Origin of the sequence: Lacticigenium naphthae DSM 19658 (assembly GCF_000425865.1) — a bacterium.
Taxonomy (GTDB): Bacteria; Bacillota; Bacilli; order Lactobacillales; family Carnobacteriaceae_A; genus Lacticigenium; species Lacticigenium naphthae.
Map to the genome: position 1 here is coordinate 230,687 of NZ_AUEG01000001.1, position 57,671 is coordinate 288,357.

Annotated in this window: 55 protein-coding genes and 2 other annotated features (2 of these 57 running past the window's edge); of the genes, 5 read left to right on the plus strand and 50 right to left on the minus strand. The window is 34.3% G+C overall.

Annotated features, from left to right (window positions below; translation table 11 throughout):
- Positions 1-479, plus strand: partial view of a tryptophan--tRNA ligase gene (trpS, locus tag H626_RS0101125; protein WP_027107694.1) — the final stretch only. It extends 523 nt beyond the left edge of the window; the window shows 479 of its 1,002 coding nt (coding positions 524-1,002); the start codon falls outside the window, past its left edge; the stop codon is at positions 477-479.
- Positions 480-611: 132 nt separating this feature from the next.
- Here the strand turns inward: trpS and H626_RS11765 are convergent, their stop codons facing one another.
- From H626_RS11765 to pepA, 21 genes are all read right to left on the minus strand, one after another.
- Positions 612-929, minus strand: a complete 318-nt coding sequence (locus H626_RS11765; RefSeq protein ID WP_425411616.1) for a DDE-type integrase/transposase/recombinase — start codon at positions 927-929, stop codon at positions 612-614.
- Positions 930-975: 46 nt separating this feature from the next.
- Positions 976-1,368 carry an IS3 family transposase gene (locus tag H626_RS11770; protein WP_425411617.1) on the minus strand — a complete coding sequence of 131 codons (393 nt, stop codon included), beginning with the start codon at positions 1,366-1,368 and terminating at the stop codon, positions 976-978.
- Between the two features lie 8 nt (positions 1,369-1,376).
- Positions 1,377-1,694: a transposase gene (locus H626_RS11775; RefSeq protein WP_027107695.1), complete on the minus strand. Its 318-nt coding sequence runs from the start codon at positions 1,692-1,694 to the stop codon at positions 1,377-1,379.
- Positions 1,695-1,993: 299 nt separating this feature from the next.
- Positions 1,994-3,013 carry a lipoate--protein ligase gene (gene lplA / locus H626_RS0101140; RefSeq protein WP_027107696.1) on the minus strand — a complete coding sequence of 340 codons (1,020 nt, stop codon included), beginning with the start codon at positions 3,011-3,013 and terminating at the stop codon, positions 1,994-1,996.
- A gap of 114 nt (positions 3,014-3,127) precedes the next feature.
- Positions 3,128-3,313 carry a hypothetical protein gene (locus H626_RS0101145; RefSeq protein ID WP_027107697.1) on the minus strand — a complete coding sequence of 62 codons (186 nt, stop codon included), beginning with the start codon at positions 3,311-3,313 and terminating at the stop codon, positions 3,128-3,130.
- A 542-nt stretch (positions 3,314-3,855) separates the two neighbouring features.
- Positions 3,856-5,262, minus strand: a complete 1,407-nt coding sequence (gene hemG / locus H626_RS0101150) for a protoporphyrinogen oxidase (protein WP_027107698.1) — start codon at positions 5,260-5,262, stop codon at positions 3,856-3,858.
- 234 nt (positions 5,263-5,496) lie between these two features.
- On the minus strand, positions 5,497-7,176 hold the full coding sequence (locus tag H626_RS10325; protein ID WP_051237694.1) for a peptide ABC transporter substrate-binding protein: 1,680 nt from the start codon (positions 7,174-7,176) through the stop codon (positions 5,497-5,499).
- Between the two features lie 155 nt (positions 7,177-7,331).
- Positions 7,332-7,691 (minus strand): 50S ribosomal protein L20, encoded by a 360-nt coding sequence (gene rplT, locus H626_RS0101160; protein WP_027107699.1) that lies wholly within the window; start codon positions 7,689-7,691, stop codon positions 7,332-7,334.
- A gap of 47 nt (positions 7,692-7,738) precedes the next feature.
- On the minus strand, positions 7,739-7,939 hold the full coding sequence (rpmI, locus tag H626_RS0101165) for a 50S ribosomal protein L35 (RefSeq protein ID WP_027107700.1): 201 nt from the start codon (positions 7,937-7,939) through the stop codon (positions 7,739-7,741).
- Positions 7,940-7,962: 23 nt separating this feature from the next.
- A complete protein-coding gene (gene infC, locus H626_RS0101170) occupies positions 7,963-8,484 on the minus strand; it encodes a translation initiation factor IF-3 (protein ID WP_027107701.1) in 522 nt (173 codons plus the stop codon).
- A gap of 26 nt (positions 8,485-8,510) precedes the next feature.
- Positions 8,511-8,655 (minus strand) — a sequence feature (ribosomal protein L20 leader region).
- Positions 8,656-8,697: 42 nt separating this feature from the next.
- The gene (gene thrS, locus H626_RS0101175) at positions 8,698-10,635 is read right to left on the minus strand and encodes a threonine--tRNA ligase (RefSeq protein WP_035618146.1); all 1,938 of its coding nucleotides are present in this window, start codon (positions 10,633-10,635) and stop codon (positions 8,698-8,700) included.
- A 75-nt stretch (positions 10,636-10,710) separates the two neighbouring features.
- Positions 10,711-10,925 (minus strand) — a binding site (T-box leader).
- 50 nt (positions 10,926-10,975) lie between these two features.
- Entirely contained in the window at positions 10,976-11,902 is a 927-nt protein-coding gene (gene dnaI, locus H626_RS0101185; protein WP_027107703.1) for a primosomal protein DnaI, read from the minus strand.
- 2 nt (positions 11,903-11,904) lie between these two features.
- Positions 11,905-13,326, minus strand: a complete 1,422-nt coding sequence (locus H626_RS0101190; RefSeq protein ID WP_027107704.1) for a replication initiation and membrane attachment family protein — start codon at positions 13,324-13,326, stop codon at positions 11,905-11,907.
- 32 nt (positions 13,327-13,358) lie between these two features.
- Positions 13,359-13,838 carry a transcriptional regulator NrdR gene (nrdR, locus tag H626_RS0101195; protein ID WP_027107705.1) on the minus strand — a complete coding sequence of 160 codons (480 nt, stop codon included), beginning with the start codon at positions 13,836-13,838 and terminating at the stop codon, positions 13,359-13,361.
- 219 nt (positions 13,839-14,057) lie between these two features.
- Positions 14,058-14,663 (minus strand): dephospho-CoA kinase, encoded by a 606-nt coding sequence (coaE, locus tag H626_RS0101200; RefSeq protein ID WP_027107706.1) that lies wholly within the window; start codon positions 14,661-14,663, stop codon positions 14,058-14,060.
- Entirely contained in the window at positions 14,660-15,505 is an 846-nt protein-coding gene (gene mutM / locus H626_RS0101205) for a DNA-formamidopyrimidine glycosylase (protein WP_027107707.1), read from the minus strand. The genes coaE and mutM overlap by 4 nt, the downstream gene beginning before the upstream one ends.
- 17 nt (positions 15,506-15,522) lie before the next feature.
- A complete protein-coding gene (gene polA / locus H626_RS0101210) occupies positions 15,523-18,183 on the minus strand; it encodes a DNA polymerase I (RefSeq protein WP_027107708.1) in 2,661 nt (886 codons plus the stop codon).
- 144 nt (positions 18,184-18,327) lie between these two features.
- Entirely contained in the window at positions 18,328-19,659 is a 1,332-nt protein-coding gene (gene murC / locus H626_RS0101215) for a UDP-N-acetylmuramate--L-alanine ligase (RefSeq protein ID WP_027107709.1), read from the minus strand.
- A gap of 123 nt (positions 19,660-19,782) precedes the next feature.
- Positions 19,783-20,238: a hypothetical protein gene (locus tag H626_RS0101220; protein WP_027107710.1), complete on the minus strand. Its 456-nt coding sequence runs from the start codon at positions 20,236-20,238 to the stop codon at positions 19,783-19,785.
- Between the two features lie 30 nt (positions 20,239-20,268).
- Positions 20,269-20,877 carry a YtpR family tRNA-binding protein gene (ytpR, locus tag H626_RS0101225; RefSeq protein ID WP_051237695.1) on the minus strand — a complete coding sequence of 203 codons (609 nt, stop codon included), beginning with the start codon at positions 20,875-20,877 and terminating at the stop codon, positions 20,269-20,271.
- Positions 20,878-20,896: 19 nt separating this feature from the next.
- On the minus strand, positions 20,897-21,976 hold the full coding sequence (gene pepA, locus H626_RS0101230) for a glutamyl aminopeptidase (protein WP_027107712.1): 1,080 nt from the start codon (positions 21,974-21,976) through the stop codon (positions 20,897-20,899).
- A gap of 197 nt (positions 21,977-22,173) precedes the next feature.
- Here pepA and H626_RS0101240 point away from each other — a divergent pair, with 197 nt between their 5' ends.
- A complete protein-coding gene (locus tag H626_RS0101240; protein WP_051237696.1) occupies positions 22,174-22,506 on the plus strand; it encodes a PepSY domain-containing protein in 333 nt (110 codons plus the stop codon).
- Between the two features lie 88 nt (positions 22,507-22,594).
- On the opposite strand, the gene trmB is transcribed toward H626_RS0101240, so the two are convergent.
- From trmB to H626_RS0101260, 4 genes are all read right to left on the minus strand, one after another.
- Complete coding sequence (trmB, locus tag H626_RS0101245; RefSeq protein ID WP_027107714.1) at positions 22,595-23,236, minus strand: tRNA (guanosine(46)-N7)-methyltransferase TrmB; 642 nt, start codon at positions 23,234-23,236, stop codon at positions 22,595-22,597.
- 67 nt (positions 23,237-23,303) lie between these two features.
- The gene (locus H626_RS0101250) at positions 23,304-24,083 is read right to left on the minus strand and encodes a phosphotransferase family protein (RefSeq protein WP_027107715.1); all 780 of its coding nucleotides are present in this window, start codon (positions 24,081-24,083) and stop codon (positions 23,304-23,306) included.
- Positions 24,084-24,317: 234 nt separating this feature from the next.
- Positions 24,318-25,541, minus strand: coding sequence for an ABC transporter permease (locus H626_RS10330; protein ID WP_051237697.1), 1,224 nt, complete (start codon positions 25,539-25,541; stop codon positions 24,318-24,320).
- Positions 25,538-26,275 carry an ABC transporter ATP-binding protein gene (locus H626_RS0101260; RefSeq protein WP_027107716.1) on the minus strand — a complete coding sequence of 246 codons (738 nt, stop codon included), beginning with the start codon at positions 26,273-26,275 and terminating at the stop codon, positions 25,538-25,540. Before H626_RS0101260 ends, H626_RS10330 begins: the two co-directional genes overlap by 4 nt.
- A gap of 162 nt (positions 26,276-26,437) precedes the next feature.
- Between H626_RS0101260 and H626_RS0101265 the strand changes: the two genes are divergently transcribed.
- The 3 genes from H626_RS0101265 to H626_RS10335 all read left to right on the plus strand — a co-directional run bounded on the left by H626_RS0101265 (position 26,438) and on the right by H626_RS10335 (position 28,392).
- Entirely contained in the window at positions 26,438-26,866 is a 429-nt protein-coding gene (locus H626_RS0101265) for an HIT family protein (protein ID WP_027107717.1), read from the plus strand.
- A gap of 2 nt (positions 26,867-26,868) precedes the next feature.
- Entirely contained in the window at positions 26,869-27,237 is a 369-nt protein-coding gene (locus tag H626_RS0101270; protein WP_027107718.1) for a YtxH domain-containing protein, read from the plus strand.
- Between the two features lie 201 nt (positions 27,238-27,438).
- Positions 27,439-28,392, plus strand: coding sequence for a peptidylprolyl isomerase (locus tag H626_RS10335; protein ID WP_035618304.1), 954 nt, complete (start codon positions 27,439-27,441; stop codon positions 28,390-28,392).
- A gap of 85 nt (positions 28,393-28,477) precedes the next feature.
- Here the strand turns inward: H626_RS10335 and H626_RS0101280 are convergent, their stop codons facing one another.
- From H626_RS0101280 to ymfI, 25 genes are all read right to left on the minus strand, one after another.
- Positions 28,478-29,425, minus strand: a complete 948-nt coding sequence (locus H626_RS0101280) for a 3'-5' exoribonuclease YhaM family protein (protein WP_027107719.1) — start codon at positions 29,423-29,425, stop codon at positions 28,478-28,480.
- Positions 29,426-29,457: 32 nt separating this feature from the next.
- Entirely contained in the window at positions 29,458-32,280 is a 2,823-nt protein-coding gene (locus H626_RS0101285) for an ATP-binding protein (RefSeq protein WP_027107720.1), read from the minus strand.
- Entirely contained in the window at positions 32,270-33,511 is a 1,242-nt protein-coding gene (locus H626_RS10340) for a metallophosphoesterase family protein (RefSeq protein WP_027107721.1), read from the minus strand. The genes H626_RS0101285 and H626_RS10340 overlap by 11 nt, the downstream gene beginning before the upstream one ends.
- Before the next feature lie 110 nt (positions 33,512-33,621).
- Positions 33,622-33,966 (minus strand): YlbF/YmcA family competence regulator, encoded by a 345-nt coding sequence (locus H626_RS0101295; RefSeq protein ID WP_027107722.1) that lies wholly within the window; start codon positions 33,964-33,966, stop codon positions 33,622-33,624.
- Between the two features lie 88 nt (positions 33,967-34,054).
- Positions 34,055-36,178: a PBP1A family penicillin-binding protein gene (locus H626_RS0101300; protein ID WP_027107723.1), complete on the minus strand. Its 2,124-nt coding sequence runs from the start codon at positions 36,176-36,178 to the stop codon at positions 34,055-34,057.
- A gap of 104 nt (positions 36,179-36,282) precedes the next feature.
- Positions 36,283-37,239: a DHH family phosphoesterase gene (locus tag H626_RS0101305; protein WP_027107724.1), complete on the minus strand. Its 957-nt coding sequence runs from the start codon at positions 37,237-37,239 to the stop codon at positions 36,283-36,285.
- Positions 37,240-37,250: 11 nt separating this feature from the next.
- Positions 37,251-38,576 carry a DRTGG domain-containing protein gene (locus tag H626_RS0101310; protein ID WP_027107725.1) on the minus strand — a complete coding sequence of 442 codons (1,326 nt, stop codon included), beginning with the start codon at positions 38,574-38,576 and terminating at the stop codon, positions 37,251-37,253.
- Positions 38,577-38,614: 38 nt separating this feature from the next.
- Positions 38,615-39,760 carry a DNA polymerase IV gene (gene dinB / locus H626_RS0101315; RefSeq protein WP_035618149.1) on the minus strand — a complete coding sequence of 382 codons (1,146 nt, stop codon included), beginning with the start codon at positions 39,758-39,760 and terminating at the stop codon, positions 38,615-38,617.
- 121 nt (positions 39,761-39,881) lie between these two features.
- On the minus strand, positions 39,882-40,160 hold the full coding sequence (locus H626_RS0101320) for a post-transcriptional regulator (RefSeq protein ID WP_027107727.1): 279 nt from the start codon (positions 40,158-40,160) through the stop codon (positions 39,882-39,884).
- Between the two features lie 97 nt (positions 40,161-40,257).
- Entirely contained in the window at positions 40,258-40,584 is a 327-nt protein-coding gene (gene yajC / locus H626_RS0101325) for a preprotein translocase subunit YajC (protein ID WP_027107728.1), read from the minus strand.
- Positions 40,585-40,713: 129 nt separating this feature from the next.
- A complete protein-coding gene (gene tgt / locus H626_RS0101330) occupies positions 40,714-41,859 on the minus strand; it encodes a tRNA guanosine(34) transglycosylase Tgt (RefSeq protein ID WP_027107729.1) in 1,146 nt (381 codons plus the stop codon).
- Between the two features lie 263 nt (positions 41,860-42,122).
- Positions 42,123-43,154, minus strand: a complete 1,032-nt coding sequence (gene queA / locus H626_RS0101335; protein WP_027107730.1) for a tRNA preQ1(34) S-adenosylmethionine ribosyltransferase-isomerase QueA — start codon at positions 43,152-43,154, stop codon at positions 42,123-42,125.
- A gap of 25 nt (positions 43,155-43,179) precedes the next feature.
- Positions 43,180-44,184 (minus strand): Holliday junction branch migration DNA helicase RuvB, encoded by a 1,005-nt coding sequence (gene ruvB, locus H626_RS0101340; protein ID WP_035618152.1) that lies wholly within the window; start codon positions 44,182-44,184, stop codon positions 43,180-43,182.
- Positions 44,185-44,204: 20 nt separating this feature from the next.
- Positions 44,205-44,807, minus strand: coding sequence for a Holliday junction branch migration protein RuvA (gene ruvA, locus H626_RS0101345; RefSeq protein WP_027107732.1), 603 nt, complete (start codon positions 44,805-44,807; stop codon positions 44,205-44,207).
- A gap of 168 nt (positions 44,808-44,975) precedes the next feature.
- Positions 44,976-45,413: a peptide-methionine (R)-S-oxide reductase MsrB gene (msrB, locus tag H626_RS0101350; RefSeq protein ID WP_035618156.1), complete on the minus strand. Its 438-nt coding sequence runs from the start codon at positions 45,411-45,413 to the stop codon at positions 44,976-44,978.
- Between the two features lie 13 nt (positions 45,414-45,426).
- Entirely contained in the window at positions 45,427-46,041 is a 615-nt protein-coding gene (locus H626_RS0101355) for a DUF937 domain-containing protein (protein ID WP_027107734.1), read from the minus strand.
- Between the two features lie 107 nt (positions 46,042-46,148).
- On the minus strand, positions 46,149-48,074 hold the full coding sequence (mutL, locus tag H626_RS0101360) for a DNA mismatch repair endonuclease MutL (protein ID WP_027107735.1): 1,926 nt from the start codon (positions 48,072-48,074) through the stop codon (positions 46,149-46,151).
- Positions 48,071-50,674, minus strand: coding sequence for a DNA mismatch repair protein MutS (gene mutS / locus H626_RS0101365; protein WP_027107736.1), 2,604 nt, complete (start codon positions 50,672-50,674; stop codon positions 48,071-48,073). The genes mutL and mutS overlap by 4 nt, the downstream gene beginning before the upstream one ends.
- 24 nt (positions 50,675-50,698) lie before the next feature.
- Complete coding sequence (locus tag H626_RS0101370; protein ID WP_027107737.1) at positions 50,699-51,499, minus strand: TIGR00282 family metallophosphoesterase; 801 nt, start codon at positions 51,497-51,499, stop codon at positions 50,699-50,701.
- 98 nt (positions 51,500-51,597) lie between these two features.
- Positions 51,598-53,157, minus strand: coding sequence for a ribonuclease Y (gene rny / locus H626_RS0101375; protein ID WP_027107738.1), 1,560 nt, complete (start codon positions 53,155-53,157; stop codon positions 51,598-51,600).
- A gap of 272 nt (positions 53,158-53,429) precedes the next feature.
- Entirely contained in the window at positions 53,430-54,482 is a 1,053-nt protein-coding gene (gene recA / locus H626_RS0101380; protein WP_027107739.1) for a recombinase RecA, read from the minus strand.
- 109 nt (positions 54,483-54,591) lie between these two features.
- Entirely contained in the window at positions 54,592-55,866 is a 1,275-nt protein-coding gene (locus tag H626_RS0101385; protein ID WP_027107740.1) for a competence/damage-inducible protein A, read from the minus strand.
- Positions 55,867-56,004: 138 nt separating this feature from the next.
- Complete coding sequence (gene pgsA, locus H626_RS0101390) at positions 56,005-56,586, minus strand: CDP-diacylglycerol--glycerol-3-phosphate 3-phosphatidyltransferase (protein ID WP_027107741.1); 582 nt, start codon at positions 56,584-56,586, stop codon at positions 56,005-56,007.
- Between the two features lie 36 nt (positions 56,587-56,622).
- Positions 56,623-57,522, minus strand: coding sequence for a helix-turn-helix domain-containing protein (locus tag H626_RS0101395; RefSeq protein ID WP_027107742.1), 900 nt, complete (start codon positions 57,520-57,522; stop codon positions 56,623-56,625).
- 94 nt (positions 57,523-57,616) lie between these two features.
- On the minus strand, positions 57,617-57,671 hold the end of the coding sequence (gene ymfI / locus H626_RS0101400; protein WP_027107743.1) for an elongation factor P 5-aminopentanone reductase. 671 nt of this gene lie beyond the right edge of the window; only the last 55 of its 726 coding nucleotides appear in the window; the start codon falls outside the window, past its right edge — the gene reads right to left on this strand; it ends in the stop codon at positions 57,617-57,619.

Consider the following 57,671-nt stretch of genomic DNA (forward strand, 5'->3'; position numbering starts at 1 on the left):
CACTACCTGAAGTGAGTATTCCTAAATCTGGTGGTAGAATAATGAGTCTACAAGATCCAATGAAAAAGATGAGTAAATCTGATAGTAGTCCAAAAGGATATGTATCTATGTTAGATGAACCAAATGTAATTCGTAAGAAAATCAAAAGTGCAGTAACCGATTCTAGTGGTATTATTGAATACAATACCGAAAAAAAACCGGCTATATCGAACTTATTAACGATTTTTTCTGCGTTTACACATATTTCAATTGAAAATTTAGAGAATAAGTATAAAGACAGTAACTATGCCACTTTTAAAAACGATTTGGCCGAAGCAATTATTGCAGTTTTAGAACCGATTCAACAACGACACAATGAATTACTAGACTCTGGAGAATTGGATTTTATTTTAGACGAAGGAGCCGAACGCGCTCAAAAAGTTGCTAATAAAACATTAAAAAAAATGCAAAGAGCTGTAGGTTTAGGAAGAAAGAGATAAAAGAACTGGGAGTTTAGACTGACATACTGATTTGAGACACTAATAAAACACCTTCTTAGGCTGCTATTCCTCTAAATTCTAGTGGGGAGTCGTAGTCTAATTTTTCTTAAATTCGTTCATTATTGTAATAATTCATATAGTTAATGACACGAGCAATCCCTCTTGCAAGGACAACGAGTGGAATTTAACATATTGGAACTTTTCTGATTTAATATTTGAATGAAATGACTCGATAACTGCGTTATCCCAACAGTTTCCTCTTCTGGGCATACTACTCACCAAGTCTTTTTCCTTCACTAAACTTTGAAAAGCATAAGAAGTATACACAGATCCTTGGTCAGAATGAATCAAGACTCCTTTGGGATTCTTTCTTGCTTCTAAGGCTGCTTTCAAAGTATCCGTCACTATTTGTCTGTTGATGATTGTATAGCCTATATGCGACGACTTCATTGTTAAACAAGTCTACAATGGTTGAAAGATGCAGCGTTTTCGGACCCTATTGAATATACGTAATATCAGTCACCCATTTTTCGTTTGGTTTGGAGGCACTAAAGTTTCTTGCCAATAAATTAGGCGCAATGATTACGGTCTCTCCCTGAGACTTCCACTTACGTTTTGGTTTTACTCGGCATTGTAAGTTGAGTTTTTGCATGATCCGTTGAACGGTATTCCGGTGACGTTTAATTTTATATCTACGTTTCAAGAGCTTCGTTATCTTTCGGTGCCCGTAACGGTATGTATGTTTTTGACATAATTCTGTAATAGCCAATTCTACTTCCGATAATATTTTCTTTGGTTCTTTCGTCCATCGGTAATACGAGGAACGAGCTATCCCCAAAGCAGCTAAAATAGCAGTGACCGTATACTTTTTTCTAAACTTGTCTACCAATTGATGGACTACTTCTTTTTCAACTCCTTGCTCATCTCTAAATACTTTTTTAAAATCTCGTTCTCCATTTGTAAATGTTCCACATGTTTGGTCTTTTTTTCTTCTTCATTTTTCAAATCCGGTCCAAGTCCATAAGAATATTGTTTTCCAATCGGCTGATCAAAGCGATGAATTTGGTTTGTTCGATACCATTGCCTCCATGTTTTAATCTGAGATACATTCTTTATACCGTATTTTTTCATAATATTTTGGTTTGTTAGTTCGCCACTCAGTTTGGCTTTGACAACTGCCCATTTCACTTCACTTGAATACATGTTTTTGCCCACGCAAAAACACCTCCAATATAGTATTTTACTGATTATACCATTTCGAAGGTGTTTTATATTGTCTCATTTAATTATGTTAGTCTACTTTTGTCCCAGCTTTTTTTGTTTCCTGAACTTTACCTTCTAAACATGCTCAAAAAACCAGTTCCGCTATCCATATCACGGCGCTAAAGCCGTTGTTGCGCCAATAGACTTACGGATAAAGTTGTGAAAATTTATTCGGGTGAAAAATTTTGTCACACTCTGTTTTTATTTACGTTGAATTGAACGTTTAACAGGAAACATGTCAAAAGAATCGCTTAATAAATTAGGTCGACCAATTCTTTTTTCGAAACATCTCCAAAATAATAAGATAAATCTACCTGTTCTAAAATGTCACTAATTGTTTTCTGATTATAATTGCACCCTATAAATTTTTGCTCAACATCCGAAATTTCTCCTAATCCAAAGAAATCTCCATAAATTTTGAGTTCTGTAATCATACCTCTCTCGACATTTAATTTAACCTCGACTGTCCCTATAGACAATCTTTCGCTACGCTCTAAATCAAATTTGGGAGAAGTCCCATAGTTCCATTCCCAGTTAGCAGTGTATTGTTCAGCAAATTTGTCGATTTGTTTCCAATCTTTGTCAGTCAGCTTATACTCTTTCACTTCTTTTATAGAATTTACATTAAAAATATTTAAAAGCAACTTTTCTCTAAACTGTTTTGTATTCATGTATTGATAGTCATCATCCAAGAATGGTTTGATATTTGTCACTCTACTTCTAATAGACTTTATCCCTTTTGATTCTAACTTATGTTTTTTTGGTTTCAAAGCACCTACCACTGCATCTATCTCACTATCAAACATTAAGGTTCCATGAGCAGTCATTCTGCCGTTTTTGGAATACATTGCATTTCCAGAGAACTTCAGATCATTAATGACCAAATCATTCCTACCCTTTAACTCCGCTCCTTCTACACCCATCTTATGTAGTGCATCAATAACAGGGCTAGTAAATTTTTTGAAATTTCTAAATGAATCCCCATCATCTTGAGTAATAAAACAAAAATTTAATACACCAAAATCATGGTACACTGCACCCCCACCAGAAAAACGTCTAACAACAGTAACCTCATTTTCTTCTACATATTTTGTGTTGACTTCTTCGTATGTGTTTTGATTTTTCCCGATTATTATCGCATTATCATTTATATAAAACAATAGAATTGGTTCATCCAGGCTAACTTCATTTAGCAAATAATATTCAATTGCTAAGTTTAAGCGTGCATCATTGACTTCCTGTCCATTTCGCTCATTTTTTACGTAATACATATTATACCCCTTTGATTTATATTTATTTTTATGGCTAATACTACTGGATTATTTCCAGTGTATCTGATTGCTTCATTTTTTGTTCATTTAAACTTCTATTTTATGGTAAATGTGTTAATAATTTAGCTGCACTTCTTTTCCAATATTTGCTATTTCTTTTAAAATCATATGAGCTGAATGCTTTCCATTCTCTTCAACTATATTTAGTGTCTCCCTTAAACAAGTTAGCATTCTTAATAACAAAGACAAATATTTTTGAAAGCTGAGTGGGCCTTGAATAGAATTTTTTTCACTTTCCATCTTCCTTCATTTCTAATTGCATAATATTTTATTGGATATAAAGTTTGTAAATATTCTACCTTAAAAGTACCCAAATTGAAAGGATTCTCCATCTCGATAAAAGTATTAACTATCATTGAATATTGGAAGTATTGGACATATTTACCATCTTTATCCTTTTTCAGTAAATGAGTTAACTGTCCCCCTAATTCTCCTGTACGATCGTGATGATAATGAAAGTAAGACTGAAACTAATCTTAAAGGATCAAAATGATATTCTAAGGTCAGCAAAGAGCTACTTCCGACACATCTATGAAACCATCTGATTCAATCAATTAACTACGAATACTAGGACTCACGTTAGGTATCCCTCCAGTAGCCTAAAATAGTTACACAAATTGTTCAATCTCCTCTCATTCCCTACTCCTCAATTTTACACCATTCAAGAATAAAAGAGAAAAAGAATCTCTGTATCTAACCTTAAAAAAAACAAAAATAGTATAGACTTCAGGAACACCCTGATGTTTATACTATTCATATTTTTCACTATTGTTTTTAGATCATTAAAAAATGCTATTTTGTTTTTTTATATGCTCTATCATATCCATACTAACCTTATTAGCTTGTTCGATACAAGGGTTTATTCCAAACCCTTTGAACCCATTTCCCGCTATAAATACACCCGGGTATTGATAACGTAATCTTGCTTCAATAGCCTCAACTCTCAATTCATGATCAACTTGGTATTGCGGAATAGAGTGTGGCCATCTTTTTATTATACGAAAATTAGGATCATCTTTTATCCCAAACATTTTTTTAATGTCAGCTAAAATTGATTCTTCTAACTGATTGTTGCTAAGTGACATAATAAATTCTTCTTCTACACGTCCGAAACTGACCCCAACAAGTTCTTCAGCATGACTATGTAAAAATTCCCATTTTTTATTTAACCATACTGCGGAAGTTACAAAAGAATCATTTCTCCTAGGTGCTACTATACCAAATCCTTTTGGTTTTTGTTGAATACTATTTTTAGGAAAGCTAAATAATACATAACCTATAGACCCTAATTTCATTTTAGAAAATTCGGCCGACAGTACTTCGTCGTCAAATATCTCTCCATATGCTTTCGGATCAGTAGCCACACAGACGGAACCCACCCGAACTTGTTGTTTGTGATTAATATCTAGAATGTAGGTACCTTCTTTATTTGGTTTGATTTCAGTTACCGTTTTATTATATCGAATATATGGTTTCAGTTCTTCTACAAGTTTTTGGGTTAACACTTCCAATCCTTCATTGAAGGTGACGTAGTTTCCTTTTCCATCCCATAAATGCGAAGATTCGACTAAGCCTTTTGGTAATTTCACATTAGCTTTTTCAACTTCAAAAATTTGTTCTCGACTAGCTTTAATTCCCATTTCATCTACACTACTTGCATATATCTTCGAAAAAAACGGTTCAACAACATGTTCGGCCATCTCTGATCCAATTCTTTTTCTTAAATATTCACTGATTTGTATATCTTTTTTAAGTCTTGATTGTTTTTTATGGATATTTTTCAAAAAAGCAAGTTTACCTTGAAAAGATAAAATCGAATACTTCCAAATATCTTTTGAATAAACAGGTATTCCTTTATAAGTAGGGAAATCCGCTGAATACAATTGGTTATAAAAAAATATATCTGGTTTCCCGTTTTTGCTCTTTTCTATGTTCGGAAGTAAACCTAACTCTTTAATTAATTCTAATGCTTGTGGCATACGAATGTCGATAGATTCTGCTCCCATATCCAAATATAAATCATCCTGTTTCATTGTGAAAATTTTGCCACCTGATCTAATAGATGCCTCAAAGATTACCAATTCAATGGGTAAATTATCCCGTTCAATAATTTTTTTTATCCGATAGGCAGTTGTTAATCCGGTTATCCCACTTCCAATAATAGCTATACGTTTTTTTGATCTTTTCATGAACCGTACCCTCACACTTCTCTCAATTTAAGAGATCATATACATTTGTTGATTAAAAACATTAATCTATTATAACATGTTTTTATTTTTTGATTCTTCCCTACTACTATTAAAACACATTTTTTTATTTTTTTGTTCTCTAATGCAACAATTTTCGAACTATTATTTTAACTAAAAAAACAGAGCATGTCAGAATTAACATCAGCTCTGTTTTACCTATTTGGACTTCCCGTTTTATTTTCGATAGACATATTTCAATGAGATAGTTTGACCATCATGTATAGTAATAATATTATCGAAAAATTCTTTTTCAAAAATTGTCGTTATCGGTTGATATAAGGGGACAAGCGGAGGATTATCGAATAAAGTTTTTTCGGCTTCCTTCAAATAATCCCATCTTTTATTTTTATCAATAGTTAGTTTTGCTTTTTGTAAAATATCATCAAACTGGGTATTAGAATATCCAGAAGTATTATTAGGATTTTGAGAAGTCCACAATTCTAAGAAAGTCACTGGATCTTTATAATCGGCTCCCCATCCACCTAACTGGATAGAATAATTATTCGTTTCATCTAAAATCATGCGTTGCTTGAATGAGACACTTTTTATATTGATGTTTAATCCTGGCAAGGTCCTCATCATATTTCTTTGAAGAAATACAAGAGAATCAATTGCTATTGGGGTATCATCAGCAACAATTTCAAGCGTAATTTCTTCTTGTTCTAATTCTTTCAAAGCAAGTTGAAATAAAGAACGAGCTTCTCGTACGTCATGGCTCAAATAACTGGAACTATCCTCTCTAAAATCAATCCCTGTTGTGGGGTGGTTACTCAGCCCTGTAGGAATGAGTCCTGTCGAGGGGACGGCATTATTATTCAATACTGACGATACAAACTGCCTATTATTAATTGCAATACCTAATGCTTTTCTTAACTTTTTATTGATCAATGGATTGAATTCTTTTGTTTCTTTCATATTAAATTTTAGGTACATGGTTGCACTGGTCGGTTCTTTTTTTACAAAGGTATTATTGTCGATTGTTTTTGATTCAGGTTTACTAATAACCGCTCTATCCAGCTTGTTTTGCATGAAATAGTCAAGGGCAGTTTCAGATGTTTTTACCACTTTGAATACTGCTTCATCAAGTTTCACATTCTTTTTATCCCAATAATTTGAATTTTTTCTCAAAGTCCATTCGTTTTCAATATTTGACCAATCTTCAATAACAAAAGGTCCATTGAAAAGTGTCTTATCACTTCTAGTTGCAAATTCATTACCCGTTTCATTATAAAATTTTTCATTTATAGGAAGGAATGCCGGTAAGGTCAGGAGAGTGTCCAAGTGTGCTGTCTCTTGTTCTAAATTTACACGTAAAGTTTTTGCGTCGACTGATTCAATTCCTAGCTCATCAGGATTCATTTTCCCTTGTAAAATTTTAGAACCATTTAGAATCACATCATCGAATAAATAACGGTAAAAAGCTTGATTTTCTGGATCAACCATTCTTTTCCATGCAAATTCAAAATCATAGGAAGTAACAGGATTTCCATTAGACCAATAAGCATCTTCCTTGATTGTAAACTCGTAGGTTTTTCCGTTATTTGATATTGTTGGATGGCGTTCTGCCATTCCTAATTCTAGTTGGTTATTTACTCCATATCTGTATAGTCCTTCCATAGAGTTGACCAAGGCGTTAAAACTTACGGTTTGAATTGAATCAGCCGGGTCAAGTGAAGCTAATTCTTTTTGTTCCATCAACTGAATTTTCAACTTAGGCTTGTCTTCATTTGTATTCCCCATAGCCTGAGTCGTTTCCTTATCCTCTTGATTTTCAAACACTCTGAAAGAACACGCCGAAAGAATAAAAAGCCCAACAAATAATAAACTTACTAGATAGTATTTATAATTTCTCATGACGATCCTCCCATTCTTATTCTATAATAGTTTACTATAATTCCACTTTGCATAGGAGAAATCTATGAAATTACTTTTTGAATTTTAATTATATATACAGAAATAAAAAAACTTTCTAATCCAAAAATACTAGATTAGAAAGTTGCTATTTTAAATTATTTATTTAATGCAGATTTAGCTTGCTCAGTTATTGCAGAAAATGCATTTGCATCACGAACTGCTAAGTCAGCTAGCATTTTACGATTTACGTCGATTTCAGCTAATCTTAATCCATGCATTAATTTACTATAGCTTAAGCCATTCAAGCGGGCAGCAGCATTAATACGTGTGATCCATAATTTACGGAAATTACGTTTATTTTGACGACGATCTCTATATGCATATTGATAAGACTTCATTACTTGTTGATTTGCTACTTTAAACAGACGATGTTTTGCACCATAGTACCCTTTTGATAATTTTAAAATCTTTTTACGGCGTTTACGGGCAATTATTCCACCTTTAACTCGTGCCATGTTATTTCCTCCTCAATTTCTCCTAAGCAAACACTTTGTTTACTTTTTTATTTCATTTGTGATAATTGTTGCTTGATGCGTTTGTAATCACTGCTAGAAACCAATGCTGATTTACGTAATTTACGTTTTTGTTTTTGCGATTTATTCGCAAACATATGGCTTGTTTTAGCATGTGACCGTTTCAATTTACCGGATCCAGTTCTTTTAAAACGTTTTGCTGAACCACGGTGAGTTTTTTGTTTTGGCATTTTTTTTCCTCCTAAACATTATCTTACTTTTCTGCTTTAGGTGCTAGCATGATAAACATGCTACGTCCATCCATTTTAGCATTTGATTCGATTGCTGCGATATCAGATGTTTCTTTAGCAAGACGTTCTAAAACTTCACGACCAATTTCTTTATGAGTAATCGCGCGTCCTCTAAAACGTATAGATACTTTAACCTTGTCACCTTTAGTAAGAAATTTTCTAGCATTTCTTAGTTTAGTTTCAAAGTCGTGGTCATCTATTGTCGGACTCAAACGTACTTCCTTAATATTGACGACTTTCTGATTTTTTCTTGCTTCACGTTCTTTCTTTTGTAGCTCATAACGGTATTTCCCGTAGTCCATGATTCTTGCTACAGGTGGTTTTCCATTCGGTGCAACCAAAACTAAGTCAAGATTAGCTTCTTCAGCTTTCACTAGAGCTTCTTTTGTTGATATAACACCAATCTGTTCACCATCTTTACCGATAAGACGCACTTCGCGAGCTCGAATTCCATCGTTGACAATCATGTCTTTTGCTATGATGATTCACCTCCAAAATATTTGAGAGAAGAACTGCAGAAAAAAGACGGGGAATATTTCCCCGCCTATCTTCATCCGCACTTTGACACAAATTTTCATTGTGAAAGTCTTGAATAGATATCTGCCCAGAAACTTTTTGTCTCTAAGGCGAGAAGCGGGTTGCCTCTGCTTGGTTTTCTCAACTTTTATAGCTTACCACTTTTAATATATATTGTCAAACTACTTTCCTGTTTTTTGTAATTCATTACTCAAATTTTCGATAAATTCTTCTAGCGGTAAAGTTGTTGTTTGCTTTTCTCCATATTTTCTAATTGTCACTGAACGATCAGCCACTTCATTATCACCAACAACTACTTGGTAAGGTATCTTTTGGGTCTGCGAACTTCTAATTTTGTATCCCATTTTCTCGTTTCGCATATCTACGTCTATACGCATATCAATTTCATTCAATTGTTTCTTGATTTCTGAAGCATAGTCAAAATGCAAATCTAAATTCACAGGAATAATCGTTGCTTGAACGGGAGCTAACCAAGTAGGAAATGCTCCCTTATATTCCTCAATGAGGTAAGCAATAAATCTTTCCATTGTGGAAATGATTCCTCTATGAATAACTACTGGACGATGAGTATTCTCGCCGTCTTCTCCGACATAAGTTAAATCAAATCTTTCTGGGAGTAAGAAATCTAATTGAACTGTGGATAACGTTTCTTCCATCCCAATAGCAGTTTTCACTTGTACGTCAAGTTTCGGACCATAAAAGGCTGCTTCTCCTTCAGCTTCAAAGTAATCCAGTTCCATTTCATCCATAGTTTCCTTTAACATTTTTTGAGCTCTTTCCCACATGTCATCGTCATCAAAATATTTATCTTTATTATTAGGATCACGATAACTCACTCGGAATCTATAGTCTTTAATATCAAAATCTTCATAAACTGCTAACATTAATTCAATTACACGCTTAAATTCTTCTTTGATTTGATCAGGTCGCACAAAAATATGTGCATCATTTAAGGTCATTTCTCGCACCCTCTGTAATCCAGACAGAGCCCCACTCTTTTCGTAGCGATGCATTTGACCAAGCTCAGCAATTCTTAATGGTAACTCTCTGTAACTATGGACATCATTCTTGTAAACTTCCATATGATGTGGACAGTTCATAGGTCGTAAAACGAGCATTTCACCATCACCCATATCCATTGGCGGAAACATATCTTCATGATAATGATCCCAATGGCCAGATTTCTTATATAATCCCACATCAGCCAATACCGGTGTATAAACATGCTCATAGCCTAAGCTAATTTCTTTATCCGTAATGTATCTTTCCACAGTGCGGCGGATTGTAGCCCCTTTAGGAAGCCAAAATGGTAATCCAGATCCAACTTCAGGAGATATCATAAACAAATCTAATTCTTTCCCTAATTTACGATGGTCCCTTTCTTTTGCTTCTTCTCTTTGCTTCAAGAATTCTTTTAGAGATTTTTTATCAAAAAAAGCTGTCCCATAAACTCTTTGCATCATTTTGTTATCAGAGTTACCTCTCCAATAAGCTCCAGCTAACGATAAAAGCTTAAATACTTGGATTCTTCCAGTAGAAGGTACATGTATCCCTCGGCATAAATCAATAAATTCGCCTTGTTCATATACTGTTATTGTTTCTTCTTCTGGTAATTCATTTATTAGCTCTTGTTTGTATTGATCTGCCTCAAATAATTCCAGAGCCTTTTCTCTTGAAATGACCTTCCTATTTATAGAATGATTTTCTTTTACAATTGTCATCATTTCTTCTTCAATAGTTTTTAAATCTTCTTCAGTAATTGGTTTCTCAGAGTCTGTATCATAATAAAACCCATTTTCTATAGTCGGTCCAACTCCAAATTGAATAGACGGATACAGACGTGTCAATGCATGTGCCAGTAGATGAGCAGCTGAGTGTCTAAGAATTTGTAAAGCATCTGCATGATCTGGAGTTATAATTTCAACTTCCCCATCCTCCATAATTTCATGGTTATAATCAATCGAATTCCCATTAAATTTTGCGGCCAATCCTTTTTTGCTCAATGATTTGCTGATAGTCTCAGCAATTTCTTTTGGAGTAACTCCTTTATGAAATTCTTTGATAGTTCCATCTGGTAAGGCAATATTAATTTTCTCCATTATGTTTCCCTCCATTTAGTTAATTAATGATAATTATGTCAAAAAAAAGTCCCATTAAAAGCATATTATTGCTTTTAATGGGACGATTTAAGTCGTGGTTCCACCCAGTATTCGAAATAGTTTTTTGGATTATTTCCTTATTCCTCTAACGCTAGGTGGCGTCCTTTTTTACTGATTTCAAAAAGGCTCTCAAAAGGGGTAAATTTTAAGTGAACATAGGAAAATTTCACCATCTTTTCCCTCTCTTTAATACTCTAACTTAAAATTATTGACTTTATCATTGATTTCATTATATTTTGTAGCTAGATTACCACTTTTATTAAAAATATTCAAGTATAATTTAATATCTTCTATTTCTCCCTGCCATTTTTATCTCTTTACTTAAAAATTTGATGCGTTCCATAATTCGTTTTGCTTTAAGGGGTTCATCTTCGCCTCTTTGAGAGATGCGTAAGTGTTCTTCCTCTAATTGTTTCATACTGAAATTTGATGAAAAGAAAGTGGGCAGCTCTTCTTGCATACGATGTTGCAATATTACTCCCAATATGTCATCACGTATCCAGGATGACAATGAATCAGCCCCTATATCATCAATCATTAAAATAGATGTACGTTTAATTTCTTCTATTTTAGAGGCAGTTGTATTATTTCCAATTGAATTTTTCATTTCTACAGCAAAAGTTGGAAAATGAATCAACGTAGATGGGTATCCGTTTTTAGCTAAAGCATGAGCTATTGCTCCTAGTAGGTAAGTCTTCCCAACTCCGAATGGACCTTGGAGATAGAGAGCTTTATGGAAAGCCTTTGGTTTTTCAATATAGTTTTCTATAAAAGCTAAAGCTTCCTGTATTGCCTGCTGACGCGTCTTTGTAGGTTCGAAATCTTTTAAATCAGCTTCTCTAATGTCTTTAGGCATGTCCACAGCAGTTATTCTTTGTTTAAGCTCCATTTGCTTTCTTTTCTCGAGTAGGTCGGTTGTCGGTATATATTGAACAGCTACCCCACCTTGGGATGCAATCAATTGGGGTCTATACCCTGGAGCAACTCTGTCTTTTTCATTTTTTCCAAATTTTCTTTTTTCTTGAACAAATTCATATAATTCTGAGTAACTTCTTTCAATTCCTTCAGTAGTAAGCTCATCTTTATGTTCTTTAAGAAAATGATAAACCTCTGGATCCTTCAGCACAGTTTCCATCAACACACCTAGTTGCCTGTCTAAGTCATTTTTACTCATTAAATTTTTAAAATTTTTCCCAACATTTTCCATAACTAATCACCTGCCTTTTTAGAACCACTCAATTTATTTAGTCTGTCAATAAATGCTTGCTTTTCTTCTTCACTAAGTGGTACTTCTTCCTCTTGGTTTTCTTCTTTTGCCCAATTGGGTAATGTTTCTTTTCTTCTCGGTGCAGAGTCTTTTTTTGTGTACTTATTATTCTGTTTTATTTTTTTGCTTTGGTTTTCTTTATACAATTGAATTACTTTATTTATTGCTTCTTCTGGAGTTTGAATTGAGTTTTGAGCCCAATCATTCGCTATTTTATTCGCTAAATTCCGTTCAAATATAGCATTTTTCTTAATCACTAATACATAGTGTACGAGTATATTAATTACAGGCATTGATAAGGATGAATCTTTGATTAAGTCTTCCAATGTCCATTGTTCATTGCGTGTGACAAATCCACCTTTTTGCTGTTTTATTTTCATTAAAAATTCAGCTGGCGTATTTTTTTTAGCATCTTGTATGATCTCAATGTGTTGACTATTAAACCCTTTTTGAAGTAAGTTCTCTCGTTCTTTCTTCTTCTCTTCATGTGAAGCCTGTTGAATTCTTTCAACTGTATCGGTGATTTTAAAATCATCTTGCTTAACGGTTTTTTTATAATACCGATAAATTTCATTTTTGAATTTCTTTTTATCAATAGATCCTGTCACGATATCTGTAGCATTTTTTAAAAAAGTCAATGCATCAAGTTCATCCAGTCCAAACATCTGGTGAAAAGTGAAAATCGTTTGTTTTACAGATTCATCCAATTCCTTTTTGTTGATAAATGTAGTTTTGATGTGATCTATTAAAAAGTTCCAGTCAAAATTATTTTCTTCTAATTTTACTCGCTTGGATTTTTGATTGTCATATACATCTAATAAAGAATTCGTATCTAATAAATTACTAGAAGTATCAATTTTTTGTATGTTGAATTGATATACTTCTCCAAATTGATGCGTTATCTCCTTAAATTCAATTGGAATCGACGGTTTGGTGTATTTCTTTTTTAAACGAATGTAATTGTTCTCTCCTATCAATTCCAGTAGGAGCAAGGACAACACATCATCTTCAAAAAATTGCTTTGGTGTGCTAGGTGCTTGTATTTCATACAAATAGGATTTGGGTTCTTCACTTTTTTGAAATGTTTTTACTAATCCTATCCCTTCTAAACGAAGTAAGCTTTGAAAAAAGTCCGGAATACCTAAATCTGATAATTCTAATAGCTCTTTTAACATCTTTTCGGTTGTTTTCGTATCAAAAGAAGGGACTTCTTGAATCAAAGTCATTAGTAACGAAAAAGCATTGGAACCAATAATAGGTTTGTAAAATTGAGCTACTATATCGATATCATTTTGACACAATACAGTTCCAAATTGTACCTCATACCCATCCTTAGGCGTTATATGTTTCCAATTTAGACTCACATTATTTCACTTCTCTCTCTCTCAACAGTAATTTAATCTTTCTTCTTTTCTAATTTGCTTCGTTTTTTTTCTAATTCCTGCATTTCTTTCATGAATACTTCTATATCTTTAAATTGTCTATAGACACTCGCAAAACGAATATAAGCAACTTCATCGATCTGAGCTAATTCATCCATGACGAATTCTCCTATTCTATTGGATAAAATTTCACTTTCTCCGCAGTTTCTCACTTGGTGCTCTACGGTATCCACAATGCTCTCAATTTGATCCACAGAAATAGGTCTCTTTTCACAAGCTCTTATGATCCCTTTTAATATTTTTTCTCGATTGAATTCTTCTCTGTTTCCATTCTTTTTCACTACTAATAATGGGACTTGTTCAAGTCGTTCGAATGTCGTAAATCTAAAAGAACATTTCTCACATTCTCGTCTTCTTCGAATAGCCCGTCCATCATCTGCCGGCCTGCTATCCACAACTCTTGTCCCATTATATTGACAACGTGGACATTCCACTCTCATCATCCTTTTCTATATACTATACGTAATTTTCAGTCATTCTATTTTATCTATTTATTATAGCATACGCTTTTGTCACAAAGAAACAGGTTTCAGAATACGTCTTTACTATTAAGCAATAATGTACAAACCTCTGAAAGCCAAATTGGTAATCTTGGTTTCAGAGGTTTGTACACGCTTGATTCATTTATACTCTACTTACTTGTTAGCACAATTTTATTTGTTTAAGAATCCGTAGTCTTTCATCCACTGCCCCAGTTTCTCTTTTGTTTCTTGTTTAGAGCGATCATTCCAAATAACAAAGTCTGCACGGTTTATTTTTTCACTCAAATTCATTTGTGCCTTGATACGGTTCTTTGCTTCTTCTTCAGATAGAGAATCCCTATTCATTAACCTCTGCAGTTGTTCATTCTCTTCTATAGCAACAACCATAACTTTATCAACCAGTTTTTCGTAACTTGCTTCAAATAAGAGTGGAATATCAGCTATTATTAAATCATATCCCATTCTTTTTTTCTTTTCGATTTCTTGAATGATATTTCTTCTGATTTCTAAACTCAATAAATCATCAAGTACGTTTCTCTCTGTACTAGAATCAAAAATTATTGACCCTAATTTTTTTCGATCTAGTGTACCCTCGCAAGTTAAGATATCCTTACCGAAATGTTTTACAATCGATTCTAATCCTTTAGTTCCTGGTTCCACAACCCGTCTAGCAATTTCATCTGCGTCAATAACAGGTATTCCATAAGAAGCGAAGAGGGAAGCAACAAATGATTTTCCTGTAGAAATCCCACCAGTGAGCCCTAATACGAAAGTCATTCAACCTCACCTTTTTTCAGTTTTTGGCAATTGATACAAACATGCGTCCCTCTTTGAGCAACCTTTATTTTATCAATAGTTTGGCCGCATCTTTGACAGGCTGTTCCTTCTTTACCGTAAACTTTTAAATTATTTTGAAAATTCCCACTTTTTCCGAAAGCATTCTTGTATGTTCTAATCGTTGTCCCACCTTGCTCCACAGCTTTATTCATTATTTTAAGAATACTATGGTGCAAGTTTTTTGTTTCTTTAACTGAAAGTTGTTCAGCAGAAGAAACTGGGTGGATTGCTGCATCGAATAGAACTTCATCACAATAGATATTACCTAGACCAGCTACTGCTGTTTGATCAAGTAAAACTGCTTTAATTGATTTTTTATGCTTTTTTAATTCCTTCACAAACTCGTCAAGTACAAATGATTCTTTAAAAGGTTCTGGACCTAATTTATTCAAACTATCTATTTTATTGATTTTACTTGCTTCTATTAAACTCATTCTTCCAAATTTACGTACATCATTGTAACGTAGATCCATTCCCCCATCACAAATAAAGCGAACGTGTGTATGCTTAGATAAAGGGGCTGAGTGTTTGACCCACTCGTATTTACCTTCCATACGCAAATGAGAAATAAGCAGAAGATTTTCTATATGAAACAACAAAAATTTTCCTCTTCGATCTACTTCTGAAAAATTTTTTCCCTTTAATCTCTCAATAAATTGTGCTGGTTCCTCTGGATTGGCGATGATGTTATTCCACAAAACTTCAACAGCAAAAATCTTTTTACCAACTATAATTTGATTCAGTCCATTTTTTACATTTTCTACTTCTGGTAATTCAGGCATATTTTTCTTCCTTTACATTATTTTGCTTCATACCAACTGTCTCCAACACTACTTTCCACTTTTAAAGGAACGGATAAACTGACTGCATTTTCCATTACTTCTGAAACTAATTTTTCAAGAACTGGAATTTCTTCTGCTGGTGCTTCAAAAATCAATTCATCGTGTACTTGTAATAGCATGGTAGCTTTTAGTTTTGCTTCTTTAATCTTTTCTGCCATTTGAATCATTGCTACTTTTATAATATCTGCCGCACTGCCTTGAATAGGTGTATTCATAGCCGTTCTTTCAGCAAAAGTTCTTAAATTGAAGTTTCTTGAATTTATATCTGGAAGATAGCGTCTTCGATGAAATAATGTTTCTACAAATCCATTTTCTTTCGCTTCTCGAATAATTTCATCTATATATTTCTTCACACCAGGATAACGGTCAAAATACGTATCGATATATTCTTTCGCTTCTTTACGTGAAATATTTAAATTTTGAGATAATCCATAGTCACTTATACCGTATACTATTCCAAAGTTTACAGTTTTTGCATCTCTTCTCATGTTAGGTGTTACCTCGCTTGCATCTTTCAAATCGAATACTCTAATAGCAGTACTCGTATGAATATCCTGATTTTCTTTAAAAGCTTGAATAAGGTATTGGTCTTTTGAGATATGGGCCATAACACGCAATTCTATTTGAGAGTAATCCGATGCAAAAATTTTCCACCCTTTTTCTCTTGGAACAAAGGCTTGACGAATCTTTCTGCCTTCTTCCATACGCACAGGAATATTTTGTAAATTTGGATCAACCGAACTCAATCTCCCAGTTCGCGCAACTGTTTGCAGATAACGTGTATGAATTCTCCCTGTTTCTTTATTGATGACTTTTAGTAAGCCTTCTATATACGTTGATTGTAGCTTAGCTAATTGTCTATAATGCAGAATATCTTCAACGATTGGTGCCTGATCTTTTAATTTTTCTAAAACATCTTGTGCAGTCGAATATCCTGTTTTTGTTTTTTTAATGACTGGGTACCCCATTTTTTCAAAAAGAACTACCCCCAATTGTTTTGGAGAATTTAAATTAAACTCTTGACCTGCTTGTGCAAAAATCGTTTTTTCTATAGCAGTCAACTGCTCAGCAAAATCTATTTGCATGTCTTCTAATTTATTTTTATCGATAGAGATTCCTTGGATCTCCATGTCACCTAGTACAATGGCTAGCGGAAGCTCCATTTCCATTAATAAAGCTTCTTGATTATTTTCAATTAGCTGGTCGTTTAATTTAGAAGTTAATTTATCGATTGCAGTAATTTTCCGTGCCAAATGTGCAAACATTGTTTCCATATCTTCAGGCACATCTGTTTTCTTGCCTTTTCCATAAACGAGTACATCCGAAGAAATATTATAATAATCATGCTCTCCGGCAATATCGGCTAGATCTCCACTACTATCTTTGGCAGTGAGCAAATAAGAAGCTAATAAGATATCAAAACTTATTCCTTTAAGTTTTATTCCTAGTCGATTAAGTGCAACATAGGTTCTTTTAGCATCGAATGTCGTTTTTTGGTAGTCAGCATCCTGTGCCCATTTTTTAAAAACGGAGGAATTTTTGATCGTTTGCTCACTAGCGATGTATGTTTTAGTTTCATTGCCCCATGCTATTGCTTGTATCGGACTCAGATGATAATTATCATCAAACATTTCTATATATAGTGCTGTTTTTCCAGTAAACATTTCCGGTGTGATTTCTTCAATCATACTGTAATGAACAGTTTCCAACTCTTCTTTTTCAGTGTTGTATTCACTTGAATCTATTTTTTTTAAATGTGATTTGAAGTCCATTTCTTTATAGAACGCAATAAGTTTTTCCATATTTTTCCCCGAATAATTTAATGCATCTAGTTCCACATCAATAGGTGCGTCTGTATCAATAGTAGCCAGTCTTTTACTTAAAAATGCTGTTTCTTTTTCGTTGATCAAATTCTCTTTGCGCTTACTTTTTTTCATTTCATCTATGTGTTCGTATAGATTCTCAATTGTTTCATATTCTTTAAGCAATTTAAGTGCCGTTTTTTCACCTATATTTGTAACACCTGGGATGTTATCAGAACTATCCCCGGCTAGACCTTTCATATCAATAATTTGTTTCGGCGTAATCCCAAATTCTTCTTCGATATATTCTACGGAGTATTCTTGGATGTCACTAACCCCTTTTTTTGTAATATCTATTCTGACACTTGGGGTTGCTAGTTGAGTTAAGTCTCGGTCTCCGGTTAAAATAACGACTTCATACTCTTCCATTTCAGCTCTTTCAGATAAGGTACCAATGATATCATCCGCTTCATAATTTGGAAGCTCGTAAAATTTCATTCCAAATGCTTCGATCAGTTCTCTTATATATGGAATCTGCTCAGAAAACTCACCCGGCATACTCGACCTTCCACCCTTGTACTCTTTAAAGAACTCATGTCGGAAAGTGGTTTTCCCGGCATCAAAAGCTACTAAGACATGGGTTGGATTTTCCTTATTGATTACAGATTCCAACATGTTATGAAATCCATATAATGCATTTGTATGGAGGCCATTCTTATTTTTGAATTTTTGAAGTTGACCATGTAATCCGTAGAAGGCACGAAAAGCTACACTTAATCCATCAATTAGTAATAATTTCTTTTTGTTTTCCGTCATATTGTTCTCCCTTATACATTATAGTCTTCATTTGTTGAACTGTTTCTATACTATTCTATCAAAAACTCTTCGTACAAGCGAATAACGATACAAAAAAGCTATGATAATCTTTTAACTCAAAAGAAGACTATCATAGCTTTTTGTTTAGTTATTTCTCGGTGTAGTTTGACTCAACAATTTTTCGTATGCTTGTTCAAATTTTTGAACATCTCCTGCGCCCATAAATATTACGACGCTGTCATGATGTTTGAGTAGTGGAGATACATTATCCTCTAAAAGAATAGTAGCACCTTTAGAAATTTTTTCAGCTAAATTTTGGATTGTAACTTCACCTTTCTCTTCACGAGCAGAGGAAAAAATATCACACAAAAATATACTATCCGCTAAATTTAAAGCTTCACCAAATTCACTTAATAGCGCAACCGTCCTCGTGAAAGTGTGCGGTTGAAATACTGCTATAATTTCTTTGTGTGGGTATTTTTGCCTTGCAGAATCAAGTGTTGCTCTGATTTCTGCAGGATGATGCGCGTAATCGTCTATGATGATAACATCTTCTATTGATTTTTCGGTGAATCTTCTTTTTACACCTTTAAAAGTCAATAATCTATCTTGTACTTTTTCCATATCTAAATTTTCGTAATGACAGAATGCTATGACAGATAAGGCATTTAGTATTGTGTGTTTTCCAAATGTTGGTATAGTAAAATGACCAAAAAATTCCCCTCTTACATAAACATCAAATGAGGAACCTTCTTCAGATCTCGTCACATTTTTAGCTCGAAAATCATTAAATTCAGAAAAACCATAATATATAACGGGAACGGGAGCTGCTAACTCTCTTAATCGACTGTCATCTCCACAAGCAAAAATTCCTTTTTTAACCTGCTTAGACAATTGTTCGAAAGCAGAAAAAACATCATCTATATCAGAAAAATAATCTGGATGATCAAAATCAACGTTTGTGATAATAGCATAGTCCGGATGATAAGCCAAGAAATGTCTTCGATATTCACAAGCTTCTAAGACAAAGAAATCCGCATTTTGGATGCCTTTTCCGGTCCCATCTCCAATAAGATAACTTGTTTTTTCAATTCCGCTCATAACGTGAGATAAAAGACCGGTAGTGCTTGTTTTTCCGTGAGAACCTGTAATAGCTATGCTAGTATAATCATTCATGAATTCGCCTAGGAAATCATGATAGCGTAATACTGGAACACCTAACTCCTTGGCTCTCACAATTTCTTCATGACTATCTGGGAAAGCATTCCCAGCAATTACAGTCATCTTTGGTTTGATGTTGTCCTTATCAAAAATCAACATAGGAATCTGTTCTTCTTCTAAATTCTGTTGTGTAAAAAAATACTTTTTGATATCTGATCCTTGCACTTTGTAACCTTTATCATGCAATAGTAAGGCCAAAGCACTCATACCCGATCCTTTAATTCCCACAAAGTGGTAAAGAGTGTCTTGATTCATTTATTTATTTCCTCCAATTAACGTTACCCATAATACGTTTCTATTCTAATCCCTTTTGCTAGTATACTATAACGGATTGATTGACTTTTTGCTATAAAACATTAAAAAAATCACATTTTCTGTTCATTCTGTTTTATCTGAAAATAAACTAGACATGTTTTTATTCCTAGCTAATTGATTCTTTTGATCTTCTTCTATAATTCCAGTTAGTGTTTTTTTTAATCCTTTTCTTTTTATCAAACTGGGTGTTTGGCTCTTCTGTTTTGAAGATTTCTTTAATTTTAGCTGATTTTTCATGAAGTTTTCAAATAATATGAATTCATTTGATGATTTCTTTAAATTATCTTTTAGTGCTGAATAATTTATTTTTTCGACAACAGGTTTTTGACTATATCCGTAATAAGGTGATGGGATTTTTTTAACTTGAAACGGTGTCGAGTTTCGTTTGTACGAATTCTCTTTGCTTATATAATTCGATTGGACTGTTTTTTCTTCAAAATTTTTGGGCAACTCGTGAATAAATTTAGAAGAAAAGAGAGCATTTTTTTCAGTATTTTTATGCGTTTCCTTATTTACCATGTCTCTCTTCCTTTCTACACTCATCATTTATTACATAAACTTAATGCCTGTTTCGGCATCATCATCTAAAATCAGAATCCCTTTTCCTTCTCGATCCGATTCAATATTCAATTCTTTCGCAGAACAAATCATCCCATAGCTTTTTGTTCCTTTTAATTCTCCCGGCCATATGACCATTCCGTCAGGCATGATGGCTCCTATTTTAGCTACTACCACTTTTTTGTTTTCTTGAACATTAGATGCCCCACAAACAATTTGAACAATATTTCCATTATCAATTTCTGTTTGGGTAACATTGAGATGGTCTGACCCTTCAACTGGATGACACTCTTTTATTTTCCCTACTACAAACTTTGGTTCGCTATCTTGAATCAAAGTATAGTCAATTCCTTCTTTTTCTAACAAACCATTGAGCTTCGCTATTTGATTTTGATCTAATTGAAGAGGGCCATTTTTTTCAAACACTAAATAATTTGAAGCATGAAAAACATTCATTCCCAATATATCGTCTGTATCTTTATCTTTAATAACTACAACGTCTCCAAATTTTTTTGCTTTCTGATCTTCTAATTTGCTTTGAGAAAACATCAGAATCAAAACATCGTTCAACCCTCTATTGTTATAGGTGCTAATCAGCATTTACTTATCTCCTTAATTTTCAAAATTTTCGTTTTATCGTATCCAATGTACTTTTATCGAGACTTTTGACAACATGTAAAACCATTTCCTTAGCCGCTGCGTAATCATCTATATGAAATATAGATTGATGGGTGTGAATGTAACGTGCGGGAACTCCAATAACACTACTTGGTATACCTTCATTTTGAACATGAGCTGCAACAGCATCCGTTCCTCCCTTGGAAACAAAATATTGATAAGGTATATCATGTGTTTCAGCTGTATCCAATAAGAATTCGCGCATACCTTTTTGTAAAATCATTCCCGGATCTTGAATTCTAAGCAGGAACCCTTTTCCCAATTGACCGAATTCTTCATTATTTCCATTCGCATCGTTAGCAGGTGAACAATCCACTGCAAAAAAAGCATCGGGTTTAAATTTATTCACAGCCCCTTTTACGCCTCTAAGACCAACCTCTTCTTGTACGTTAGCCCCTGCTATAAGAGTATTCGGTAATTCCTGATTTTGTAATTCTTTTAGAGCTTCGAGAACAACTGTTACGCCATAACGATTGTCCCAAGCTTTTCCTAATATTTTTTTCCCGTTTGCCATTTTAATCGTTTCCGAATAAGGAGCTATAGGGTCTCCTGGACGTACTCCGTATTCCATTGCTTCTTCCCTTGAGTCAAAACCAGCGTCAAATAGAATGTCTTCTATAGAAAGTTCTTTAGATTCTCCTTTTTTCCCTCTTAGTAGATGTGGTGGTACGGAAGAAGAAACACAAGGATAATCTCCTTTTCTCGTCTGCAAAGTAAAGCGTTGAGAAGAAACTACATAAGGATTCCAGCCTCCCATAGGTAATACTTGGAATAGTCCATTTTTATTGATTCTCGAAACCATAAATCCTACTTCATCCATATGAGCAGCAATCATTAAACGCGGAGCTTGACTATCCTTATTTCTGCGGATACCAAAAACTCCTCCTAATCCATCCATTTGCACTTCATCTACAAGTGGTGTCATTTCTTTTTTCATAAAGTCTCTTACTTGATGTTCAAATCCTGAAACACCTTGAAGCTCTGTAACTTTTTTTATCAAATTAAAAGTTTGGTTATTCATAAAAATCCCAACAATATCTATTGGGGTCCCGCCTCCTTTATACTTATTTCTAATCATCTGTTATATTATACATGAAATACTGATTGTTTTTAACTATCTTCTCCCTGATTGTTCTTATTAATTCTGTTTCTAAAATTTCTATGTTATTATTAAAATAATTAATTAAAGTATTTTTATTATAAAAAGGAGGATTACACATGATACAAACACCTAAAAAATTTCTAGCAATAAGTGCAAGTGTATTAATAGGATTGGGCGCTTTACTGGGTTGGACGGGTCACTATTTTTATAGTACTAAAAAAACAATCAATGCTGACGACATTTTAAAGAAAGTTAAAAAACATTTCCTGGAAGAAGGGCCTATAGAAGGATCTTGGATAGAATTAACAAAAGTTCCTTTACGGAAGTTTGCTTATGATACTGATGTCTACTACGGAGGGGTTTCTCGTCTAGAAGAAAGCGAGCTTGTGCAATATGAATTCATTGCCGATGCTTACACAGGTAGTATCATGGACTTATACCGCGTATAAACTTAATAAAAAGACCCCAGCGAAGAATCTGTATTAGCTAAAGATTCTTCGTTGGGGTTTTTTTAAAAATAATAATTCCCTTAATTTTTCAATTGTTAAAAGTTGCTATGACCCGGTAAATGCGGTTTCCTTTTTTGGAAAACTTTTCTTCATATTCAGTCATAATATTTCCCTCAAATGAACTTTCATGTAAATTCAACCAAACTTCCTTTAAAGTCATTCCGAATTCAGAAAAACTGACAAGAGAATATTCAAATAAATTTTGATTATCTGTTTTTAGAATTAATTCACCTGAATTATCCATAACTGAAGAATATGATTCGAGGAAGGTGCGATACGTTAGCCTTCTTTTTTCATGTCTGTTTTTTGGCCAAGGATCAGAGAAATTCAAATATATCCTAGCAACTTCATTTACTTCAAAAAATTCTTTTAAGTTCGCTGCATCAAGTTGTAGTATTTGCAGATTAGGCAATTTTTCTTCTAATTGTTTTTCTAAAACAGATATTACTACACTCGTTTGTAATTCGATCCCTATAAAATTGATTTCAGGATATGTTTTGGCCATTTCAACTATAAATCGTCCTTTTCCAGTGCCGATTTCTAAATGAATCGGATGAGTATTGCCAAAGCGTTTTCCCCATTTGCCTTTCCAATCAGTTGGATTAAGTGTGACAAATTCTGGATGTTTTTCTAAAAAATCTTTTGCACCTGGTTTGTGTCTAAGTCTCATTGCATGTGATCTCCTTTCGTATTCCAAAAAAAGAAATGAGGTCAGTGGGATACACGTAACCTCAATCTCATTTTGCTAAATATTCTTTTAATAACACAATTTTTTCGTTCATTAAATGATAACGTGTTTGATGATGAAATAGTTTTATTTGCTGTATTAAAACAAATAGAACATACCAGTGAATTCTTTTTAAGAGCATGGGAGAAACGTCTACGCCATAATCCTTTAACCATTTTTCCCAAGCATTTTCTTCAATATAGTTGCTGAATAACATTCCAATATCATAAGCAGGATCAGCTAATATTGCCGAATCCCAGTCGACTAAATACAATGTATCTGTTTCGGATTGCAACCAATTTTTTTTATTCACATCCCCGTGACAAACAGTCATTTCATTTTCAGCAATAGTTATTGAACTATTCTCTAATCTATTTAACCCCTCAATAATTAATGGATGTTGTCTTAAATCTAAAGGTAGATCTAATTTTAACGATATCAAAAAATCACTTGGAGCTAGTTTCCTTCCTCCAACTCTTAAAAGCATCCGCCTTAAAGTAGACGAATAATGAATTCTATTCATCAGTTGGGCAACCTTTGCTGATGACATCTCATGATTTTTTAATGTCCGTCCATTACACCATTCTTGAGCAGTTAATACATCCCCATTCCCGATTCGCTTAGTCCATATTAATCGAGGAGTCACTCCTTCAACTGATAATGCTGCTAAAAAAGGAGAAGAGTTTCGCTTCAAAAATAGTTTTTCTTCATTTTTTATTCCCATATAAGCTTGCCCAGTATCCCCTCCTATGGGGTGCAATTTCCATCCTGTTTCTCGTTCAAGTTCCATTATTCATTCCCCATTTAACTGTTTTTATCAGTGCTTATAAGATTAGAGTGAAAAAGTGGAGACTCCCCCCACTTAAACTTTGCTTGTTAACTGCAAAAATCAGCTTACTTTTGCTGAATTTATTTTATTTTTATTTAAAAACTATTTTTGTCCGTTTGTTACTCTCGATTACTATTGTAGAGAGAAATTGACTACTCGTCAAGCATTGTCTCTAAAATTATGGTTATTTTATATTTATCTTTTCATCATGATTTGAAGTCGTTTAGGCGTGTATTTGTAAATGAAATAATAAATAAATAGTGATCCCGCTAAGACTATGGTTATGCCCTCTGATAATCCAACAAAGGAAAACGCAACGATAGCATAACTTATATTTGCTGATCCTAATAAATATAATAGCATTTTAGTTAAAGCAGCATAAAGACTTTCTTTTTGGACAGGATAAATTTCTAACAAACTTTGCTCATCAAAATAATTTATAAGCGGAATTAATTGAAAACCTATTAGATATAAAGAAACAATACTAAAGCCAACAATCAATAAAAAACTATCAACTAAAGGTAGTAAAACAAGTGTCAGAACCAATAAACGAGAATATAATCCACTATATGTTTGGGTGCGAAAAAAAACACGTAAAAAAAGGTAATAAAAAACATTTGCTGAATCGTGTTGGAAGAAATAAATGAGTTTATCAAAATACTTTCTTCTTTTTGGTTTTGAAATGACTATTGAAACATCTGTAAACAAGTTTATAAAACGATATATACTGTATAAACGTGTCTTTTCAAAAACAATGGCTTTCTCCCAATCCATTCGTTTAGTATTCCATTTTGAAACAATCAAATATGAACTACTTGCTACGAAAACAATTGCAAAAATTAAGCCAGTAATTATTGACTGATACAAACTTAAATAAAGGACAATTATATTTCCTAAGAAAATTAAAACTTTCCCTATCGCTAAGCTTCTATTTGATAGTAATTTCATAGAAAGCAGTTGGCTGATAAGTTGAACGTATTTTAATAGGACTAAAATAATAAATAAAAGACCAATAGTGAGGCTTGTTATTTCAGATGTTAGAATTAATACTGGCATACTGATATAACTAAGGATGATTAAAAACAAGCTTGGAAAAATCATGCTGAAAAAAGTATTTTTTAATACGGTCTCATTTATTTGTTTTTCCTTTGGTAAAAGATAAACCGCATCGCCTTCTTTAATATATGTTGCTATCCTACCAATATATATTGAAGAAAGTAGAATAATCAATACCCCCTCCTTAATCCATGGAGAATCCACTGTTAGGGTTTTTAGATATTCAGAATAGGAATAGCCTAACCCGCCCATTAAGAAAATCAAGACCAAAACAAAATGATCATTAAAGACATATTTAAGATAACGACTGATTGTTTTGTACTGTTCGCGTATCCTTCTTTTCCATATTATTTCGATGCTCATAATAACTTTCCTTCTTCTTTAGTTAATTCGATATATAAATCATCCAAAGAGGCGTTCGGCTGCTTAAATTGGGTTCGTAGTTCCTCTAAAGTTCCAGAAGCATATACTTCACCCTTATGCAGAATCACGAAAGAGTCGCAATACTTTTCAGCGGTTGCCAGCACATGGGTTGACATTAAAACAGACGCTCCCTTTTCCTTTTCTTCTACAAGCAATTTTAACAAATCATTAATTGCAATAGGATCTAAGCCGAGGAAAGGTTCATCAATAATAAATAATTGCGGACTGACCATGAAAGCTGTTACGATCATAACTTTTTGCTTCATTCCTTTTGAAAAAAAAGAAGGAAACCATTCTAGTCTATCTTCCAACCGAAAAATCTTAAGCAATTCTATGGCCCTTGTCCAAGATTTTTCAGATAAATCATATGCCATCATTGTAATTTCGAGGTGTTCTTTTAATGTCAATTCCTCGTACAAAACTGGAGTTTCAGGTACAAAACCTATTTTTTTGCGATAATCATTGGGACTATCATCTAGTGTTATCCCATCCAGTGTGATCGATCCTTCGAATGGAGCAAGTAAGCCGATAACGTTTTTTATTGTAGTACTTTTACCGGCGCCGTTTAAGCCGATCAACCCTACTATTTCTCTATCTTTTACGGAAAAAGATACATTCTTTAAGACTGGGAGTTGCGTATATCCACCAGTTAAATTATTAATTTCTAAGCTCACATCATTCACTCCTTTAATAAACCAATTTTACCATAGAAAAAAACTACTTTCCTTATTTAATCTTGCTGGTGAATTTTATACAACAAAATACCTTCTGATTCACAATTCAAGTGTTTTATGCTACATTTTAAGTACCAATGCTAATAGAAAAGAGGGTTCAGAATGTCAAATTGCGTTTTTTGTAAGATAATAAACAATGAAATCCCTTCGAAAAAAGTTTACGAAGATGACTCAATTTTAGCTATACTTGACATTTCTCAAGTTACACCAGGTCACACACTGATTATACCAAAAAAACACGTTCCGAATATTTATGAATATACTCCAGAATTTGCAGCTGAGATATTTTCAAGACTGCCAGCGGTAGCAAAGGCTGTAGGTTCTTTTGATCCTTCTGTTAAAGGGCTTAATATTCTAATTAATAATGGAGAGCTTGCGTCACAGACGGTATTTCATAGTCATATTCATTTACTCCCACGATATACAGAGGATGATGATTTTGGTTTGAAATGGGCTGACAATTCTTCCCAATATGATGAAGAAAAATTAAAAACAATTCAACAATCTATCAAAGATAATGTGGAGGGATAAATATGTCGAAATTCGGATTTGGAAAAGGTTTGTTAACAGGAGTGATTGCTGGCGGAATATACGGTTTAGTAAAGACCCCTCGTACAGGCAAAGAAAATCAAGAAATCGCTAAGGAATATATTGATGATGCAGCTTATCATTTTGATGATGTAACTTTAAAAGTTAAAAATTTGAAAAATTCCATTCAAAGATTAGTGGACGAAGGAAAAACAATTAACGAATCTGTAGTTCCTGCAGTCGAAAAAACAGTGAAAGAATTTCAATACGATATGGAACCTCGAGTTAGAAGGATTCAAGAAAAAATGGATAAAATAAATGATGATGTTGAACAATTAAATCAAGCTTTTCCTGATAACAATGTAAATCAATAGCTATGAAAGTTGGTCAAGAGTTGAAAATTCATTTTTCAACTCTTTTTAATTTTGAATTATTTATGAAGAATCTAAACAAAAACTGTGTAGATTCCAATTAGTACTTCAAATTCATTTATTCTCTACTCTTTCTATGCTATATTAATTAGGAGTCGAAGAGATTCAACAAAACTAATAGAATTTAGGATGTGTAATTTAGAAATGAAAAAATATATTTTAAGTGCAATTTTATTATCGGGATTGACTTTAGCTGGATGTTCTGGTGAAGATGTTGCTTCGTCAACTGCCGGAAAAATCAATCAAGACGACTTTTATGAAGAAATGAAAGAGAACTACGGTTCTGCAGTTTTACAACAAATGCTTTTAGAAGATGTTCTTAACGAAAAGTATGGTGATGTTGTTACAGATGAAAGACTCGATGAAACTTACAATCAAGAAGTCGAACGTTTTGGTGGAGAAGAAGCTTTAGAATACGCACTCCAGAGCCAAGGAATTAGTGCTGAAGATTATAAAGCTAACATTCGTTTAAACCTTCTAGTTGAAGAAGCAGTCAAAGAGAATGCTGACTTTAGCAAGGAAGAAATTCAAGCTGCCTATGATGAGTATCAGCCTACCGTAACGGCTGCTCATATTCTTGTTGAAGAAGAAGAAAAAGCAGTCGATTTGATTTCTCAAATAAATGAGGGTGCAGACTTTGCTGAATTAGCAAAAGAACACTCTACTGATACTGGTTCTGCTGAACAAGGTGGAGAACTAACATTTGGACCGGGTGAAATGGTTCCAGAATTTGAAACTGCAGCTTATAGTTTAGATGAAGGTGAAGTTGCTCAAGAACCCGTTAAATCAGAATATGGTTACCATATAGTCAAGACTATTGAAAAAAGTGAAAAAGGCTCTTTAGAAGATGAAAGTGAAAATATTGAGTCTCTCCTATTAGAAGAAAAATTAGCAGATGATGCGTATGTACAATCAGTACTCTCTAAGATAGTTCAAGATGCAAACATTCAAATTATGGATGATGATCTTTCAGATGCAATGCAAGCGTTCATGCCAGCTCCTGAAGTAGAAGAAACTGAAGGTATGGAAGATTCTGCTCAAGAAGCTCCTGAAGACTCTGAGACAACTGATACCGCTGATGGTGAAGATAGCGAATAACTTAATTACAACGTAAAAGAGGTCGAGACATTGTCTCGACCTCTTTTTTTGTTACACATTTAAACTTTTTCAATTAAAAATTTTTTTATTCTTTTATGTTTGGATTATAGAAAGAGCGATTATCTAGCCCAAATATTCTTTCGGTAAAAGTCCCGGGTTGAGTTTTATCCAGCGTATCATTCAGCATTGCAATAGAGGCATCTAGATTGTCTATAAAATACAAAACCTCAGCTTCTCTCAATTTAGGACGAGTAGGAGAACCATATTCAAGATGTCCATGGTGAGACAAGACCATATGTTTCAATAAAATAATATCTTCTAATGATTGATCGATTTTCAGTGCTTCACATGCTTGAGAAATTTCTTCATCTACTAGGACTATGTGTCCGATCATGTTTCCTTCTAAAGTATATTCAGTTGTAGCCGGATCAGTTAATTCAATTACTTTCCCTAAATCATGGAGCAGTAACCCCGAAAATAGCAATGGTTTGTTTAAATTGTATTGCTCAGATAAGAACCTTGCAATCTTCAACATTGACACTGTATGAAAGGCTAAGCCTCCACTAAACGCATGGTGAATTTTTTTTGCTGCTGGCATTTGAAAGAAAGCTTTTTTATGTTTATTCAAAATATAGCGGACAATCCGGTTCATATTGGCATTTGTAATTTCAAAAATAGCTTCATTGACTAACTCTGCCATTTCTTCAGTCTTCATGGGAGCTCTTTCTATATATAATTCAGGTGCTTTGGGCTCACCATTCTCGGCTAAACGCATTGAAAATATTTTCAGTTGGGGGTGACCTTGGTATAATTCCCTTTTACCATTAATTTTAACGACTTCCCCTGCCAAATAGGTTGTTATATCCTCTTCAGATGCATCCCAATATTTTGCATCCATTTGCCCACTTGTGTCTTGAAAAGTAAATGCAATAAATTTTTTCCCGTTTTTCGCTACTCGTTCATCTGCATTCTTAACTAACAAAAAAATGTCCACTGTGTCATCATTTTGATGTTCATATAATTTTTTATTCATTATTGGCTCCTCCCGGTATCTTTATTTTTTCATTATAACATGGTTATTTGGGCAGAAGATAGACGTTCTTCGTATGGACGATTAAAAGTAAAGAAGAGTATTTGATGGGTCACACTAAATTCCTGCAACAAATCCCACATTCTATCATTACGTTCAGAATCAAAATTGACGAACCCTTCATCAATTAAGATGGGTAACATCATTTTATCTTCGATATTTTTGATAAATGCTAAACGCAAAGAAATATAGAGTTGTTCAGCGGTCCCTCTTGATAACTCATTTGCTCCAAAAAATTGCCCCTCCTTATTCAACACGTTCACTCTATCTTCTTCAATATGAACACTTCTATATTTATTCATAGTTAAATACGAAAAATAAATGGATGCGTCCTCAATCGTTTGAGGTGTTCTATCTTTTTTAGCGAAGCTTAAAGTTTTCTCAATCAGCGCAGCAGCTAGTTTTCGTTTCACCCAAGCATCGACCAGTTCTTGTATTTCAGCTTGTTCACTAGCTAAGTCTTGCATGAGTGCGGTTAGGGTCCCATCTTTCTCTAATTGGTCAATTTCAACTTTTTTTCTTGCATTATCATTTCTAAGTTCTACAACTTCTTCAACTGAACTTCTGATTTTTTCATTTAATTGTTTGATATTCTCTTCTAATTGTTCACTCGTTTGATAATTAGAATGTTGTTTAATTAGATCCACGGTTTCATCAATATGCTTTACCTGTTCTTGTATCATTGCCATTCTATCTTTTTTCCGTTGATAGTCTTCTATGCTCTTATATTTCAACTTCATTTCTTCTTCGTTACTCACTTCATATTTTTTTAAAAACATCATTTTTTCATTTAGCAGATGTCGTTGAGTTTTAACTAGACGATTCAAATCGTATTTTATCGAATCGATTTTTGCAATATTCTCTTTTTTTTGATTTTTTTCATTTTTAGCTTTTTCAATCAGTTGTTGGATATCTTTAAAAATCAGACTATATTCTTCAGATAAATTGACAAACTCTTCAAATACCTGCATTTCTCTGACCCATTCATCTAACCTGTTTTTGACTTTCTCTATTTCTGCTTCTAGATTATTCAACTCTGTTGCATACTGATTTATCTTTTCAAATAGAGTCCCTTCAAGTAGATCAATCGGCCTGAATGAATTGGGTATTTGTTTTTTTTCTAAAAATATATTCCACTTTTTTAAAATTGTTTCTTTATCCGTTAAGTTTTTTTCCAAACTGGCATTTAAACTAAGAATCTCTCTTTCTACATTATCCAGTTCAGCTAACTTTTCTTGCCAATTCTTTCGCCATTCTTTTTGATGAATAAATTCTTCATAGGTCCAATCAGTTTCCTTTTGTTTGTTTTTAATGAATTTCCTATCTTTATAGTGTTTAAATGAAATTCCAGCTAGAGCGATCAATGAAACTAACGCAGTCGCTTTGTTATTAGAAAAAATCAGTAATAATATCATCAGCATAGATAATCCTATTATGGCAACCCAAAAGGTCATAGGTGCATACATTTTTACAGATCTTCCTGTATTTTTATTCTGATCGTTTTCATAGTAAAATTCAGCTTTATTATATTTTTCTGGGGGATGTAACTTCATTTCTAGTTCATCAATTTCTTTTAATAATTGTTCCTTTTTATATTCACTATGATTTTGTTCTTTTATATATTTTTCTCTTAATGACTTCAGATTTTGTATCTCCTGATTCTTTCTTTCAATAAGCTCCATTTCATCTTCAGCAAAAACAATTGGCAACTGAATAGTTAAAGGAAATCCATGTTTCAATTGTTCATGATACAAACTACTTTTGGCTTTTTCATTTTCTTTCATCAGATGTTGATAGTCACTAATTTTTTCTCGGATAAAATCAGAGTTTTCAAGCATCGATTTTATGTCATCGTTGTTCTTTTGATAAAATCTTAACTCTTTTGAAATGCTAAATACTTGCTGGTATTCTTCCAGTTTAGTTTGTGATTCATTTAAAGATTTTTGTATAGTTGCTAACTCTTTATTGTAATGTTGCAGCTGATAAAGACCATCTTTAGGTAAGAAGGTAACAGATGTTTTCTCTACCTCATACCTCAATTTTTCCAGTTCATTTAATTGGTTCCAGTATTTTTTTATTTCATCTTTTTGTTTTTTTTCATTTTTAAATTCTTCTATTGTTAGTTCAATGCTACTCAGTTTTTCTTCGTTAATATTGAGATCTTTTTTTAACGTATTGTATGTTTTAAATGATTCTTTGGCTCTATTGACATTCGTTTGTTTTTTCTTTAAAACCATTAATTTTTTATTGATTTCGGGGACTCTTCCAGTTGGTTTAAATAATTTTGTAGCATCTTTATTTAACTTGTCAGCTTCTTCTAAATATCTTTCGGTACCCAATGTTCCTGCACTTAAAAAATACCTTTCCAATTTAGCACGATTGAATTTGTGAACATTTCTAAGTCCCTCTAAGTCTAATGAAAAAATACTATTATACCAATCTTTATTCATACCATAAAGTATTTCACTCAGTTTGTCATCTGACCCTACAGACCCATCAGAAAAAAGCACACTCACTTCTCCACTGCCTTTTCCCTTTATCCTCTCTATTTCAACCAATCCGTATCTTTGATCTTCAATAATTATTTTCCCACCATATTGACTGCCTATTTTCGGTTCATAACGTAATTCTGAACTGATTTTACTTGGAAATCCAAATAAGATGCTATGGATAAAGGAAAGTAAAGTAGATTTTCCAGCTTCATTTTCTCCATAAATTATATGAAGATTATCTGAAAAATCAAACTGAGCATCCACCCATTTCCCATATCCATAAATGAATAGTTTTTTAACTTTCATTCTCACTATCTCCTTTAGTTCCTATCAAATGAGTCAACTCTTCTATTGACTCGTTTACAATTTTCTTTCGATAATCTTCATCTCTTGGTTGGAGAAAAGAAAACTCAGCATTGTTTTTAAATAAATCATTCGTGATTCTATTAAATTCTTCTTCGGATAGTAAACTTTCTATAGCTTTTTCCCATTCTTCTGGGAACATCTTTTTCAGAGCAAGTTCCTTAAAATCACCTGTTAAGTGTACATTACATTTATATACCCATACAAAATTTCTCCCTATTTTATTCAACTGTAAAATATCCAAGAAATCATCCGATACCAATTTATTGTACAAATCATTGGAAATATTTTTGACATTGAGCTTCAAACGAACAAAATAGTTTTTTTCTGTCATTTTCATTTTCTTTAACTGAGTGAGTATTTCTTGAATGATTGTATTTAATGAATTTAATTCAGTACAATTTATATCTAGTGTTTGCCAAATGATTTGGCTTGCTTCTTGAAAAACGATCTCATTTCCCCAATCAGCCAATTTAACTGAAAGAAAACCCTTCGTTCCTTCTTCATTTTTATGTCTACCTTGAATATTCCCAGAGTAATAAACCGGAGGATGCGAGGAAAGTTGCTGTCTTTTATGGATGTGTCCCAAAGCCCAGTAATCGTATCCTTTATCTTTTAAGTCTCGGATTGTAAAAGGAGCATATTTTGCATGTTTTGCAGCATTACCTTCATTATATCCATGTAGTAAGCCAATTTGCCATGCATCCTCATTTTTTTTAGTGGGATAACCATCTGTTTTATTTTCTTCGATCCATCTAGAATTATAGCTGAATCCCGTTAAATTGACTTTCTCATTTTTATCAGTCACCAACTGAACAGTTTCCGGTTGGATACCAAAAACATAGACATTGTCCGGCATATCCATTGTTAAATTCAAATCACTAATGAAGTCGTGATTTCCATGGACTATGTATACTGGTATTGCTGATTCATTTAACCGTTCCAATTCTTTTTTTAAAAATGCCTGTGCTTTTATACTCCTATCTTCCGAATCATAAATATCCCCTACCAATAACATAAAATCTATTTTTTCTATAATAGCATTTGAAACTATCTGATGAAATGCATCGAAAGTAGAGTTTCTTACTTCTTTCCATAAATTTTCTGGTAGATACCTTAGTCCTTTAAACGGACTATCTAAATGTAAATCAGCCACATGGAAAAAATGAATCATTTGAATCACTTCCTTCAGTTAAAGTATTCTAAAAAAAAGGGGGGGACATATGTTCTTTTTCGTTTCAAAAAAAGCTCGCTGCTCAACAGCGAGCTTTCAACATTCACTTTTTATGCTTGGTATAATTCACGAACAGGTTTAAGAATAACTTGATTTACATCATCGATCATTTGGCCTACCTGTTTTTCTGCTTCAAGCAAGTCATTGATCACTTCGTTATTTCCTATTTTGCCTGATAATTCTTGTGCTTTTTGAACTTCTGGTTCAGAAATTTCTTGACCTGACATTTGTTTTTGTTGTAAATTTTGTTGAACCTCACGAAATTCTTGGAAAAGAGGATTTGCTTCTTCGTCAGCTTGAACTTTTGCGAAAGCTTTTTTCAAATTAAGATATACATCTGTCTCTCTTAATTCTTTTTCTAATTGGTTTGCTGTATCATAAACATTTACAGTCATATTTCCCATCCCTTCAATTCATTGATTTCTTACTTTACTAATTGTAACATTAATTAGAATAGCTTCCAACCGCCAATTTCTGGCTTTATTAATTAGTGATTTTATCTTTTATAAAATCAAAAACATCTCTCGTCCGTTCCTTGAGGATAGACGTTCCCTCTTTCACTTGTTCTTCTACTCTTTTTATCGTCTCTTTTAGATTCCCGTTCATATATGGAGAATCTTTGCTTTCGGCTAAGCTAGCTGCATCTTCAGTATCAAACGTGGTTTGTTCGGTATACGGCAGCATTTTTTCTAATTGTAACTCTAATACTTCTCCAATTCCTTTGGAACTTGTGCTGTTTAGGTAGTGATCTGTCGTAGTATAATCATAACCCATCCAACTAGCAACTACTAAATCTGGTGTATAACCAACAACCCACTGATCATTGACCCCAACTCTGGAATCTGTTTGAGTAGTTCCTGTTTTACCTGCTACTGAAAATCCATCTGGTTTATTATTTTTAGCAGTTCCATTCTCGAAAACACCTAACAAAAGACTATTCATTGTTTCAGCATTTTCAGCAGAGGTGACTTTTGTTTCTTTTACTTCCGTATTATCCACAACAACTGCACCAGTTGCATCAACAATTTTTGTTATTAAATGTCCTTCTTTTCTTATTCCTTCATTTGCAAATGTACTATATGCACTAGCCATTTCCAAAGGAGAAACACCGTTTAGCATACCTCCTAGAGCTAGTGAAGATAAATTCTCATCTTCTTTTGAAATTGTTAAGCCGAACGCTCTTGCTTTTTTCGCTGAACGTTCAATACCTACTTCATTCAATAGCCAGACGGTCGGTGCATTCAAACTTTTTTCTACAGCTTCATAAAACGGCACTTTCCCAGTAGGAGAATACGTTTTGGATAAATTTTCTGGTGTAAAATCATCTTCTCCATAGGTCAATTTTTCATCAACTAGTAAATCATCTACGTCAAATCCTGCTTCTAAGGCAGGTGCAAACACTCCGATTGGTTTCATTACTGATCCAGGCTGTCTTTCCATCTGTGTAGCTCGATTATATCCTCTAAAAGTATATTCTCCTCTTCCACCGACAAGAGCTGTGACACCGCCTGTTTTGGGGTCTATTGAAACAGAAGCACTTTGGGCTAAAGTTCCATCTGGTGCCTGTTCGAACAAACTATCTTCTTGGAAAACTTCATCCATTGCTTGCTGATGGTTAGGATTTAAACTCGTATAGACCTTGTACCCACTATTAAGCAAATCTTCTTCAAGAAAACCGTATTCCTTAATGGCTTCATTAATTACTGCATCAAAATAATATGGATAGCGATAGCCATTTTGAGAATTAAATTGGTCGGATAAAATCAATTCTGTATCTTGGGCGCTCTTTTTATCTTCTTCGCTAATTTTATTGTTTGTCTCCATGAGAGACAAAACAATCGCTCTTCGTTCTTTCGAACGTTCCCTATTATCGATCGGATTATAATGCGAAGGTGCTTTTAGCATTCCGGCTAGCGTTGCTGCTTCAGCCAGTTCTATGTCTTCAGCATTTTTTCCAAAGTATTTCATTGAAGCATCTTCTACTCCCCAAACACCTTGACCAAAATAAGCATTGTTTAAATACATTTCGAATATTTCTTCTTTCTCATATGTTTTTTCTATTTCAACTGCAATTAATAATTCTTTTAGTTTACGCAGTAAGGTTTGGTCTAAGTTAAGATACGCATTTTTTGCTAATTGCTGCGTTATCGTGCTCCCCCCACCAACAATACTTCCTTTATTGATTACAAATCCAAAAGCTGCTCGAGCTATTCCAATTGGATCAAAACCGTAATGGGTATAAAATCGTTTATCTTCAGTAGATAAAACTGCATCTTGTATTTCCAAATCTATTTGTTCCAGTTTAACGAATGTGCCTTTTTGAGCATACAACGTCCCTGCTTCTTCGCCGGTATGATCATAAATTGTAGTAGTTTGTTGCAAGGATGCCTGTAAGGATTTTATATTTTGATTTTTAGCTTGATAAAATAATAAGCTAAAAGTAACCAATAAAGACGTCATAATCAAAAGTAAGGATATTTTGGTCAAATGAAACTTTTTCCAATGCTTTTTAATAAATTTCCTTGAAGAAATCAAAAGAGGTTTTAGCCATTTCCAAAATCCAAGACTAATTTCTTTAAATATTTTTTTGTATTTTTCCAGATTCATAATCATTCAATCCTTACTATGTCAATTTATCCTAGTTAGTTTACCAAAAAAACTCACAGGAAACATCCATCTTTAGGATGAACCTGTGAATTCTTTTTACTTTCTTATTTTTTCTGTTGAACTGCATCTGTCAATTCATTAAGAATCTCGCTGATTTCTTTTTCATCTTTTGCATTTGCACCGCTTGCTAGAGGATGACCTCCACCCTCATGTTTCTTAGCGATTTCATTGATGACTGTCCTTTTAGATCGTATCCGACAACGATAAGCTTTATTTTGTTGTTGAACAAATATGACCCAGGCTTCTATGCCCTGAATACCCCCTGGCAAAGAAACTACTGCGGAGGTGTCACTATCTACCAAGTCAAAATCTTTTAATATTTTCTTTGTGAGCACAATGTGTCCGACACCCACTGAATTCACCTGAAGATTTTGTAAAACGTATCCTTTTAATCGCGCAATTTTAAGCTCAACTTGATTCATCGCATCATTAACTTCTGTATGGGAGAATTCTTGTTCCATTAAAAATCCCGCCAATTCCATTGTTTTAGTTGAGGTCGCCGGATAAAGAAAGCGATTGGTGTCTCCCACTATACCTGCATACAATAATCGAGCAGCCTCCGAATTCAGGGTAAGTTCAGGAGTTGATTTCACTAAATCAGCGATGAGTTCACATGTGCTACTGCTCGAAGCATCCACCCATTGAATCGATCCATAGGGTTCTTCGTTCGGATGATGATCAATTTTAATGATATCTTTTCCCTCGGAGTAATTTCTATCTGAAATCCTATCCGTGTTTGCAGTATCAACTACGATTACAAGTGCATTTGAATAAGTATCGGATTCGATTGAATCCATTGAAGAAAGAAAACTCAAATCACCTGGGTCATCTCCTACAATATATACTTCTTTATCAGGGTAATTGTGTTGAATAACTTCCTTTAACCCTGCTTGGGAACCGATTGCATCTGGATCCGGTCTCACATGGCGGTGAATGATTATTCGTTTATACTCTCTTATTTTTTCAAGAATATCTTTTTTTATATTTGAGTTTCTATTCAATTAACTTCCTCCTAATTTTTTTGAATCAATTGGCAAACGACAATAGCCTTAGCTGCTAATCCATTCTCGCTGTATAATTCAATATCCATCCTCGCTGATTTTCTTCCTATATCAAATATCTTTGGAATGATCGTGATCTCCGCACCAAATTGAATCAATTTGAAGTAATGAAGACTCATTTGTTCGACTACCAAATTTCGCTTATGAACGCTTGCCAAAGCTTTATAAGCCGATTCAGAAACGACCTCACTTAATACTCCAAATGAAATCGTACCTACATTGTTTGTCATTTGAGGGGTCACAGAAAATTTTAATTCCATCGTTTCGCTTGATTCCATAGTCTCTTCTGGAACTTTTATTAGTCGGTTAATTTGGTCTGCAATAGTGTCTCCCATTTGAGGTTGTCTTTGAGCAGATTGCATTGCTTTCATCACATCTTGTCTAGAAATAATTCCCTTAAGGGTCAAATCATCTTTCACCACTGGCATTACTTCTAAACCGTCCCAAATCATTGTATGAGCAACACTTGCTACGCTCATGTGAGTTTTTACATAATAGGGATTTCTTGTCATGACGCGATCGATTTTCATTTTATCTTGTTTACCAATGACATCTTTAGCTGTAACTATACCAACCAATCGATTACTTTTTCCTACTATTGGAAAGCGAGTATGTCCACTCGCTTCATTCAATTTACGGTAATCATCAACGGTATCATCAACGGATAAATACTCTGTCTGATTTAGTTTAGTATAAATATCTTCGGTCAACATAATTTCTTTTTTAATTAGTTGATCAGTCATTGCACGGTTAATCATGGCTGCCACAGTGAACGTATCGTATGAAGTGGTCATCAAAGGTAATTCTTTTCCATTTGCTAAATCAATAATTTCTTTTTCTGTTCCAAATCCACCAGTTATCAGCACTGCTGCTCCGTTTTCTAAAGCTAATCGCTGTGCTTCTTCTCGATTCCCCACTATCATTAGCGATTCTTTGGAGATATATCGGACCATAGCTTCTTCTTTCATTGCTCCAATAATAAATTTAGTCAGTGTTTTTTGGAGTCCCTTCTCTCCTCCTAAAACCTCTCCTTCAATCACACTTAATACTTCTGAAAAAGTTAAATTTTTAATGGCCTCTTTCCGCTTTTTTTCTATCCGTATAGTTCCCACCCTTTGAATAGTAGATACTAATCCATGGTTTTCTGCATCTTTGATTGCACGATAAGCTGTTCCTTCACTTACATCCATAGCTTTTGCGATCAATCTTACGGATATTTTTTCTCCTATAGGTAGTGATTCAATATGCTTAATTATTTTTTCATGTTTAGTAGCCATAAATGTATCTCCATTCTTAACTCGCTAAATTAGATAAATTAAAAATTTTCGTAGTTTGTTTCTTTTCGTTTCCAAAGAGGTAGTTCTATATTTTCATACAAAATTGGATCTAAATTAGTTACTGTTATTCCTAATAATCTTATCCCTCTTTGTAGAGTATTATTTTCTTCCCAAAGATCTTGAGCAATATAACTTAGTTGTTCTTCATCTTTAATATAATAATTCATCGTTTTCCTTCTTGTAATGGTTTCAAAGTCGCTATACCGGATTTTTAGAACAGCTGTTTTTCCATGTTTTTTTACTTTCATTAAACTTTCTATAACTTGTTTCGCTAATTCGCTTAATGCTGATCTTATTTCAGATTCTGTTTTCAAATCTTTTGAAAAGGTTGTTTCTTTTCCAACTGATTTCCGATTTCTATCTGGAGAAACAACGGAATGATCAATTCCTCTTACTTTAAGATATAATGAATAGCCCATTTTCCCAAAACCTTTGATCAATTTCATTTCGCTCATTTCGTATAAATCTTTTCCATTATAAATCGATAATTCATGCATACGCTCCACTGTTTTTTTACCCACACCATAATATTTTTCTATAGGCAAAGTCATCAAAAATTCATGGGCGTCTTCCGGAGTGATGGTAGTTATTCCTGACGGTTTTTTATAGTCAGAGGCTAATTTGGCAATGAATTTGTTATAAGAAACACCGGCGGAACTTGTTAACCGCGTTTTTTCCCAAATTTCTCTTTGGATTTGATGTGCAAGAACCGTTGCACTTTTAATTCCTTTTTTATTATTTGTAACATCTAAATAGGCTTCATCCAGAGATAAAGGCTCAAAAACATCTGTATAACTTTTAAAAATTTCTCTGATTTCCTTTGAAACATCTCGATACAAATCATAATGTCCGGATATAAATATCCCTTTAGGACAAAGTTCATAAGCCTTTTGTGCACTCATAGCTGAGTGAATACCGTATTTTCTAGCCTCATAACTTGCGGTCGCGACAACACCCCTACCTCCACTTTCCTTTGGATGTTTTGCAATAATAACTGGTTTTCCCTCGAGTGAAGGATTTTCTCTTATTTCTACAGAGGCAAAAAAAGCATCCATGTCAATGTGAATGATTTTTCGGTTGGTTTCTATCTTAGGATCATCAAAAGTCAATACGCCATATTTCATAGACCGTCCCTCCTCACTCTATTATAAAACACACATTCCTAAAGAGCTATGCAGATAATGAAAAAAGTCTGGATTCGATATCCAGACTTCCTTATTCCATTGTTGAGTTCTTTTCGTTTGATTACAGTAATCCTTCTAGATTGATTTCTTGAAGAGATACGTGTGTTGTTTGAGCTTTTACTGATTCATAATTAAAATAATCGTTTGGCTCTAGGCTCATTATATCTGCTACTTGGCTATAATACTTCGCAGGAATTTGTCTCTTCCATTTAAATTGAATAAAAAAATCCCATAAATCTACGGGCTCTATTTCAGTATATCCAGATTTCATAAAATCAGCAACTTTGTATTTAATCCAATATTCGTACATTGAAAAAGAATAAAGAGGCGGTTGAGACATAAGACATCCTCCTTCAAAAATTAAATAAAAAGAGTTGAGACACGTGCCTCAACCCTTTTTATTTAAAAGAATAGTTTGTAGAATCTTTTTTATACTATTATTCAGCAGAATCAGTTGGGCGGTTGTTACCTAACTCTTCAGTTGATGTAACAGTTGATGATCCTTTTTCCACTACCTTGGAAATGGCACGTCTTTCAAAAGTTAAATAGATGCCTTCACAATCAAGAATAACTGTGTGTGCCTCTGTATTTACTTCATCTATGATACCGTTTAAGCCACCGATAGTAACAACACTATCTCCTTTTTCCAGAGAATCAAGCATTTTCTGAGTTTCTTTTGCTTGTTTTTGTTGCGGACGAATCATCATAAAATACATAATTCCGATAATTACTACGAAAGGTAAAAAACTAAAAATAAACTCCATTATTCATTCCTCCATTTTCTTACGATACTTTCTTACCATAACAAACTTTTTTTGAAATTACTACACTTAATTATAGTGTTATTCTACTTCTTTGCCTCATAAATCGATTAAACATCCAACAATAAATCTTTAAAAATTTTTCGCATTCAGTTCATTGTATCCATATTCTTCAAAGAAACTTTCTCTAAATTCTAACAATTCGTCATTTCTTATTGCTTCTCTCACTTTTTTCATCAACTGTAGGAGGAAATAGACATTGTGGTAACTCGTTAGCCGCATTCCAAAAGTTTCATTTGATTTAATCAAATGACGAATATAAGCTCTTGAATAATTTCTACATGTATAACAGTCACAATTTTCATCTAAAGGTCTAAAATCTCTCTCAAATTGTGCGTTTTTTATAACAACGCGACCTTTACTCGTCATCGTTGTCCCGTTTCTAGCAATTCGAGTAGGAAGAACGCAATCAAACATGTCCACACCCTTGAGTACGCCATCAATAAGAGAATCAGGCGTCCCGACTCCCATGAGATATCGTGGCTTGTTTTCAGGTAAGAGAGGGAGTGTATAGTCAAGCACCTTATACATCTCTTCCTTCGGTTCTCCAACAGAAAGACCACCAATGGAATATCCAGCAAAATCCATTGAAACTAAATCTTTAGCATGTTGCATACGAAGATCTTTATATCCAGCTCCTTGAACAATTCCAAACAATCCTTGTTGCTCTGGTTTTTTATGTGCTTTCAATCCTCTTTCAGCCCATCTTGTTGTTCGTTCCATAGATTTTTTTACATAGTCGCGGCTTTCATCAAAGGGAGGACATTCATCGAAACTCATCATGATATCCGGACCTAATTTATTTTGCACCTCTATAGCTTTTTCAGGTGAAAAAAACAGTTTCGACCCGTCAAGATGACTCCGAAAATGGACCCCTTCTTCAGTGATTTTTCGGTTATCGCTAAGCGAGAAGACTTGGAAGCCACCAGAATCAGTCAGGATTCCTTTGTTCCAGTTCATAAATTTGTGTAGCCCACCAGCCTCTTCTACAATATCAGCTCCGGGGCGCAACCATAAATGATAGGTATTGCTAAGTATAATACCTGCTCCCATTTCTTCTAATTCTTCAGGAGCCAGTGTTTTTACCGTTGCCAGTGTCCCAACTGGCATAAACATAGGTGTTTCAAAGGTCCCGTGGGGTGTGACAATTTCGCCCAAGCGTGCCCCTGTTCTTTTATCTTTTTTAATAAGGCGGTATTGAATTGGTTTTTCAGACATTTTTTCACTTCCATTACATAATTTATTAACAATTTTATAATTATACCATTAGTCAAACTGGATTAATAGCTTTTTACACATGTTACTTCTTAACCAATGCCTTTAAAGTAGGTTTTTTAATCCATTTCCGGTATTCCTTCTTTCTTTCCTTGCATTAAAAGTATAAAAGTGATTTCCCTCAGACATCGAAGTTTTGTAAAACAACAACTTGTTTTAGAATGGGCAACACTATTTGGATCAACTCTCTTGTATTCACAATTTTTTTATTTTACAAACATGGCGTCCCCAAAACTGAAAAACCGATATTTTCCATTCACTGCATGTTGATAGGCTTCTAATACAAATTCTCTCCCAGCAAATGCACTTACCAACATGATTAATGTCGATTTGGGTAGATGGAAATTTGTAATAAAAGCATCTACTACACTAAATGTATATCCTGGTGCAATGAATATATCCGTCCATCCACTGTCAGCTCTAAGTTCTCCTTGATATTTTGTTCCAATTGTTTCCAAAGTGCGAATAGATGTTGTTCCAACAGCGACAATTTTATTCCCATTTTTTCTTGTTTCATTTAATATTTCTGCGGCTTCTTGGCTTAGTTGATAGAATTCTGAATGCATTTTGTGATCTTCAACATTCTCGACACTAACTGGTCTGAAGGTCCCTAAACCAACATGAAGAGTTAAAAAGACCAGCTTTACGCCTTTTCCTTTTATTTCTTCTAGTAACTCATTAGTGAAATGTAAACCTGCAGTAGGGGCAGCCGCTGAACCGTTCTCTTTTGCATAAACTGTTTGGTATCGCTCCTGATCCTTTAATCGCTCTTTAATATAAGGAGGTAACGGCATTTCTCCAAGTGACTCTAATACCTCAAGGAAGATTCCTTCATAGGAAAATTCAATTATTCTCCCACCATGTTCAAGTTCTTCTACTATTTCCCCTTTGAGCCTTCCATCTCCGAAGGTTACCTTTGTACCTTTTTTTGCTCTTTTTGCCGGTTTAACAAGGGTTTCCCATTTGTCTCCCGCAACGTTCTTCAATAAGAGCAATTCTAAATGACCATCGGTTTCAACTTTCTGACCATACAAACGTGCTGGGAGAACACGCGTATTATTCATTACTAAAGCGTCACCTGTTGATAATTCTTTAATAATATCTGTGAACTGTGTGTCCACGATTTCTTTCTCTTTTGAATCTAGAATCATTAATTTAGAACCTGAACGATTACTTAATGGGGTTTGTGCAATTAATTCTTCTGGTAATTTATAGTCAAAATCTTCAGTTGATAACATAAAATACTTTTTCTCCTTTTATTTTCTACGGATTAGTAGGAAAGGGTATGTTCATATGCTCATAACCTCGAGCAGTGACCATTCTTCCACGGGGTGTTCGTTGAATAAATCCAACTTGAAGTAAATAAGGTTCAATCATATCTTCTATTGTTTCTGTATCTTCACTAATATTAGCTGCTAAAGTAGATAACCCTACTGGGCCCCCACTATACATTTGGATCATTGTCATGAGTAGTTTCTGATCGACTGAGTCCAATCCTTCCTTATCTACCCTTAACAATTCTAAAGCTAGTGACGCTGCATTTTTCGTGACTGTTCCATCACCTTTAACTTGAGCAAAATCCCGCACCCTCTTCAGTAGCCGGTTAGCTATTCTTGGAGTTCCTCTTGATCGTCTAGCGACCTCTAGTGAACCTTCTGCATTTATAATCGTATCGAGCACTTCCGCAGATCGCAATACAATTTTATCCAGTTCTTTAACTGTATAATACTCCATGTGTGCTAGAATACCAAATCGATCTCTGAGAGGCGCAGATAGTAGCCCTGCTCGCGTTGTTGCACCTATTAAGGTAAAGGGAGGCAGAGGGAAATGAACTGGATGAGCCGACGGTCCTTGCCCCACTATGATATCTATATAAAAATCTTCCATCGCAGAGTACAAGATTTCTTCTACCATACGAGGAAGACGATGAATTTCGTCTATAAAAAGAATATCACCAGGATTTAATTCATTTAGCAAAGCAACCAAATCCCCTGATTTCTCAATAGCAGGGCCACTCGTTGTCCGAATTTCCACATTCATTTCATTCGCAATGACCATAGCAAGCGTTGTCTTCCCAAGTCCGGGCGGTCCATAAAGTAATACATGATCCAATGCTTCTTCTCTTTTTTTTGCTGCTTCAATATAGATCGAGAGCTCTTGTTTTACTTTTTCTTGACCTATATATTCTTTTAACCTTTGTGGACGAAGAGATTGTTCAATTGAGTCTTCATCTAGCTGGACTTCTGTCGATACCACGCGTTCATCCATTTCTATCCCTCCTCTCTACCTTATTTTTTCATTAATAGTGTCAAAGCATTGCGAATGTATTCGTCTGTGGATTCATACGATTTTTGCTCGAGAATTTTTCTTACTCTTTTAATTTCTTTCAAATTATATCCTAGAGCACTCAAGGCTTCCAAAGCTTCTTCTAATTCTTGATTTCCTCGCTCTAAACTTTGGAAATAAGTAGTGTCTTCCATTCCAACTGATAAAGCCAGTTCGCCCAGTTTTCCTTTCAAATCTAAAACCATTTGCGCAGCTGTTTTTTTACCAACGCCAGGAAATTTCATTAGAAACTTTACATTTTCTTCTTCGATGGCCTGAATCAATCCATAATGATCTTCATTAGCTAATATAGCTAGACCACTTTTGGGTCCGATTCCGGATACATTGATCAGTTTTTTAAAGAGCTGTTTTTCCTCATATGTCCGGAAACCAAAAAGCAATATGGAATCTTGGTGAACATCTTGATAAACATAAACCACAATTTCATTCCCTATTTTAAATCGATACGGATTTGCTGCATGAACTAAGTAGCCAACACCTTGTACATCAATTACAATGGCGGTTGGTGTAATAGTTTCGATTGTTCCTTTCAAATATTCAAACATAGCTATCTCCATTTCATTAAGCAAAAGTCACTGTATATTCCTCTCACATTTTACCATATTTCATGGTAAGATTCATCATTACTCTATTTTACTTACTATTTGCACTGCAAAAAAAAAAGAAGAACAGAATGGATTATACTGTCCTTACTTTTAAATGAAAAACTCTAATCAAAACAACTTTTTGTATTCACTGTATCCTTCTTTTTCCAAATCTTCGACGGGTATGAATCGTAAGGCAGCTGAATTGATACAATACCTCAATCCTCCAGCTTCTTTAGGGCCATCAGGAAAAACATGTCCCAAATGAGAATTGCTCTCTAGGCTTCGTACTTCTATGCGTCTCATTCCAAATTTCTTATCAACTTTTTCTTCAATGCCTTGTTTTTCAATTGGCTTAGTAAACGAAGGCCATCCACACCCTGCATCATACTTATCTTTGGACGAAAACAAGGGTTCTCCACTGACCACATCTACATATATGCCTTCTTCATAAAAATCGTCATATTCTCCAGTAAACGGTCTTTCAGTAGCATTATTTTGTGTTACTTCAAATTGCTGTTTTGTCAGTCTGTTTTTTAATTCTTTTTCTGAATAATTTGATTTCATAATTCATGGCTCCTTATTCTTTATCAAAGATGCTTCCTAAAGCATCTTTGGCATTATCTAAAGCATTATTTGATTGCGAACTAGGCTTCTTTGTAGATCCACCTAGTACGGAGGACAATATATCTCCAATATCTGAGGAGGGGGATTGTTTTCTAACACTACCACTTAAATCACCAAGTAAATCAGAGACACCTGATCCCGTCATCTGATTGCTTGAACCACTTCTCTTCGCTAACATACTAAGTGCCAATGGCGCTAGCATAGCTAAAATTGATTTCACTTTAGGCGACTCCACTCCCGTCTTTTGAGAAAGACGGCTTTCAACCTCTTGTTCATTTGATCCAAAAGCCATGTCTAATAATTGATTTCCTTCCCTTTCCTCAGCTTGTTGGAAGAAATTCGATAAATGATCTGTATCATCATCGGAATGTTTTGACACAGAAGATGCCAATTCTGCTGATACTTTTTCATCTTGATTCGTTCGTTGATTTAATCCTTCCATAATCATTGGGAGTCCCATTTGAGCAACTTTTTGAACTTCTGTTGTATTCACCTGAGTTTTTTTTGCTATGGGATCTAAACTATCCTGATTCATTAACTGATTCATAATTGTAGACACAATATCCATATGCTCTCTCCTCATTCATATTTATTTAATTGTATGTCAAATTTTCAAGTAAAAGCAAATAAGAGGCTTATCCTTATCCGTATAGAAAAAACTCACTAAAGTAAACTTTAGTGAGGATCTTGTATACGTTTAAACATTTTCTCCATATCAATAGTTGAAAAATGAACGATAACTGGACGACCATGAGGACAATTATATGGATTTTTTGTTTGCTTCAGTTCTTCTAGCAAAGCTCTAGCCTCCAAATCACTCAAATAGTGATTCGCCTTAATTGAGCGTTTGCAGCTCATCATGATGGCAGTAGCTTCTTTGAATTTTGCTAAACTAAGTTCCTGCTTTTCTAAAAGAAAATCGATCATTTCCTTAACTGTATCTTCTTCTTGACCATGTTTAAACCACGAAGGATGTGCTCGCATCAGAAAACTATTTTGTCCAAAATCTTCTAAGAAAATACCAGCTTCTTCCAAAGTTACTTTGTACTCTTTGATCACAAGAGCATCATTTACTGGATAATCTAATACGATCGGCGTCAACAGCTCTTGTAAAACTGTGCCTTCCTCTGCAATCGTTGAACGATAATACTCGTACTTGATTCTTTCCTGTGCTGCATGCTGATCAATGAAAAATAACCCTTCTTCATTTTGTGCAATCAGATATGTTCCATGCATTTGACCGATATAATCTAAACGAGGAAATGGTTTTTCCCCATCAGTCTTTTTCGCTTTATTTTCCATAAGTCTATCGACAATAGCAAGTGTATTTTCATTATCATGAATTTTTTCGCTTCTTTTTGTAAGTTCACCTTGTTCACTTAATGAAGTATCTTGTTTTTGATGATCCTCTTCATTATTTTTGTTTACAAGTATGGATGCCTTCGATTCATCCACTGTAGTATCCAGCTCATCTTTTCTATTTTCCTTGAAATAGTTGAGTTTATTTTGATCAGTCAACTCATTATTCTCAATAAACCTAATATTTTCTTGATGGTAGGTGTTTTTGTTGTGCTGAGACTGTCCACTTGTAATGTTTTCTAATGCATTTGGGATGCGTCGAGTGGGACTTATGGCTTTACTTACTGCTTCTTCCACTAGTCGAGCAAGCTCTTTTTCATCACTGATACGAATTTCCTGTTTAGTAGGATGGACATTTACATCTAACAACAGTGGATCCATATCAATTTTCACTACCGCTACTGGATATCTTCCAACCATCAATTTAGAACCGTAGCCTTTTACCACAGCATTCCTTAATAAAAAATTATTTATATATCTTCCATTTACAATTAAAGTGATATACCTTTTAGACGCTCTTGTCAGTTCAGGTAAAGAAACGAACCCTGCAACAGAAAAATTTAAATTGGTATTTTGAATAGTTCTCATTTTTTTCCCAGCGTCTACTCCATATATTCCTGCTATTGCTTGCCGGGTTTCTCCATTTCCTGGAGTTTTGATCAGGTGATTTCCATCATGTATCAGATGAAAAGAAATAGTGGGATGAGCTAATGCTAACCTGTTCACTATATCTGTAATATGCGCTAGTTCTGTTTGCAGTGTTTTAAGATATTTTAGTCGTGCAGGAGTATTGAAAAAAATATTTTCAACTACCACTCTAGTTCCTTTTCTGCTCGAACTGGATATATCCTCAACAACTTCCCCACCAATTAAAACCATTTTTTTGCCATTCGAACCTTCTACAGCTGTCTCGATCGTCATATGTGAAACCGAAGCAATACTTGGTAGTGCTTCCCCTCGAAAGCCAAGTGAACGAATACGAAATAAATCTTCATCTGAGTGTATCTTACTTGTTGCATGACGTTCAAAAGCTCTTGCAACTTCGGCTGAGGGGATCCCTTCTCCATTATCTCGTACTTCAATTTTATTCAATCCAGCTTCTTCCACTATGACTGTAATATGTGTGCTTTTTGCATCAATAGCATTCTCAACTAGTTCCTTAACAACTGAGGCAGGCCTTTCGATGACTTCTCCTGCAGCAATTTGATTCGCTAAAGTAGGAGACAGAATTGAAATTCTCATACTCTTCCTCCATCCTCGTTTAATTTCCCTTGCAAACGATTGATTGTATTTAGAGCTTCCAGAGGTGTTAAATTAATTAAAGAAATATCCTTGATCTCATTTAATACTGTTTCTTCATTCGGATTCTGTGCAGAGAACAACGAGAGCTGATTTTCTTTAAGAGTCTCTTTTTCGGAACGAGAAATTTCTTCATACTCGGTGTCCATTTCTTTTATTTTATTTTTATTTTCTAAAACACTTAAGACTTGTTCTGCTCTAGATAACAAAGAAATCGGTAAACCTGCTAATTTAGCCACTTGGATACCGTAACTTTTATCAGCTGAACCCTCCATCATTTTATGAAGGAAAACTAAGTTTCCATCCTCTTCAATAGCTCCTACATGAATGTTTTTTAATCGATTTAATCTCGTTTCTAATTCAGTTAATTCATGATAATGAGTAGAAAACAAAGTTTTTGCACCGATATTTTCATGAACATATTCAATTATCGCCTCAGCTAAGGCCATCCCATCAAATGTGGCTGTTCCTCTTCCAATTTCGTCGAAAAGTAACAGGCTTTTTCTAGTTGCTTGAGTTAATGCCAAGTTAGCTTCCATCATTTCCACCATGAAAGTACTTTGACCACCAATTAGATCATCCATGGCTCCTATACGCGTAAAAATCTTATCAAACAAAGGTAAAGACGCTTTTTTTGCAGGTACAAAGCTTCCCATTTGAGCCATCACAACAGTTAAGGCTAACTGTCTCATATACGTGCTTTTCCCGGACATGTTAGGCCCTGTGATCAGAAGAATATCGACATCTTGATTAAATAAAACATCATTAGGGACATATGATTGCTCACCTAAAACTTTTTCGACTACAGGATGACGTCCATCTTTAATTTCAATTTCTTCATTCGTACTATGAAATTCAGGTCGAGTGTAGTGGTACTGTTCTGCTATTGATGCAAAGGATTGTAGAACATCAATTTCTGCAATAACTTTTGCTAAAGATTGAATTGCTTCTAACTCTTTTTTTACTTCTTCTCTAATTTCTAAAAAAAGACTATATTCTAAAGCTTTCGATTTTTCCTCAGCTTCTAATATTAGACTTTCTTTTTCTTTAAGCTCTGGGGTAATAAATCGTTCTGCATTCGTCAATGTTTGTTTCCTGTCGTATGTTCCCTCAGGTAACTTCTGCAAATGAGATTTCGTTATTTCTATATAATAGCCAAAAACTTTGTTAAAACCAATCTTCAGGTTTCTTATCCCCGTCTTATCTCTTTCTTTTTTTTCTAACTCCGCAATCCATTTTTTTCCATTCCGCATGGCATCTCTGTATTCATCCAGTTTAGAATTAAATCCATCTTTGATTAATTCCCCATCAGTTATCGATTGGGGAGGTTCATCCATAATTGCTCCTTCAATCAAAGTAGAAATATGTCTTACAGAAACAAGTTTTCCTAACTTTTTTTCCCAAATTTCATCATTCATCAACGAAATTGTTTCTTTAATGATAGGGATTTCATTCAAGGAATAATTTAATTGTTTGAGTTCTCTACCATTTACATTACCAAAAGCTATTCTCCCAGCCAATCTCTCTAAATCATAAACATTTTCCAAATGATCAACCAATTCTATTCTTTCAAAAAAGTGATTCAACAGAGAGGCGACAGTATCTAGTCTTTCCTCAATTTCTTTCTTTTGGATCAATGGCTGATTTATCCATTTTTTTAAGAGTCTACCACCCATGGCTGTTTTTGTTTCATCTAGTAACCACAACAATGTCCCTTTTCTAGATCCATCTCTTAACGATTCGGTCAGCTCTAAATTTCTTTTTGCTGCTTTTCCCATTTGCATAAAATGTGCCGCTTCATAATTTTCTGCTTCTTGCAAATGATCCAAACTGCGCATTTGTGTTTCATATAAATAACCGACTAAGTGTGATAGAGCAGTCTGTTGTGCTATCGGGAAATCTACTGGAATATGTTTATCTAATTCAGCCTCGCTTTTTTTTGAAGTATACGTTGATATATATAAACCTAGATTCTTTTCAATCTCATTTTGTAATTCGAGATATTCTCCCTCAGGAAAAACAATCTCTTTTGAATGGATACTGAATAGTTCATTTAATAAATCTTCTTTTGAATTTAAACTCGTAACCTTGCATTCACCTGTAGATAAATCTGCATAAGCTAAATGGTAAGATTCATCTATATAGATTGCAGATAAATAATTGTTCTCTTTTGCTTTCATGTTCTTTGACTCAATTACTGTACCCGGAGTAATTAATTGAACAACTTCTCTTTTTACCATTCCTTTAGCTTCTTTAGGATCTTCAACTTGTTCACAAATTGCAACTTTATAGCCTTTTTCTATTAACGTATCAATATGTTGTTGTGCTGAATGGTATGGCACTCCACACATAGGAATAGGTTCATCTGCATTTTTATTCCGACTTGTTAAAGTTAATTCCAATATCTTAGAAGCTTTTATAGCATCTTCGTGGAACATTTCATAAAAATCACCTAGACGATAAAATAAAAAAGCATCCGTATAGTTTGATTTAATTGAATGATATTGTTCCATCATTGGTGTCATTTTTGTTTTTTGAGGCATCTTTTCACCCACTTAAATGATTTATTAATTAAAAAATGGTGTGTCCGAATCAATACGTATCGTTTCGATTGATTTAGCTTTTCCAGTTTTGTCATCTAATTCTATATAGCATCCATTTATTTGTTTTCTACCTTCGTCAGGAACTTCAAAACGGACTGGCATTTGTGTCATAAACTTATAAATAACTGGCTCTTTCTTTACACCGATTATACCATCATAAAAACCTGTCATTCCAGCGTCTGTTAAATAGGCTGTTCCCTCAGGTAATATTCTAGCATCATTCGTTTGTACATGTGTATGTGTTCCGATTACAGCAGAAACTCTTCCGTCAACATACCATCCAAAAGCCAGCTTTTCACTTGTCGTTTCCGCATGAAAATCGATGAAAATGATAGGCGTTCTTTCTTGTGCTTGCTTTATCAACTCGTCAGCTTTTCTAAAAGGATCATCCAAATCCATAGTAAATGTTCGTCCATGAAGATTTATTACAGCAATTTCAAGATGATTGATTTTTACATATACAATTCCTTTTCCAGGAGTTGAATCTTCAGGGTAGTTTGCTGGTCTGATCAATTTTTTTGCATCGTCAATAAATTCAAAAATATCTTGATTATCCCAAGTATGATTCCCCATTGTTACTACATCAACGCCTGCTTGCAAAAATTCTTTGTAATTTTTTTCAGTGATCCCCCGACCATTCGCAGAATTTTCACCATTTAATATTGTTAATTGTGGTTTATATTTGTTCTTTAATTTGGGTAGATATTGTTCAACCATTTCTCTTCCAATAGAGCCTACAACATCACCGATAAATAATAATTTCATTTATTTTTCCTCTTTCCATTCAACTGTTTCTATTTTAGCAGTTTTGGATGATAAATCAAAATGAGGCGAGGAGCATTCCCCGCCTCATTGATTAAATTTTATTTCGCATATTCAATGGCTCTAGTTTCGCGTATGACCGTTACTTTAATATGTCCTGGATAATCCATTTCACTTTCTATTTTCTTACGAACGTCTCTTGCAAGTTTTGATGTCATCACATCATCAAGTTTTTCGGGTTTAACAATGATTCGTATTTCCCGTCCAGCTTGAATAGCATAACTTTGTTTTACACCTTCAAAACTATTAGAAATACTTTCTAATTTTTCTAAACGATGTAGATAGTGTTCAAGTGACTCACTTCTTGCTCCTGGTCTAGCAGCTGATATAGAGTCAGCAGCTTCAACTAAAACTGCAATAGTCGATTCTGCCTCGACATCTCCATGGTGAGAAGCAATTGCGTTAACCACAGTATTGTTTTCCTTGTACCTCATTGCAATTTCTGCTCCGATTTCTACATGAGATCCTTCCACTTCACTGTCTAACGCTTTTCCAATATCGTGTAACAATCCAGCTCTCTTGGCTAAGTTGACATCTTCACCCAACTCCGCTGCAAGAATACCAGCTAACTTGGCAACCTCAATAGAATGGTTTAATACATTTTGGCCGTAACTTGTGCGGAAATGTAGTCTTCCTAGAATCTTAATCAAGTCTGGGTGAATAGAATGAATTCCCACTGTGAAAGTAGCTTCTTCTCCTATTTCTCGAATTCGTTCATCCATTTCTTTTCTAGATTTCTCAACCATTTCTTCAATTCTACCTGGATGAATTCTACCATCTTGAATTAATTTTTCTAATGTCATTTTAGCAATTTCTCTTCGAATCGGATCATATCCACTCAACACTACTGCTTCAGGAGTATCATCAATAATTAAATCCATTCCTGTCAGCGTTTCGATTGTCCGGATATTCCGCCCTTCTCTCCCTATGATTCTACCCTTCATATCGTCATTTGGTAAATTCACTACGGAAACAGTTGTTTCGGAAACTTGATCAGCCGCACATCTCTGTATAGCTTGAGTAACCAAACTTTTCGCTTTTTTATCTGCTTCATTTTTAGCTTTTTCTTCTGATTGTTTAACCATTACGGCAACATCATGAGATAGAGCCTCTTCTGTTTGATTAAGAATAATTCCTTTTGCCTCTTCTTTAGTTAATGCAGCAACTTGTTCTAGTTTTTTCTCTTGTTTCTCAACTAATTCAAGTGCTTCAGCTTCTAAAGCATCAATTTTTCTTTGCTTCTCTGTCAGACGTTCATCTCGAGATTGCAAAGAACTTTCTCTTTTATCCAGTGTTTCACTTTTTCGGTCCAAGCTATCTTGCCTTTGATCCAAACGATTTTCTTGTCTAGACACTTCTGAGCGACGTTCTTTTAGCTCAGCATCAATTTCTGCTCGATATGCATGAATCTCTTCTTTTGCCTCCAACAACGCTTCTTTTTTTAGTGTTTCAGCTTCTTTGTTTGCATCTTCAATTATACGAGAAGCTGTATTTCTAGAATCAGACAAGCGTTGATTGTAATTTTTTTTGCTGATCGCAAAACCGAGTCCAAAACCTACTATTAAAGTAACGATAGCGAAGGCTAAAGTTAGTATATCCATTTGATCACCTCCGTATCATTATTTTTATTTCTTTTTAAATGCTAAATTGTTTGAAAGATTTTAAAAAATAAATTTAACACATAATATAATTTTATAGTTATCTTCCTTTTCTGTCAACCTGAATAAATATTTTCCAGTACAATTACTCCCTAATCTATATAAAAAAAAACAAAAATGAAGTTGCCTTCCTTCTTAAAGGAAACCTTCTCCATTTTTGTATAATCCTGATTGATTTCTTTTAAAGTACACTTATATTGTGCAATATTTATTGTCTATTTGACGTCTATTTCTTCTAGTGATTCTTCTTTTGGTTTTTTAGGAGTTTCTTCCGGTGCTTCTCCAAAACCGTAAGCATACCGTACTTTAGCTTCAATTTCATTTCTAAATTCAGGATTTTCTTCCATATAGCGTTTAGCATTTTCTCTTCCTTGGCCTATCCGTTCATCACCATAAGAATACCATGCTCCAGCTTTTTTGATGATTTCCATGTCTGATCCCATATCAACTAATTCGCCAACTTGTGAGATACCATATCCGTACATCATGTCAACTTCTGCCACTTTAAATGGAGGAGCAACTTTATTTTTAACTACTTTTATTTTTGCGCGGTTTCCCATTACATCTGTTCCATGTTTAATAGTTTCCGCTCTTCTGACTTCAAGTCGGACTGTAGAATAAAATTTAAGAGCACGTCCGCCTGGTGTAGTTTCTGGATTACCAAACATTACTCCTACTTTTTCCCTGATTTGGTTGATAAATAGAGCAATTGTTTTGGTTTTACTTATTGAACCAGAGAGTTTTCTCAAGGCTTGGGACATTAACCGAGCTTGCAACCCTATATGTGTATCTCCCATTTCTCCTTCAATTTCAGCTCTGGGCACTAATGCTGCTACTGAGTCAATTACTACGATATCTATAGCACCACTTGAAACAAGCGCATCAGCAATTTCTAAGGCTTGTTCCCCAGTATCTGGTTGAGACAAGAGTAATTCATCAACATCTACCCCTAACGCACGGGCGTATTTAGGGTCTAATGCATGCTCTGCATCGATAAAGGCAGCAGTTCCTCCGTATTTTTGAACAGAAGCAATAGCATGTAAGGCTACAGTTGTTTTACCTGAACTTTCTGGACCATATACTTCAATTATTCTACCTCGAGGGTATCCACCCACACCTAGAGCTACGTCTAAAGCTAGAGATCCACTCGGGACTGTAGAAACCTCAAAGTCTATTTTTTCTCCCATTTTCATGATGGATCCTTTTCCATAACTCTTTTCGATTTTTTTTAATGCAGCTTCTAACGCTTTTTTACGGTCTTCTGACATTTTTTATATTCCTCCTTGGGAATTTTCATTTAGAAATTCCAACCTCAATAAACTTATTCTATCTTTTCTCTTCAAAGAAATCAAGCCAAAACAGAACAATTGTTCGATTTTATTTTTCTGTCTTTTCTATTATATCCACTATCTCTAAATTCAAGATTAACCGACGAATCAATTCTAATGCGTTAAGGACTGATCGATTCCGATTTTTACTTCTTTGATAGGGAAAGTGAAATTCTTTCGCAAATGGTGTTTTTTCATCAAACGCAATCCCAACCCAAACAGTTCCGATATCTTTATTTTCTAACAACCCAGGACCTGCTACGCCGGTTAGTGAAACACCGATTTTAGCATCATATTTATCTTTTATTTTTTCCGCCATCTCTATTGCACATTCTGAGCTGACTACCCCAAAATCCTCTATAGTTTTTTTGTCGATCCCGAGCATCTCTTTTTTTGTTCTTTCGCTATAAGTGACCATGCCGCCTTCACAAATCGAGCTTGCCCCTGACCCTTGCGTTATACTACTTAAAAAAGCTCCTCCTGTTAAACTTTCTGCTGCTGTTATGGTTAATTTGTTTTCTATCAATAAATCTTTAACGACTTCTGACAAGCTTTTATCACCATATCCAAAATGGAAATCTCCTACAAGATATACTATTTCTTTTACAATCCCATCAATAAACTGATCACATTGTATATTCGTAGATCCATTTGCAGTTATTCTTACTGACAGGTCACCTTCATGAGCATAAATAGCTATTGTAGGATTAGTCTGTTTCTCAATCAACTCATCTAGTTCTTCAGCTAATTTCGCTTCAGTCAATCCAAAAAAACGAAGAGTTTTCGATTTAAAAATGTCTTGATTTAAAGTACGTTCAATTAATTTTGGCATGACCTCTTCACCAAACATTGGTTCTAATTCACTTGGTGGTCCAGGTAATACTACATAGGTTATATCATTTAGTTCAATGAACATCCCTACAGCCATTCCAGTTTTATTCTTTAAGATAGAAGAACCTTCTATTACCAATGCTTGAAGTTGATTGTTTTCTGGCATAGTGAGCCCCGATTCTTCATGAAATGATATAATTTTATCTTCCGTCTCTCTATCTAAAACAAGAGGAATATTTAGAAAATTCGAAAGTACCATTTTCGTTCGATCATCTTTTGTAGGACCAAGTCCGCCCGTGAGAATTACGATATCTGCTCTTCTGGTAGCAACTTCTAACGTATCTTTTATTCGTTCATCATTATCACCGACAGTTATTTGATGATACACTTCAATTCCAAGAGAAGCTAACTCCTTTGAAAGAAAAGCAGCGTTTGTATTGACAATTTGTCCCAGTAATAACTCTGTTCCAACCGTAATGATTTCTGCTATCATTTATTTTCCTCCATATACATAAGTACGTATTTCTTTGTAGTTTATTTTATCATATAATACACTTACTATTTTATTCGAAAGACGTGCATTCAAAAAAACAGAAACTGTTTAAACAGTTTCTGTTTTCCGTTAGTCTATTTAAAAAGAATCAGCAAATACTTTTCTGTTTTTATAGAAATAGTCTATCCCCGAATAAAGAGTGAAAAACAAACAAATATAGAGTAATATTTGCGCCATCGGAATTCCGATAGCGTTAAAAGGGAAATTATTTAAAAACAGTAATACGATCGCCAACATTTGAGTTGCCGTTTTAATCTTTCCAGGCCAAGCTGCTGCTAAGACCATACCACCTTGTTCGACCAAGAGTAATCTTAACCCTGTTACTGCCAACTCACGGCACACAATTAAAGCAACTACCCAGGCTGGAGCAAGTTCTAATTCAACTAAGAGTATAAAAGCAGTCATCACTAACATTTTATCAGCTAATGGATCAGCAAACTTCCCAAAATTAGTAACAATTCCTTGTTTTCGGGCAATTTTGCCATCCAACCAATCTGTTATGCTTGCGATTGAAAAAAGAAAAGCTGCTAAGAACAATTGCAAAGAGATAGAAGATCCTGCAATCATATAATTGGCTCCATTTACTGGGAAAACAACTATCCCTATAAATAGGGGGATAATTAAAATTCTAAATACTGTTAATTTATTGGGCAAGTTCACAAAAATATCCTCCAGTTTCTAAACATTTCTTCAAATTTAAGGATTGATTTGGAATTCAATATCTTGTCTAACTATTCCTTCCGCTTCCGGAGCATATTCTACTACTTGTTCTCCAATAGTGATGACAGTAGCTGAAGCATTTCCGATGACCAAATTTACAGACTTGTTATTTGAACCAATTGTCGTCTGTAGTGATTGACCGTCTGTGATTAGTCCCTGTTCGATTTCTGAACCATCTACTTTAATGCTCACCCAACTATCCCCATTTTCAGCTGTTAGAGAAAGGCTAATGTCTTCATTCACAGAAGTTAAAGTATAAATAGTCGACGAACCATTTGATGATTCTAATTGTAACGATGGATCCTCAGTCTCTTCTTCAGAAGAATCTTTGTCTTTTTCAGTTTCAGTTTCATCAACATCTTCTTGCATTGAATTTTCTTCATTATTTTCTTCAGGGTTTTCTTCATTTTCTTCAGATGTATCAACTACAATATTAGTTGTTTCGTCTTCTACAAAAAACGAGTTTTCAGAATCACTATTTGTACGGATAGCAAAATAGATAGCCAATACAATAGTCATAACTAAAAAAACTACAAGTATCGTAGGGAGATTATCTTTTATGGAATCTCCAAATGAGGACCCTCGAGATTGTGACCTTGTTTGCGTACTTGTCAATTTTTCAGTGTACGGTTGATCCTTAGGTCCAGGAATATAGTCCGTATATTCAGATAAAAGATTTTCGCCATTTAACCCGACAGTATCCGCATATTGTTTTATAAATGCACGTACATAAAAGTTTCCAGGAAGAACATCTAAGTTTCCTTCTTCAATTGCAACTAGATACCGTTTTTGAATTTTGGTAATTTGCTGTAAATCATCTAACGTATATCCTTTTTCTATTCTTGCTGCCTTAAGCTTTTCGCCTACTTCACTCACGTATACTCACCTACCCGTTTCATTTCATGAGTTCTTGTAACCATATCAAAAAAATTATAACATATATCACACGGTCCGTATAGGGACAATCTTTTCAAATTGGCCAACCTCCACTAATAGTGATGGCTTGTCCCGTTAAATAACCTGAT

Bases quoted from the DNA above. Each gene is read 5' to 3' on its own strand.
- H626_RS11765 (WP_425411616.1), bottom strand. From the start codon at position 929: ATGAAGTCGTCGCATATAGGCTATACAATCATCAACAGACAAATAGTG.
- lplA (WP_027107696.1), bottom strand. From the start codon at position 3,013: ATGTATTACGTAAAAAATGAGCGAAATGGACAGGAAGTCAATGATGCA.
- H626_RS0101145 (WP_027107697.1), bottom strand. From the start codon at position 3,313: ATGGAAAGTGAAAAAAATTCTATTCAAGGCCCACTCAGCTTTCAAAAA.
- hemG (WP_027107698.1), bottom strand. From the start codon at position 5,262: ATGAAAAGATCAAAAAAACGTATAGCTATTATTGGAAGTGGGATAACC.
- H626_RS10325 (WP_051237694.1), bottom strand. From the start codon at position 7,176: ATGAGAAATTATAAATACTATCTAGTAAGTTTATTATTTGTTGGGCTT.
- rplT (WP_027107699.1), bottom strand. From the start codon at position 7,691: ATGGCACGAGTTAAAGGTGGAATAATTGCCCGTAAACGCCGTAAAAAG.
- rpmI (WP_027107700.1), bottom strand. From the start codon at position 7,939: ATGCCAAAACAAAAAACTCACCGTGGTTCAGCAAAACGTTTTAAAAGA.
- thrS (WP_035618146.1), bottom strand. From the start codon at position 10,635: ATGGAGAAAATTAATATTGCCTTACCAGATGGAACTATCAAAGAATTT.
- dnaI (WP_027107703.1), bottom strand. From the start codon at position 11,902: ATGGAAAATGTTGGGAAAAATTTTAAAAATTTAATGAGTAAAAATGAC.
- coaE (WP_027107706.1), bottom strand. From the start codon at position 14,663: ATGACTTTCGTATTAGGGCTCACTGGTGGGATTTCTACAGGAAAATCA.
- mutM (WP_027107707.1), bottom strand. From the start codon at position 15,505: ATGCCTGAATTACCAGAAGTAGAAAATGTAAAAAATGGACTGAATCAA.
- polA (WP_027107708.1), bottom strand. From the start codon at position 18,183: ATGACGGAAAACAAAAAGAAATTATTACTAATTGATGGATTAAGTGTA.
- murC (WP_027107709.1), bottom strand. From the start codon at position 19,659: ATGAATCAAGACACTCTTTACCACTTTGTGGGAATTAAAGGATCGGGT.
- H626_RS0101220 (WP_027107710.1), bottom strand. From the start codon at position 20,238: ATGGTAAATAAGGAAACGCATAAAAATACTGAAAAAAATGCTCTCTTT.
- ytpR (WP_051237695.1), bottom strand. From the start codon at position 20,877: ATGCTGATTAGCACCTATAACAATAGAGGGTTGAACGATGTTTTGATT.
- pepA (WP_027107712.1), bottom strand. From the start codon at position 21,976: ATGAATAACCAAACTTTTAATTTGATAAAAAAAGTTACAGAGCTTCAA.
- H626_RS0101240 (WP_051237696.1), top strand. From the start codon at position 22,174: ATGATACAAACACCTAAAAAATTTCTAGCAATAAGTGCAAGTGTATTA.
- trmB (WP_027107714.1), bottom strand. From the start codon at position 23,236: ATGAGACTTAGACACAAACCAGGTGCAAAAGATTTTTTAGAAAAACAT.
- H626_RS0101250 (WP_027107715.1), bottom strand. From the start codon at position 24,083: ATGGAACTTGAACGAGAAACAGGATGGAAATTGCACCCCATAGGAGGG.
- H626_RS10330 (WP_051237697.1), bottom strand. From the start codon at position 25,541: ATGAGCATCGAAATAATATGGAAAAGAAGGATACGCGAACAGTACAAA.
- H626_RS0101265 (WP_027107717.1), top strand. From the start codon at position 26,438: ATGTCAAATTGCGTTTTTTGTAAGATAATAAACAATGAAATCCCTTCG.
- H626_RS0101270 (WP_027107718.1), top strand. From the start codon at position 26,869: ATGTCGAAATTCGGATTTGGAAAAGGTTTGTTAACAGGAGTGATTGCT.
- H626_RS10335 (WP_035618304.1), top strand. From the start codon at position 27,439: ATGAAAAAATATATTTTAAGTGCAATTTTATTATCGGGATTGACTTTA.
- H626_RS0101280 (WP_027107719.1), bottom strand. From the start codon at position 29,425: ATGAATAAAAAATTATATGAACATCAAAATGATGACACAGTGGACATT.
- H626_RS0101285 (WP_027107720.1), bottom strand. From the start codon at position 32,280: ATGAAAGTTAAAAAACTATTCATTTATGGATATGGGAAATGGGTGGAT.
- H626_RS10340 (WP_027107721.1), bottom strand. From the start codon at position 33,511: ATGATTCATTTTTTCCATGTGGCTGATTTACATTTAGATAGTCCGTTT.
- H626_RS0101295 (WP_027107722.1), bottom strand. From the start codon at position 33,966: ATGACTGTAAATGTTTATGATACAGCAAACCAATTAGAAAAAGAATTA.
- H626_RS0101300 (WP_027107723.1), bottom strand. From the start codon at position 36,178: ATGAATCTGGAAAAATACAAAAAAATATTTAAAGAAATTAGTCTTGGA.
- H626_RS0101310 (WP_027107725.1), bottom strand. From the start codon at position 38,576: ATGGCTACTAAACATGAAAAAATAATTAAGCATATTGAATCACTACCT.
- dinB (WP_035618149.1), bottom strand. From the start codon at position 39,760: ATGAAATATGGCGTATTGACTTTTGATGATCCTAAGATAGAAACCAAC.
- H626_RS0101320 (WP_027107727.1), bottom strand. From the start codon at position 40,160: ATGTCTCAACCGCCTCTTTATTCTTTTTCAATGTACGAATATTGGATT.
- yajC (WP_027107728.1), bottom strand. From the start codon at position 40,584: ATGGAGTTTATTTTTAGTTTTTTACCTTTCGTAGTAATTATCGGAATT.
- tgt (WP_027107729.1), bottom strand. From the start codon at position 41,859: ATGTCTGAAAAACCAATTCAATACCGCCTTATTAAAAAAGATAAAAGA.
- queA (WP_027107730.1), bottom strand. From the start codon at position 43,154: ATGTTATCAACTGAAGATTTTGACTATAAATTACCAGAAGAATTAATT.
- ruvB (WP_035618152.1), bottom strand. From the start codon at position 44,184: ATGGATGAACGCGTGGTATCGACAGAAGTCCAGCTAGATGAAGACTCA.
- ruvA (WP_027107732.1), bottom strand. From the start codon at position 44,807: ATGTTTGAATATTTGAAAGGAACAATCGAAACTATTACACCAACCGCC.
- msrB (WP_035618156.1), bottom strand. From the start codon at position 45,413: ATGAAATCAAATTATTCAGAAAAAGAATTAAAAAACAGACTGACAAAA.
- H626_RS0101355 (WP_027107734.1), bottom strand. From the start codon at position 46,041: ATGGATATTGTGTCTACAATTATGAATCAGTTAATGAATCAGGATAGT.
- mutL (WP_027107735.1), bottom strand. From the start codon at position 48,074: ATGAGAATTTCAATTCTGTCTCCTACTTTAGCGAATCAAATTGCTGCA.
- mutS (WP_027107736.1), bottom strand. From the start codon at position 50,674: ATGCCTCAAAAAACAAAAATGACACCAATGATGGAACAATATCATTCA.
- H626_RS0101370 (WP_027107737.1), bottom strand. From the start codon at position 51,499: ATGAAATTATTATTTATCGGTGATGTTGTAGGCTCTATTGGAAGAGAA.
- rny (WP_027107738.1), bottom strand. From the start codon at position 53,157: ATGGATATACTAACTTTAGCCTTCGCTATCGTTACTTTAATAGTAGGT.
- recA (WP_027107739.1), bottom strand. From the start codon at position 54,482: ATGTCAGAAGACCGTAAAAAAGCGTTAGAAGCTGCATTAAAAAAAATC.
- H626_RS0101385 (WP_027107740.1), bottom strand. From the start codon at position 55,866: ATGATAGCAGAAATCATTACGGTTGGAACAGAGTTATTACTGGGACAA.